The organism is Ruegeria alba, assembly GCF_022321465.1.
GTDB lineage: Bacteria > Pseudomonadota > Alphaproteobacteria > Rhodobacterales > Rhodobacteraceae > Ruegeria_B > Ruegeria_B alba.
Genome location: NZ_JAKOEM010000013.1, coordinates 55,377 through 109,895 on the forward strand (window position 1 = coordinate 55,377; position 54,519 = coordinate 109,895).

Sequence of the window (54,519 nt, forward strand, 5' to 3'; positions counted from 1 at the left end):
AACAGGCCAGCCGGTGCAGCCAGTGCGGCGTGCCCTATTGCCAATCGCATTGCCCGTTGCACAACAACATCCCCGACTGGTTGCGTCTGACGGCGATGGGGCGTCTGGAAGAGGCGTACCAGACCAGCCAGGCCACCAATACCTTTCCCGAGATCTGTGGCCGCATCTGCCCACAAGACCGCCTGTGCGAAGGCAATTGCGTGATCGAGCAGTCGGGCCACGGCACCGTGACCATCGGCGCGGTCGAGAAATACATCACCGACACCGCCTGGGACATGGGCTGGGTCAAGCCCGCCTCGCCGGTGGCCGAGCGCAGCGAAAGCGTGGGCATCATCGGGGCGGGCCCCGGTGGGCTGGCCGCCGCTGACATGCTGCGTCAGGCCGGTGTGCAGGTGACGGTTTATGACCGGTACGACCGGGCCGGGGGCCTGCTGATGTACGGCATCCCGGGCTTCAAACTGGAAAAGGACATCGTCGAGCGCCGCAACCGGTTGCTGGCCGATGGCGGGGTTCGGTTCGAACTGAACTGCGATGTGGACGCCGCCAAGTTCGCCGAGATCCGCGCCGCCCATGATGCGGTGATCATCGCAACCGGCGTCTACAAGTCGCGTGACCTGTCGCTGCCGGGCAGCGGTCTGGGCGGCATCGAAAAGGCGATCGACTATCTGGCGGCCTCGAACCGCAAGAGCTTTGGCGATGCTGTAGCCGATTTCGACAATGGCCGGTTGAATGCCGATGGCAAGCGCGTGGTGGTGATCGGCGGTGGCGATACCGCGATGGACTGTGTCCGCACCGCGATCCGTCAGGGTGCTGTCAGCGTCAAATGCCTCTATCGCCGGGACCGGGCCAACATGCCGGGCAGCCAGAGAGAGACCCAGAACGCCGAAGAGGAAGGCGTGGTCTTTGAATGGCTGTCGGCGCCCAAGGGGTTCACGGGTGATGACAAGGTCACCGGTGTCATGGTGCAGAAGATGCGCCTGGGCCAGCCCGACGCCAGTGGCCGCCAATCGCCCGAGGTGATCGAGGGTGCCGATTTCGTCGAAGAGGCCGATCTGGTGATCAAGGCGCTGGGATTCGAGCCCGAGGACCTGCCCACCCTGTTCGGTCAGCCCGACCTGCCGGTCACCCGTTGGGGCACGGTCAAGGCCGCGTTCCGCACCGGTGCGACCGAAATGGAGGGCGTCTATGCGGTGGGCGACATCGTGCGCGGTGCCAGCCTTGTGGTCTGGGCGATCCGCGACGGGCGCGACTGTGCCGCGGCGATCCTGGAGGGCTTTGGCGCCAAGACCGCCATGGCGGCTGAGTAAGCCGCCGCGGCAGCAAACGAAGCGACCCATTCACGACACCTGGCGAGGCCCGCGATGACGGAACTTCACGGAGAATGCATGTGCGGCGCGGTGACCATCACCGCCACTCCCGCGCGCGACGCGCTGGGCGCCTGTCACTGTGACATGTGCCGCCGTTGGACCAGCAGCGCCTTTGTCAGCTTTCCGGTCGAACCGGGTTATGCGGCGCTGGGTCCGGTCAAGGTCTACGGCTCGTCCGACTGGGCCGAGCGCGCGTTCTGCGGGAGATGCGGATCGGCGCTGTGGTACCGGATCACGCTGGCCGGAGAGATGCACGGTCAGACGCAGATGGCGGCCGGCCTGTTCGACAATGCGGGCGGCAACGCCCTGAAACTGGAACTTTATATCGACAAGAAGCCCGAGGGCTATGCGTTCGCGGGCGAGCGCCGGCAGATGACCCAAGCCGAGGTCGAAGCCATGTATGCCCTTCCTGATCAAGGAGACAGCCAATGACCAAATATGACGCAGATTGGGTGCGGGCCGAAGAAGCCAAGCGCAAGTGGATGGCCGAAAACGGTCTCTATTCTGAAGAAGAGGAGCATTCCTCCTGCGGGGTGGGTCTGGTCGTTTCGGTGAACGGCAAGCGCAGCCGCAAGGTGGTCGAGGCCGGGATCGACGCGCTCAAGGCGGTCTGGCACCGTGGCGCGGTTGACGCCGATGGCAAGACCGGCGACGGCGCCGGCATTCATGTGCAGATCCCGGTTCCGTTCTTTTACGACCAGATCCGGCGCACTGGCCACGAGCCGCGCATGAACGAGCTGGTGGCCGTGGGCCAGGTTTTTCTGCCGCGTACCGATTTCGGCGCGCAGGAACGCTGCCGGACCATCGTCGAGACCGAGATCCTGCGGATGGGCTATTTCATCTATGGCTGGCGCCATGTGCCCGTCGATGTAACCTGCCTGGGCGAAAAGGCCAACGCAACCCGGCCCGAGATCGAGCAGATCCTGATCTCGAACTCCAAGTGCGTGGACGAGGAGACCTTTGAGCGCGAGCTTTACGTCATCCGCCGCCGCATCGAGAAGGCGGCGCAGGCTGCGGGTATTGCCGGGCTCTATCTGGCGTCGCTCAGCTGCCGGTCGATCATCTACAAGGGCATGATGCTGGCCGAGCAGGTGGCGGTGTTCTATCCCGACCTGATGGACGAGCGGTTCGAATCCGCCTTTGCCATCTATCACCAGCGCTACTCCACCAACACCTTCCCGCAGTGGTGGCTGGCTCAGCCGTTCCGCATGCTGGCCCATAACGGCGAGATCAACACGCTCAAGGGCAACCTGAACTGGATGAAGAGCCACGAAATCCGCATGGCCTCGTCCTATTTCGGGGAAAAGGCCGAGGATATCAAACCCATCGTTCCGGGTGGGTCGTCGGATTCGGCGGCGCTGGACGCGGTGTTCGAGGTGCTGGTGCGCGCCGGGCGCAACGCGCCCATGGCCAAGACCATGCTGGTGCCCGAGAGTTGGTCCAAGCAGGCGGTCGAACTGCCGCAGGCCTGGGTCGACATGTATTCCTATTGCAACTCGGTGATCGAACCCTGGGACGGCCCTGCCGCGCTGGCGATGACCGATGGCCGCTGGGTCTGTGGTGGTCTCGACCGCAACGGGCTGCGCCCGATGCGCTATGTTGTGACCGGTGATGGCCTGCTGATCGCAGGGTCCGAGGCGGGCATGGTGCCCACCGACGAGGCAACCGTGGTCGAAAAGGGCGCGCTGGGTCCGGGCCAGATGATCGCCGTCGACATGGCCAAGGGCAAGCTCTACCACGACCGCGAACTCAAGGACAAACTGGCGGGCTCGCGCCCGTTTGGTGATTGGGTCGGCAAGATCAACAATCTCGAAGACCAGCTTGGCGATGTCGAGGAGAAGCCGCTGTTCAGCGGTGAGGAGCTGCGCAAGCGGCAGATCGCGGCCGGTTACACCATCGAGGAACTGGAGCAGATCCTTGCGCCCATGGCCGAGGATGGCAAGGAGGCGCTCGCCTCGATGGGCGATGACACGCCCGCCGCGGTGCTGTCGAAACAGTATCGTCCGCTCAGCCATTTCTTCCGGCAGAACTTCAGCCAGGTGACCAACCCGCCCATCGACAGCCTGCGCGAATACCGGGTGATGAGCCTGAAGACGCGGTTCGGCAACCTCAAGAACGTGCTGGACGAGGATAGCAGCCAGACCGAGATCATCGTGGCCGAGAGCCCCTTTGTCGGCAACGCCCAGTGGGAGACGCTGAAAAAGAACTTCAATGCGCCGCTGGTCGAGATCGACTGTAGCTTTGCCCAAGGCTCGGGCGGGCTGGGCGATGCGCTGGCGCGCATCCGCTCCGAGGCCGAAGAGGCCGTCAGTTCCGGCGCCGGGCACCTGTTGCTGACCGACCAGTATTCCGGACCGGGCAAGGTGGCGATGCCGATGATCCTGGCCACCAGCGCGGTGCACAGCCACCTGACGCGCAAGGGTCTCAGGACCTTCTGCTCGCTCAACGTGCGTTCGGCGGAATGTATCGACCCGCATTATTTCGCGGTGCTGATCGGTTGCGGTGCGACCGTGGTCAACGCCTATCTGGCCGAGGATTCGATTGCCGACCGCATCAATCGCGGTTTGCTGGATGGCAGTTTGACCGAAAACATGGCGCGCTATCGCGAGGCGATTGACCAGGGTCTGCTCAAGATCATGGCCAAGATGGGGATCTCGGTCGTGTCGTCCTATCGCGGTGGTCTGAACTTCGAGGCCGTGGGCCTAAGCCGTGCCATGGTGGCCGAGTATTTCCCCGGCATGACCAGTCGTATTTCGGGCATCGGCATCAAGGGCATCCAGACCAAGGCCGAAGAGATCCATGCCAAGGGTTGGGACAGCGGTCTGGACGTGCTGCCCATCGGCGGGTTCTACAAGGCGCGCAAGTCGGGCGAGACCCATGCTTGGGAAGCGACCTCGATGCACATGATGCAGATGGCCTGCAACCGCGCCTCTTACGAGCTGTGGAAGCAGTATTCGGCCAAGATGCAGAGCAATCCGCCGATCCACCTGCGCGACCTGCTGGACATCAAGCCGCTGGGCAAGCCGGTGCCGATCGAAGAGGTCGAAAGCATCACCTCGATCCGCAAGCGGTTCGTGACGCCGGGCATGTCGCTGGGCGCGCTCAGCCCCGAGGCGCACAAGACGCTGAACGTGGCGATGAACCGGATCGGTGCCAAATCGGACAGCGGCGAGGGTGGCGAGGATCCGGCGCATTTCGTGCCCGAGTCCAACGGTGACAATCCGTCCGCCAAGATCAAGCAGGTGGCATCGGGCCGCTTTGGCGTGACCGCCGAATACCTCAACCATTGCGAAGAGCTGGAGATCAAGGTCGCGCAGGGGGCCAAGCCCGGCGAGGGTGGTCAGTTGCCCGGCATGAAGGTCACTGACCTGATCGCGCGGCTGCGCCATTCGACCAAGGGCGTGACGCTGATTTCGCCGCCACCGCACCACGATATCTATTCCATCGAGGATCTGGCGCAACTGATCTATGACCTGAAACAGATCAACCCGCGCGCCAAGGTGACGGTCAAGCTGGTGGCCTCGTCCGGGGTCGGCACCATCGCCGCCGGCGTGGCCAAGGCCAAGGCCGACATCATCCTGATCTCGGGCGGCAATGGCGGCACCGGTGCATCACCGGCCACCTCGATCAAGTTCGCGGGCCTGCCATGGGAGATGGGCCTGACCGAGGCGCATCAGGTCCTGTCGATGAACAATCTGCGCGACCGGATCACGTTGCGTACCGATGGCGGTCTGCGCACCGGGCGCGACATTGTCATGGCCGCGATGATGGGGGCCGAGGAATACGGTATCGGCACCGCTGCGCTGATCGCGATGGGCTGTATCATGGTGCGTCAGTGCCAGTCGAACACCTGTCCGGTGGGCGTCTGCACCCAGGACGAATCCCTGCGCGCCAAGTTCACCGGCAATGCCGACAAGGTGGTGAACCTGATCACCTTCTATGCCCAGGAAGTGCGCGAAATCCTCGCCTCGATCGGGGCGCGGAGCCTTGACGAGGTGATCGGGCGTGCCGACCTGCTGGCGCAGGTCTCGCGTGGTTCGGCACATCTGGACGATCTGGACCTGAACCCGCTGTTGATCACCGTCGATGGCGCGTCCGAGATCGTCTATGACCGCAGCAAACCGCGCAATGCGGTGCCCGACACGCTTGATGCCGAGATCGTGCGCGATGCCGCGCGCTTCCTGGAGGATGGCGAGAAGATGCAGCTGAGCTATTCGGTGCAGAACACGCACCGGACAGTCGGCACCCGCGTGTCGAGCCATATCGTCAAGCGGTTCGGCATGCGCAACGATCTGCAACCCGACCACCTGCATGTCAAACTGCGCGGCTCGGCGGGCCAGTCGCTGGGTGCCTTCGCGGCGCCGGGCCTCAAGATCGAGGTCTCGGGCGATGCAAACGACTATGTCGGCAAGGGTCTGTCGGGCGGCACTATCGTGGTGCGCCAGCCGCAGATCAGCCCGCTCAAGGCAGACGAGAACACGATCATCGGCAACACCGTGCTGTACGGCGCGACCGATGGGTATCTCTTTGCGGCGGGTCGTGCGGGCGAGCGGTTTGCCGTGCGCAACTCGGGCGCCAAGGTGGTGATCGAGGGATGTGGCACCAATGGCTGTGAATACATGACCGGCGGTGTCGCGGTGATCCTGGGCGGCATCGGTGCCAACTTTGGCGCCGGGATGACCGGGGGCATGGCCTATCTCTATGACCCCGACAGCAAGGCCCAGCTGCTGATGAACATGGAAACGCTGGTGACATGCCCGGTGACAGTGACCCACTGGGAGGCGCAACTGAAAGCGCTGATCGAGCGTCACGCAGAAGAAACCCGCAGCGCGAAGGCGGCTCATATTCTGCAACATTGGGATAGCGAGAAGGGCAATTTCCTTCAGGTTTGCCCCAAGGAGATGCTGAACAAGCTGCCTCATCCGCTCAGCCACGAGTCATTGGCAATGCCGGCCGAATAAACAGCATGGCACGGGCGTCCGACGGACGGCCTGCTGCACCAAAGACCTTCGACCGGGCTGTGGGCGCAGCCCGGTCGTTTTCGTCGGCGCCGGATGCCGGCGTTAACACTTTGGGCGCCAGGACACATTTCCGCCTTATTTTCACCTTATTCTGATTTGCGAGGCAGACCCGCGCTTTGGCGTGTGGTGAACAGACCCGGAAAACGGGCAGGGTGAAAATGGCGAATATCACGTTGATCGCGCAGAACGTGAACGGTGATCCGTTCATTGACGACGGTACAATCAACATCGTGAACAACTCGACAAGCGTTTTGACTTTTGTCGACGTCGACACGCAGTTGAATGATCCGCTATCGGGGGAATACGTGTCTTTCGACGGCGGAACGACACTTTTGACCTATCAATATCTTGGGGTCGGAGACGTTCGCGGCGATCCCGGTCAGCGGGCCTCGTTCATCCGGATCGATCTGGGCGACGGCAATTTCATGACCGTGGCCATGGACATGAATGCCGATTTCGATGATCTGCCGGATCTTCAGAACGGCAATACGCAACTGACCATCGGCACGCTGGATACAACCTCGCCCAACTGGTTTCCTGGGTTTGCGTGTTTTGCGGCCGGGACGCTGATCGAGATCGAAAGTGGCCCGATTCCGGTTGAGACCCTGCGCCCCGGCGATCTGGTGAGAACGGTGGACAGCGGCTTTCAGCCGCTGCTGCAATTGGCAAAGGCAACCGTTCGCGGTGACGGGGCCCTGGCACCTGTTCTGTTCAAGGCCGGTGTGCTGGGCAATTACCGTGATCTCTATGTCAGTCAGCAACACAGGATGCTGATCACCGGCTGGCGGGCAGAACTGGCCTGCGGCGACAGCGAGGTGTTCGTCCCGGCGCGTCTGCTGGTCAATGACAGCACGATTCGCATCGTCCCACGCCACAAGGTCACATATTATCACCTGCTGCTGGCCCGCCATGAAATCGTGTTCTCCGAGGGCACACCGACAGAGAGCTATTTCCCGGGTGCTTTCGAAGACTTGATGGGCTCAGCCGATGAAACCGCCGAAGCGTCCCTGTTCCCTGATCTTTCGGTCCCCGAAGGGCATGGGTGGCAGACCGCCAGACGGGTGGCCAAGTCCTCGGAGGCACATTTCTTGTCGGCGGCATGAGCATGATGGCTTTGTGCGTTCAGATCGACACGGAACTGCGCTAAAAGGCGTTCATGGCCAAGCGGACTGCGAATTCCAGAAACAAAAAGGCCCGTAAGGCCAAGAGCGAGAGAAAGCCCATGAAATGGGCGCTGCGCTGGGTTGGCCGCGTGTTTCTGGCCGGGTTTGCGCTGCTGATGGCGTTGGTGCTGCTCTTTTCGGTGATCAATCCGCCGATCACCCACACGATCTGGTCCGAGTATCGCCGCCTGGGCAAGGTGGAGCGCGACTGGGTGCCGCTGGAGCAGATTGCGCCGGTGATGGCGCGGTCGGTTGTGGCGGCAGAGGACGCCAACTTTTGTCTGCATTGGGGGTTCGACGTCAATGCGATCCGTGCGGCGATTGGCGAAGGGTCGGGTCGTGGCGCTTCGACCCTGTCGCAACAGGTGGTGAAGAACGTGTTTCTGTGGCAGGGTCGCAGCTGGATCCGCAAGGCGCTGGAAACCGCGATCACGCCGCTGGTGGAATTGACCTGGTCCAAGCGCCGCATCGTCGAGGTTTATCTGAACGTGGCCGAGATGGACGAGGGCGTGTTCGGCGTGGCGGCGGCGGCCGAGGGCTATTTCGGCGTAACTCCTGACAAACTGTCGGCGCAGCAGGCGGCGCGGATTGCCGCCGTTCTGCCCAACCCGCGCGAGCGTTCCGCGTCAGATCCATCACCCAGGCTGCGCAAGCGCGCGGCGGCGATCATGGATGGCGCGGCAACCATCGCGGCCGACGGACGAGCGGACTGTTTCGAATAGGGCGCGTTTGCGTCACGCGGTGTCGAGGCGGAATTTCAGAAACCGGTGCCCGGCATGATCGACTTCACCCATCGGGCGCGCACCGAGGCGACGCAGTGCGCCCAGATGGCGGCGCGAGGGCGGTAGCAGAAAGGTAACGAAGGGAATACGCGGATCGGTATGGGCAAAATCCAGTGCCTTGCGTGCAATGGGCAGGCCCAGCCCGAAATGCTCGGGACAGAGGACCAGGCCGAAATCCCATTCCCCTCCTTCGCGCTGAAAGCCGCCCCAGCCCACATATCGGCCCTGATGCAAAAACGCCCAATGGCCCAGTCCGTCCCGGTCCCAACAGGCCTCCTTTGCCTGGATGAACCCGGCGGTCTGCGCATCGCTCCAGCTGGCAGGCATCAGCGGCATGTGAACAGCCAGACGCGGATCGCGCATATGGGCGGTGATCAGATCGGGGTCGACCTGTGACAGCCGTGAAAAGGTGAATGTCTCAGGGATCGTTGCGGTCATCGGTCGGGCTCGTTCAGCGGTTCGGTATCTGCCCCCGCGTAGTGGTCGGCGTCAATCCGCGCAGCGTCACGATTGCGTGTCGCCCTGCCGCTCTTCAGGGCCTGTTTCGTCCGGGGGAACTTGCACTTGCACCGCTGCCGGGGCTATTGCTGACGGGCAAGACCTCATTTGATCCGGATCCCCATGGCGCGCCTGTTTCACGTCCCCCTGTCCCCGTTCTGCCGCAAGGTCCGTCTGTTGCTGGCCGAAAAGAAGATCGAGGTTGAACTGGTCGAGGAACGCTATTGGGAAGGCGACCCGGATTTTCTGCGCCGCAACCCGGCAGGCAAGGTGCCGGTGATCAAGCTCGACGGCAAGATGTTGGCGGAAAGCGGGGCCATTTGCGAGTATATCGAAGAAACCCGCCCCGAACCGCCGCTGATGCCCAAGGATGTTGACGGACGGTACGAGGTGCGCCGCTTGGTCAGCTGGTTCGACGACAAGTTTCATAACGAGGTGACCGCGAACCTGCTCTATGAAAGGGTCAACAAGAAGGTGACCGGGCAGGGCTATCCAGACAGCCGCAATGTCAAGGCCGGGGCCAAGGCGATCAAGTATCATCTCGACTACATGGGCTGGCTGCTGGATCATCGCCGCTGGCTGGCAGGTGATCAGATGACGCTGGCCGATTTTGCCGCCGCCGCGCATCTGTCCTCGCTCGATTACATCTCGGATGTGGACTGGAACCGCAGCCAGGTGGTCAAGGACTGGTACGCCAAGATAAAATCGCGGCCCTCGTTCCGGTCGATCCTGGCGGACCAGATCCCCGGTTTCCGTCCACCGCCGCATTATGCGGATCTCGATTTCTGACCCGGTTTGGGGGCGCTGCCCCCGTCGCGCCAAGGCGCGCCTCCCCCGGAGTATTTTGGACCAGAAAGAAGCATGAGCGGGGAGTTGAAAGACAGATTGGTCGCGCGCGCCCTGGAAGAAGGGTTCGTGGCCTGCCGCATCTGCCGCCCCTGGGATGTGCCGGAGGTGCCCGAGCGGCTGGCCGCTTTTGTCGGGGCGGGGTACCACGGGCAGATGGGCTGGATGGCCGAGCGGATGGAATGGCGCGGCGATCCGGCGGCACTCTGGCCCGAGGCGCGTTCGGTCATCATGCTCGCCGAAAGCTATACCCCTGAAACTGATCCGATGGAGGTGATAGGCCAGCCTGACCGTGCCGCGATCTCGGTCTATGCGCGGGGCAAGGACTACCATGATCTGGTCAAGAAGCGGTTGAAGCGGCTCGCACGCTGGCTGATCGAGGCGGGCGGCGGCGAGGTCAAGGTGTTCGTCGACACCGCTCCGGTGCCGGAAAAGGCGCTGGGGCAGGCGGCGGGGCTGGGCTGGCAGGGCAAGCATACCAACCTGGTCAGTCGGGACTGGGGCAATTGGGCCTTTTTAGGCTCTGTTTTCAGCACGCTTGATCTGCCGGTGGATGAGGCCGGGCGCGACAATTGCGGCTCTTGCACCGCTTGCCTGACAGCTTGCCCCACCGATGCGTTTCCGGCGCCCTACCGGCTTGATGCACGGCGCTGCATTTCCTATCTGACCATCGAGCACAAGGGACCGGTGGACGAGGAGTTGCGCAGCAAGTTGGGCAATCGCATCTATGGCTGTGACGACTGTCTGGCGGCCTGCCCATGGAACAAGTTCGCCGTGGCCGCGAGCGACCTGCGCTATGCCGGGCGCCCCGAACTGGAGGCGCCCGCCCTGGCCGATCTGGCGCGGCTGGACGATACCGGGTTCCGGGCGATGTTCTCGGGATCGCCCATCAAGCGGATCGGACGCGACCGGTTCGTGCGCAACGTGCTCTATGCCATCGGCAATTCCGGTCTGCCGGCTTTGCGCCCGGTTGCGCAGCGTTTGACCAGTGATCCCGACCCGGCGGTGGCGGACGCGGCGCGCTGGGCGGCGGCGCGGCTGGCCTGAGCGCCGCAAACAGGCGGGACATGTCGCTGCAAAGCGGTATTGAGGCACAAGCGAACAGGATGGAGGGGACCCGATGACGCTGTCCTTGGGTGTGGATACGGGCGGAACCTATACCGACGCGGCGCTGATCCGCGACGAACGCGACGTGATCGCGACCGCCAAGGCGCTGACCACGCGGTCGGACCTGGCGATCGGGGTCGGCAACGCCATTCGCGCGGTGCTGGATCAGGCGGGCGTGGCGCCCGGCGATATCGGGCTTGCCTCGCTGTCGACGACACTGGCCACCAACGCGCTGGTAGAGGGGCAGGGCGGGCGCGTGGCGCTGGTCTATGTCGGGTTCGGCGAGAGTGATCTGGACAAGCACGGGCTGCGGGAGGCGCTCAAGGGTGACCCGGCGCTGGTGATCGCGGGCGGACACAGTCATACCGGTTCCGAGGCGGCGCCGCTCGATCTGGGCGCATTGCAGTCGTTTCTTGTCTCTAACAAGGGGATTTCGGGTTTTGCGGTGGCGGGCCTTTTTGCCACTCGCAACCCCGAACACGAACTGACGGTTGCCCGCGCGATCACCGAGGCGACCGGGGCGCCGGTGACCTGTTCGCACCAGCTGTCGGCCAAGCTGAACGGGCCGAAACGGGCGGTCACGGCGGTGCTCAACGCCCGCCTGATCGGCATGATCGACCGTCTGATCGGCCGGGCGCAGGATACGCTGGTCGAGATCGGCATCGACGCGCCGATGATGGTGGTGCGCGGCGATGGCGCGCTGATGAGCGCCGAGCAGGCGCGCGAGCGGCCGATCGAGACCATCCTCAGCGGTCCGGCGGCCTCGATCGTGGGCGCGCGCTGGCTGACCGGGGTTGAGAATGCGCTGGTCTCGGACATTGGCGGCACCACTACCGATGTGGCCTTGATCCGCGGTGGAAGGCCCAAGATCGACCCGGCTGGTGCCCAGGTCGGCGGGTTCCGCACCATGGTCGAGGCGGTGGCGATGCGGACCTATGGGCTGGGTGGGGACAGCCAGGTGCATGTGATCACCGAGGGTTTGCAAGGCGGTGTCCATCTTGGTCCGCGCCGGGTCCTGCCCTTGTCGCTGATCGCGGCAGAGGCGGGCGAGGTTGTGCATGCGGCGCTGGACGCGCAGCTGCGCTCGGCCAGTACCGGGGAATATGACGCCCGGTTTGTTCGGCGGGTTCTGGGGGTGCCGGCAGAGGGCATCGGCCCGCGCGAGACGGTGCTGCTCGACCGGCTGGGCACTCGGGTTTTGCCCCTGTCCGATCTGCTCAGGACGCGGATGGAGCAGGGCGCGCTGACCCGGCTGGTGGACCGGGGCATCGTGCAGGTCTCTGGCCTGACCCCGTCGGATGCCAGCCATGTGTTGGGGCGTCTTCACGCGTGGGATGCGGAAGCGGCCCAAAAGGGGATGGAGCTTTTTGCGCGTAAGCGAACCGGCAATGGCGAGCGTCTGGCAAAGGATGCCGAAACACTGGCAACGATGATCATCGACCAGTTGACGGAGCAGACCGCACAGACCTTGTTAGAGACTGCATTTGCCGAAGAGGACGCTGATTTCGGCCTGCCGCCAGAGCAGCTTGCCCGCCATGTTCTGACCCGCCGGGGGCTGTCGGGGCATCGCGGCCTCTTGGCGCTGGATGTGGCGCTGAACCTGCCTGTTGTGGGGCTGGGGGCGTCGGCGGCCAGCTACTATCCGGCGGTGGGCGCGCGGCTGCGCTGCGACACGATCCTGCCTGAACATGGCGGCGTGGCTAATGCCATCGGGGCGGTGGTGGGCCGGGTGACCCTGCGCCGGGCGGGCAGCGTGACAGCCCCCGCCGAGGGGCGTTACCGCGTGCATCTGGTCGACGGGCCGCAGGATTTCGGCGATCCCGAGCAGGCCATGACCTTGTTAGAGACTGTTTTGCGGGGAGAAGCAGAGCAGGCCGCGCGTGCGGCGGGGGCCGAGGATATCCGTATTCTGGTGAACCGCGACATCCGCCAGGTACCGGTCGAAGGGCGCGAGGTGTTTATCGAGGCCGAGGTGACTGTCGAGGCCAGCGGCCGCCCCCGTATCGCGGCAGAGTGAACCGGGCGCGCAACAGGCGCGCCCGGACAAAATCAGGCTCTATTCCGCGGCATCCGCGCGTTTCGGCAACACCCAGTCGGCGCGGGGGAAGTGGCAGGTATAGCCGTTGGGATGCTTTTCCAGATAGTCCTGGTGGTTCTCTTCGGCCACCCAGAAGTCACCCACCGGCTCGACCTCGGTCACCACCTTGCCGGGCCACAGGCCCGAGGCATCGACATCGGCGATGGTGTCGAGTGCGACCGCCTTTTGCGCCTCGTTCACGTAATAGATGGCCGAGCGATAGCTGGTGCCCAGATCGTTGCCTTGCCGGTTCACCGTGGTCGGGTCATGGATCTGGAAAAAGAATTCCAGCAATTGTCGGTACGAGATGCGCGCCGGATCGAACCAGATCTCGATTCCCTCGGCGTGGGTGCCGTGATTGCGATAGGTGGCGTTGGGCACGTCACCGCCGGTATAGCCGACGCGGGTGCGGTCCACCCCGGGCATCTTGCGGATCAGATCCTGCATGCCCCAGAAACATCCTCCTGCCAGAACGGCGCGTTCAAGGCTCATGCGATATCCTCCACCTGATCGAGATAGTCAGCGTACCCCTCTGCCGCCATGTCATCACGATGGACAAAACGGAGCGAGGCCGAGTTGATGCAATAGCGCAGTCCGCCGCGATCGCGCGGACCGTCGGGAAAGACATGGCCCAGATGGCTGTCCCCATGTTTCGAGCGGACCTCGGTGCGGATCATGCCATGGGTGCGATCCTCGAATTCCAGCACATGGGCGGTTTCGATCGGCTTGGTGAAGCTGGGCCAGCCGCAGCCCGATTCGTATTTGTCCGACGACGCAAAAAGCGGTTCGCCCGATACGATGTCGACATAGATGCCCGGTTCCTTGTTGTGCAGCAGCTTGCCAGTACCGGGACGTTCCGTGCCGCTTTGCTGGGTGACATGGTATTCTTCGGGGCTTAGCGCGGCGATGGCCTCGGGAGATTTCGTGTAACGGGTCATGGAGCCTCCGTTCAGGGGTATTCATGCGCAGTATTTGAGATCGGATTGCCGAAAGCAAAGGGTTGTTTCGCAGCCCTCGCGAAGACGTGCATTGATCCGTATCACCTTGCCGTACGTAACCTGAGGGAAAGGAGAGCCAAGATGTACCGCATCGTTTTTCTGATCTTTCTACTGCTTGTCGGCCGCTCGGTGCAGGCAGGACCTGTATCCGGCGTGTTCCCTTCGATCGACGGCGGTTCGTTGTCGATGGAGGATTGGCGCGGACGACCGGTGCTGGTCGTCAACACCGCATCGCAATGCGGGTTCACTGGCCAATATGCCGGTTTGCAGAAGCTTTGGGAAACCTATCAGGACGCCGGGTTGGTTGTTCTCGCCATCCCGTCGGATGACTTTAATCAGGAATTGACAACCGCGGCCGAGGTCAAGGAGTTCTGCGCTCTAAACTATGATCTGACGCTGCCGATGACCGATATCCTGCATGTGAAGGGGACACAGGCGCATCCGTTCTACAAAGCGGTCAAGGCCGAAACCGGGTTCGAACCGGCCTGGAACTTCAACAAGGTGCTGGTGGCGCCGGACGGATCTGTTGCGGCGACCTTCGGGTCGGCTGTCAAACCGCACTCCGCGCGGATGCAGCGCGAGATCGAGGCATTGCTGAACTAGGGTTTGCGCGCGCTTGCCTGACGCGACAGCTGGACTGCAAGGATACCAGCGGTAGTGATCGCCACGCCGATGGCGTCGAGCGCACCCAGTCGCTCGCCCAATAGGGCGGCGGCGATGGCCACACCAAAGACCGGGTTGAGAAAGTGGAAGGTGGCCGCCCGGATCGCACCGATCCGGTTGAGCAGCAAGACCCAGACAAAGGTGGCGGTAAGGCCGGGCACCAGCGTGGTATAGGCAAAGGCCAGGGCCAGCGGCAGCGTCGGCGTGACATGCACGGTCTCAAAGACCGGGGTGGCGAGAAACAGGACAGCGGAGCCAACCAGCATCTGCAAGCCCACCACCATCATGAAATTCCCGCCCGAGGTCGCCCCGCGCAGGGCGAGCGTGGCGGTGGCCAGCGCCAGCGCGCCCAGACCGCAGAGCAGCACCCCGAACAGATCGACACCCGCGCCGATGCGCGCGCCCATGATCAAAGCCACACCGAGAAAACCAGCCATCAGTCCGACAATCCCCAGCGCCGGAAGCCGCTCGCCGAACAGCAGCCAGCTGGCCAGCGCCACGAGGAGAGGCATGGTCGAAGCGATGATCGCGGCGACCGAGGCCTCGACCGTCTGCATCGCATAGAAGTTGAGGCCTAGGTAGAGCGCGTTCTGGCAGATGCCAAAGACGATGGTCGCCTTCCATTGGTTGCGGGTCAGGTTCCAGCTTTGCCCCATGGCGCGAGCGATGATGACGCCGAGAAGGCCCGAGATCAGGAAGCGGCAGGCGAGAGAGAATAGCGGCGAGGCATCCGCCACGATGATCCGGGCCGAGGTGAAGGCCGAGGACCACATGAAGGCAAAGGCCAGCCCCATGACGATGGCGCGGATATCCACGGTGTGTTCTCTCCCGTCGGTCAACGCGGCGACAGTTTCGGAAATCGCGGGCCGGTGCAAGGGGGCTCTGCCCCGTCGCCGCAGGCGGCGACTCCCCCGGGATATTTCCGGCAAAAGGAAAGAGGGTTGTGAGGTCAGTTGCAAGCAAGGGACAAAAATGCAAGGGCCGCCCTGAAAGGCGGCCCAGGAAAAACGCTATCCCGTTGGGATCAGCCGTTCACGCTGTCTTTCAGTGCCTTGGCGATGGTCATCTTGACCACCTTGTCGGCTGCCTTGGTGAAGGTCTCGCCGGTGGCGGGGTTGCGCACCTGGCGCTCGGGACGCTCGCGGCAGTAGATCTTACCGACACCCGGCAGGGTCACGGCACCACCGCCCGACACTTCGCGGGTAATCAGCGCGCAGACCGCATCCAAAGCGGCACTGGCAGTTTTCTTGTCACTGCCCATATCCTCGGCCAGTGCGGCAACGAGCTGAGTTTTGGTCATAGGCTTTGCCATTTCTTGGTCTCCTTTTTCGTGCCCGATCCATAGGGCCTCATTGCGGCAATCTAACTTTATCTTGTGAATGAACACAACGAATAGTAGCGCAAAAAAACCCAGAAATAGGGGTTTTTCGGCGTTTTTTCGCAGTCAGAGGAAGGCTGTTTCGTCAAATGACCGCAATTTGCGGCTGTGCAGCCGTTCCAGAGGCATGCCGCGCAAGGTTTCCATGGCTCGGATTCCGATGCGTAGATGACGGCTGACCTGGGTTGTATAGAAGGATGACGCCATGCCGGGAAGCTTCAATTCGCCATGCAAGGGTTTGTCGCTGACACAAAGAAGCGTGCCATAGGGCACCCGGAACCGATAGCCATTGGCAGCGATGGTGGCGCTTTCCATATCGAGCGCGACCGCGCGCGACTGGCTGAGGCGTTGTACCGGGCCGGATTGGTCGCGCAGTTCCCAGTTGCGGTTGTCGATGGTGGCGACGGTGCCGGTGCGCATGATCCTTTTCAGGTCATAACCGCTGAGTTCGGTCACTTCGGCCACGGCCTGTTCCAGCGCGATCTGGATCTCGGCCAGCGCCGGGATCGGAACCCAGACCGGCAGATCGTCATCCAGCACGTGATCCTCGCGCAGATAGGCATGGGCCAGCACGAAATCACCAAGCGCCTGGGTGTTCCTGAGGCCGGCGCAATGGCCCACCATCAGCCAGGCATGCGGACGCAGAACCGCGATATGGTCGGTCGCGGTCTTGGCGTTTGAAGGGCCCACGCCGATATTGACCAGGGTGATGCCCGAGCCGTCGGCGCGTTTCAGGTGATACGACGGCATCTGCGGCAGCTTGGCGGGCGTATCCAGCGTGGCGTCGGCCGTGGTGATCGCGACATTGCCGGTGCTGACAAAGCTGGTGTAGCCGCTGTCGGGATCGGCCAGCTGGGCGCGGGCATAGGCCTCGAACTCGGAGACATAGAACTGGTAGTTGGTGAACAGGACGTGGTTCTGGAAATGCGCCGGGTCGGTGGCGGTGTAATGCGCCAGCCGGGCCAGCGAGTAATCCACCCGCTGCGCGGTGAACAGAGACAGCGGGCCCGAGCCGTCCTCGGACACATGGGTGCCATTGACGATATCGTCATTTGTGGTGGCCAGATCCGGCACGTCGAACACGTCGCGCAGGGTAAATCCGGCGGCGCCTTCGTGTGGGACAACCAGATCGGGGGCATTTGCCACCGCGAAATGCAGCGGGATCGGCGTGGTCGACGCGCCGATCTGCACCGGTTGGCCATGGTTGCGGATCAACAGGCCGATCTGCTGGGTCAGGTAGGACCGGAACAGGTCTGGTCGGGTGATGGTGGTCGCATGGGTGCCGGGATGCGAAACATGGCCAAAGCTGAGCCGGCTGTCCACCTGCGCATAAGACGAGGTTGAAAAGCGGATCTCGGGGTAATAGGCGCGAAATCGGGTGCCCGGGTCCAAACCCTGCATTGCGCCGGTGAACCTGTCACAGAGGAAACCGGTCGACTGGCTGTAGAGCGCTTCGAGCCGCGCGACAGCCTGGGCCGCGTCGGTGAAAAAGGCTGGTTCGGGGGTTTCGGGGGTGATCAGCTGCGTCATGCAAGCGGCTCCAGAAGGTCGATCCGCTGAAAGCTGCGCACATCGATAAGGCCAAGATCGGAAATACGCAGTTCGGGGATCACCACCAGCGCCAGCAGCGAATGCTGCATATAGGCGTTGTTGAGAGTGCAGCCGCAGGCGGCCATCGTCTCGACCATCTTCTGCGCCTTGGCGGCGACCTCGGCGGCGGGGCTGTCGGACATCAGGCCCGCGATGGGCAGTTCCACCAGCGCCAGTTCCTGGCCCTCGCGCCAGATGGTGATGCCGCCGCCGACCTCGGCCAGCCGGTTCGCGGCCAGCGCCATCTGCTCGCGATCGGTGCCGACCACTATCATGTGGTGGCTGTCATGCGCCACGGTCGAGGCCATGGCCATGCGGCCCTGATAGCCAAAGCCCGAGACAAAGGCATTGGTGACACCGCCGGTGGCGCGGTGGCGTTCGACCAGCGCGATCTGGCAGACATCGCCCTCGCCTTCGACCAGCCCGCCGATGATCGGCAGTTCCGCTTTCAGCGCCTTGGTGGGCGCCTGGTTTTCCACCACGCCGATCACATTGGCGCGGACCCGGTTGGCGCCGGTGGGGGCCTTGATCTCGAAATCCGTCGCGCTGAGCGCATGGCCCAGGTGCACGGTGTTGCGGGCGGTGTCGGGCCAGTTGTAATGTGGGCAATCGACGGTGATCTTGCCGTTTTCGGCCACCACCTGCCCGCGCGCGATCACCATCTCGATGGGCAGCGTGCGCAGGTCCGAGGTCAGGATCACGTCGGCCCGGCGACCGGGTGCGGTCGAGCCCAGCTCGCGCTCCAGCCCGAAATGGGTGGCGGTGTTGATCGTCGCCATTTGCAGCGCGATCAGCGGGTCGCAGCCACAGGCGATGGCATGACGCACGACCCGGTTCATATGCCCCTCGTGCACCAGCGTGCCCGAGTGGCAATCGTCGGTACACAGGATGAAGTTGCGCGGATCGAGCCCCTTTTCGGTCACCGCGGTGATCTGGGATTCGACGTCATACCAGGCGCTGCCCAGCCGCATCATGCTGCGCATGCCCTGCCGGACGCGCGCGATGGCATCGGCCTCGCAGGTGCCCTCGTGATCGTCGGCCGGGCCACCCGCCACATAGGCGGCAAAGGCGGGACCCAGATCGGGCGAGGCATAGTGCCCGCCCACCGTCTTGCCCGCGCGCTGGGTGGCGGCGATCTCGGCCAGCATCTTGGGGTCGGCATTGGTGACACCGGGAAAGTTCATCATCTCGCCCAGACCAATGATGCCGGGCCATGTCATCGCCTCGGCCACATCCTCGGGCGCGATCTCATACCCGGTGGTTTCCAGCCCCGGTGCCGAGGGCGCGCAGGAGGGCATCTGGGTATAGATGTTGACGGGCTGCATCAGCGCCTCGTCATGCATCATCCGCACACCTGCGAGGCCAAGGACATTGGCGATCTCGTGCGGGTCGGTGAACATGGTGGTGGTGCCATGCGGGATGACGGCGGCGGCAAATTCCGCCGGGGTCAGCATGCCGCTTTCGATATGCATATGCCCGTCACAAAGACCGGGGATCATGTAGCGGCCATTCGCCTCGATGATCCGGGTGTCGGGTCCGGTGCAATGGCTGGCATCGGGGCCGACAAAGGCGATGCGCCCTTCGGCAATGGCGATGGAGTGGCCGGGCAGTGCCTCGCGCGTGTGCACGTTGATCCAGATACCATCTCGGATGATCATGTCTGCCGGTTCGCGGCCTGCGGCGACGGCGACCAGACGGGGGGCCACATCGGCCCAATCGGGGAAAGTCTTGTGTTCCATGGCGCAGCTTTTCCGAAACCGCGACCGGGTGCAAGCCCCGCCGAAAGGGTTTCATCAAAGCTTCGTCATTGCCCGCTTGACAGCGGCAGGCGGTCGGCGTGACCCTGCCGGAATGGATTATGATACGATAGATGCAGATGGGTTCGGGCGGTCGCTCAGGGGGATCGGGCTGAACCTGTTGGTGCGGGATGTTCCGGCGGAATGTGCTTTTCTAGAGGCTGTTTTCGCGATGAGGTCGCATCAGGTGACAGCGGATTTCGCCATTGTCACCTATGGTGCGCAGGTGTTCCAGCTGCACAGCGACGGCACCTATCATGCGAACCCGCTCTTGGGGCTTTTGCCAGAGAACCCGCCGCGCGGCGGGGGCCTCGAAATCAGGCTCTATGACAGCGATCCCGATAGGGCGGTGGCGCGGGCAGCGGATTTTGGCGCGACGGTCTTGCAGGCCCCGACCGACAAGCCGCATGGCCTGCGCGAGGCCTATATCCTGTGCGACAATGGCTATGCATGGGTGCCGAGCCGGCCCAAGGACAGCGCGTGACCGCAGCGCGCCAAGGGCGCGCTGCCCGGCCCAACGGGAGGAGGGGCCGCGCCAGCGGCATCGACGACGGGCGGGAGCGCCCCTTTCCCGGATCACCCAGCCTCGCGGGCGATTTCGGCGCGGATCCAGTTGGCAAAGGCCACCGCACCGGGGGTCTCCTCGGCCTGTGGTGACAAAAGCAGGTAATAGGCCTCGGGCATCAGCACGCTGTGGTCGAAAGGGGCGATCAGGCGGCCTTCGGCCATCAGGCGCGATACGATCACCTTGTGCCCCATACACAACCCGCCCCCGGCCATGGCCACGGAAAGCCCGACCATATAGGTGGTAGCATAGGTGATCGGCGGGTTGGGCCAGGGCAGGCCCACGTCCTCGGCCCAGCTCGCCCAGTTCGACAGCAGGTTCGAACAGTCGTAGAGCGGCTGTTCATGCAGGTTGTCAAGCGTGACCGGATAGCCCGGAGCACAGACCGGGAAATAGCGATCCGTTGTCAGCAGCTCGGTCCGCACCGTATCCGCCGGTCGCAAGGAATAGCGGATCTCGACCGCCGCGCCCTCGGCCATCTCGCGCGGCTCCCAAAGCTCGGTGAAGATGTTCAGATGCACATCCGGGTGCAGCGCGCCGAACCGGGGCAGGCGCGGGCCCAGCCAGTTGACCGCGAAGGTGATGTTGCATTGCACCTGCACCGTGTTCTGGTGATCGCCGGTCACCGCGCGCGTGCCCCGGATCAGGGTGCGGAACGCCTCGCGCACCACCGGCAGATAGGTGATCCCGGCCTCGGTCAGTTCCAGCGCCCGGGGCCGCCGGTGAAACAGCGGCTGCCCAAGGTGCGATTCCAGCGCCTTGATCTGCTGGCTGACCGCGCTTTGCGTCATGTTCAGATCACGCGCGGCGCCGGTAAAGGACAGGTGGCGGGCGGCGGCCTCGAAGGTACGCAACCAGCCCAGCGGGGGGAGGGGGTTCTGCATCCCATAACCTTGCCATAAGTGATCCTAATGCGAAACGGGGGAATTTTTCGTTGGTCAAACCTGATGTCAAAAGGCAGGTTTTGGACAGTCACACCGCCAGCCCGAGATCAGGAGCAAACCCATGTCCGTCACCAGCCTGCGCCCCAATATCGACCACTGGCAGGAGCGTGTCGATCTGGCCGCATCCTTTCGCTGGATCGAGCGGCTGAACATGCATGAAGGGGTTGCCAATCATTTCAGCCTGGCGGTGAACCCCGAGGGGACGCAGTTCCTGATGAACCCCAACCAGATGCATTTCGCGCGTATCCGCGCCTCGGACCTACTGCTGCTGGACGCCAACGACCCCAAGACGATGGAGATGCCCGGCGCCCCTGATCCCACCGCCTGGGGCCTGCATGGTTCGATCCATCGCCGCTGTCCGCATGCGCGTTGCGTGATGCATGTGCATTCGATCTTTGCCACCGTTTTGGCCAGCCTTGCCGACAGTAGCCTGCCGCCGATCGACCAGAACACCGCGACCTTTTACAACCGCTATGTCATCGACGATGAATTCGGCGGGCTGGCGTTCGAAAGCGAGGGCGAGCGCTGTGCCTCGATGCTGAGCGACCCGAAGAAGCGGGTGATGATCATGGGCAACCATGGCGTGCTGGTGATCGGCAGCGACGTGGGCGATACGCTGAACCGCCTCTATTACTTCGAGCGCGCCGCCGAGACCTATATCCGCGCCTTGCAGACGGGCCGCCCGCTCAGGGTGCTGAGCGACGAGATTGCCGAGAAGACGGCGCGGGAGCTTGACGACTATCCGGGCCAGGCCGAGGCGCATCTGCGCGAGGTCAAGGCGGTGCTGGATGCCGAAGGGTCGACCTACGCCAGCTGACACTTTGAAAACCGCAACCTGCCTGCACCGGCCCGTGGGCGCCGGAGGATGGCGCTTGCCCAGAGACGAGGAAAGACGATGACCGATTTCAGTCAGGATGCCGAAGCGGCACGCTGGAATTATCGCCCCGAAAATCCCGTGGGGCTGAATCCGCTGTTTAGCTGGCCGCCACGTCCGGCGGCGGTGCTGCGCTGGTATCGCGGGGCATGGCTGCAACTGACCTCGCTGACACTCTGTTTGGCGCTGGCCGTCGCCGCCTATGCCTGGTTCCTGCCGCCGCTTGAGGCGATGCAGAGCTTTGCGCCCGGCTGGATGTTCCGGGTGTGGCTCTTGAACATGGTGCCGCAGATCCTGGTCGCGAGCGGTCTGCACTGGTGGCTATACATGCGCAAGGGCCAGGGCATGTACAAGAAGTTCGACCGCCGCGACCTGACCCGCGATAACGGTACCTTTACCTTTCGCAACCAGGTCTGGGACAATATCTGGTGGACGCTGGGCAGCGCGATGACCGTCTGCACGGTCTATCAGTGGCTGATCTACTGGGTCATGGCCAATAGCTGGGTTCCCACCGTCACCTGGGCACAGGCGCCGGTCTGGTTCGTGGCCTGGATGTTTTTCATCCCGATGTGGTCGGGGCTGCATTTCTATTGGGTGCACCGGCTGGAGCATCACCCGAAGCTCTACAAGCATGTACACGCCGTGCATCACCGCAACGTCAATATCGGCCCGTGGTCGGGCATTTCGAACCACTGGTACGAGAACATCCTCTACTTCACGACCTATTTCATTCACCTCGTGGTGCCCTCGCACCCGCTGCACCTGCTGTTTCATATCTATTTCCAGCAGGTCAGCCCGATCCTGTCGCATTCGGGGTTCGAGAAGATCAAGGCGGGCGAGACCGAGGCCGCCAAGACCGGGGATTTCTTTCACCAGCTGCACCACCGGTATTTCGAGTGCAATTACGGCACCTCCGAGATCCCGTTCGACAAGTGGTTCGGCACCTTTCATGACGGCAGCGCCGAGGCCACCACACGCACCCGCGCCTATAAGAAGCAGATGTATACCTGAACCGGTCGACAGGCTTCACAAGGGCCGCCCGCTTGGGCGGCCTTTCACGTTTTTGCCGATGGGTGCGCCGGGTCTTTACCTTTGCCCCGCGCCTCTGTTACAGGCGCCCGGTCCGGATCATCCGGGCGCCGGTCGCAGCCTACCCGGCTTATGAAAACAAGGGACCCAAACGTGAAGACACTTGTCATCTGCTCCGGCGGATTGGATTCGGTATCGCTGGCCCACAAGGTGGCCGCCGAGCACGATCTGATCGGTCTTATCTCTTTCGACTACGGTCAGCGCCACCGCAAGGAGCTGGACTTTGCCGCCCGCGCGGCTGCGCGGCTGGGCGTGCCGCATGATCTGATCGACATGCGCCAGATCGGCGCGCATCTGTCGGGCAGTGCCCTGACCGATGATGTGGACGTGCCCGACGGGCATTATGCCGAGGACACCATGAAGATCACCGTGGTGCCCAACCGCAATGCCATCATGCTGGCCATCGCCTTCGGCATCGCCGCGGCCAAACAGGCCGACGCGGTGGCAACGGCGGTGCATGGCGGCGATCACTTCATCTATCCCGATTGCCGTCCCGGGTTTACCCAGGCGTTCGAGGCGATGCAGGCGCAGGCGCTGGACGGTTATGCCAATGTCCGGCTCTACACCCCCTTTGTGCACGAACCGAAATCGGCCATCGTGAGCGAGGGCGCGCGCCACAACACGCCCTTTGCCGATACCTGGTCCTGCTACAAGGGGGGCGAGGTGCATTGCGGCCGCTGCGGCACCTGTGTCGAGCGGCGTGAGGCCTTCCATCTGGCCGACGTCGAGGACCCGACCGTCTATGCCGACCCCGAGTTCTGGCGCGCGGCGGTGGAGGGGCGCTGATGTACCGGATCACCAAGGAGTTCCATTTCTCGGCCTCGCACCAGCTGTGTCATCTGCCCGACGACCACCCCTGTGCCCGGCTGCACGGGCATAACTATATCGTCGAGGTCGAACTGGCCGCCGCCGATCTGGATGCCAACGGGTTTGTCCGCGATTACCGCGAGTTGAAGCCGCTCAAGACCTGGATCGACGACGCGCTGGACCATCGACACCTGAACGAGGTGTTCGGCCATGACATGGTCACGTCCGAACGGCTGGCGAAAGAGGTCTATGACTTCTGCAAGGCGCGCTGGGCAGAGACCAGCGCCGTGCGGGTCAGCGAAACGCCCAAGACCTGGGCCGAGTATCGGCCATGACCACTCTGCGCATCGCCGAGATCTTCGGCCCCACCATCCAGGGAGAGGGCGCGGTGATCGGCGCACCGACCGTATTCGTGCGGGCGGGCGGCTGTGACTACCGCTGTTCGTGGTGCGATAGCCTGCATGCGGTGGACAGCGCCTATCGTGATACATGGGCGCCTATGACCACGGAACAGGTCTGGGCCGAGGTTGAACGCCTGTCCGGTGGGGTGCCCCTGACGGTCTCGCTCTCGGGCGGCAACCCGGCAATTCAGGATTTCGGCCCGCTGATCGAGATGGGCAAGGCGCAGGGCTATCGCTTTGCGCTGGAAACCCAAGGATCGGTCGCGCGCGGCTGGTTCTGCGAACTGTCGCCCCTGATCCTCAGCCCCAAGCCGCCCTCGTCCGGCGAAACGGTCGATTGGGACCGGTTCGCCGACTGTATCGCGCGGGCGCGCGATGCCGTGACGGTGATCAAGATCGTGGTGTTCGACGAGACCGATTACCTCTGGGCGCGCGAGGTGGCGGCGCGTTATCCGAACCTGCCGATCTATCTGCAACCGGGCAACCACACGCCGCCGCCGCCTGATGCCGAGGATGCCGCCATCGATATGGACGGTATCATGACACGCTATGAATGGCTGATCGGTCGGGCCCTGGCCGACCGATGGTTCACCCCCACAATCCTGCCGCAGCTGCATGTGCTGGTCTGGGGCAACAAACGCGGCGTCTGAGACGCCGGGAGGAGCAAGACAATGGCCAATCAGGACATCTATGCAAACCTGACCCAACTGGGTGGCAAGACGGAACTGCCGAACTCGCCCGACGAGGCGGTGCTGGAAAAGGTGCCCAACCCGCAGGCGGGCACCGAATACGCGGTGCGCTTCACTGCGCCCGAGTTTACCTCGCTCTGCCCGCTGACGGCGCAGCCCGATTTCGCCCATATCGTGATCGACTATGTACCGGGCGACTGGCTGGTGGAAAGCAAGTCGCTGAAGCTTTATCTGGGCTCGTTCCGCAATCACGGTGCGTTCCACGAGGATTGCAGCGTCTCCATCGGCAAACGGCTGGTCGAGCTGCTAGCGCCCAAATGGCTGCGGGTCGGGGCCTATTGGTATCCGCGCGGCGGCATTCCGATCGACGTGTTCTATCAGACCGGGCCGGAATTGCCGGGTGTCTGGATCCCCGATCAGGGCGTGCCGACCTATCGCGGACGGGGCTAGGTTCAGGTCCCTAGGACTTCTCGAACAGCGCGATAAACGCCATGTCGTCCTTATGCGGACCGGCGGCCAGATCGCCATAGATCCGGACCCGGGGAAGTTTGAGGTTCTCGATCTGCCCCCGCTCCATCTCGCGCAGCGCGGTGGCAAAGCCTTTCTCGTCGAAATGCGCGGCGTTGATCGACAGCGCGAATTGCGCGCCGGGCCGGGCGACACGCAAAAGCGCGGGAAAAACCTCGGGGCCGAGATGGCCATGGGTGAAGGTGCCCGAGGACACGATACCGGAGTAACTCTCGCGCGGGGCGGGGATGCCCTGGTTCAGGTCGGTCTCGATGGCGTCGCGATAGATGTCCTTGCGCATGGCGCGGTCCAGCATCTCGGCGCTGATATCGGCGGCGTCGATCGGGCCGACGCCAAGCCCGGCCAGAATGGCACCGCAGAGGCCGGTTCCCGCGCCCACATCCAGCACCGGGCCTTGACCACCCGCCGCCACAAAGGCGCGCGCGGTGTGCATCGGCAGCTGGTAGTCTTCACGCGCGGCGAAGCCGTCGTCATAATCGCCTGCCCATTCGGCATAGAGCTGCCGGTTGTCCTCGGGCGATTGCAGGCGATAGGCCGCGTCCAGATCGGGTGTCTTGATGCTCATCCCCAATTGAAGGCCCAAGAGCGGATTCGAATCAAGTGCGTCGATCAAGCGCTTGCACATCGCGCATGGGCGCCGCATCTAGGATCCCATGACTGGAACACTGCTTTCTTTTGGACATGGCTATACCGCCCGGGTGCTGTCGCGGGCGCTGGCGCCGCAAGGCTGGCGCATCATCGGGACCAGCCGCAACCCCGACCAGCTGGAGGCGATCCGCGCCTCGGGCGCCGAGCCGCTGCTGTGGCCGGGCGAAGAGCCTTTGCTTGACGGTGTCACGCATCTGCTGATCTCGACCGCGCCCGATGCCACGGGCGATCCGGTGCTGGCGGCGCTGGGAGAGCAGATCGCGGCGCGCGCGGCGCAGTTCCGCTGGGTCGGTTACCTGTCGACCACCGCCGTCTATGGCGACCATGGAGGCGCCTGGGTTGACGAGACGACGCCGCTCAGCCCCCTGGCCGCACGTGGGCGCTGGCGGGTAATGGCGGAACAGCAATGGCAGGCGATTCCGGGTCTGCCGGTTCACATCTTTCGGTTGGCCGGTATCTACGGCCCGGGGCGCGGGCCATTCTCGAAACTGGGCAAGGGCGGCATTCGCCGGATCATCAAGCCGGGACAGGTCTTCTCGCGCATCCATGTCGAGGATATTGCCCAGGTCCTGGCGGCCTCGATGGCGCGACCCAACCCCGGATCGGTCTATAATGTCTGCGATGACGAACCGGTGCCGCCACAGGACGTGATCGCCTATGCGGCCGAGTTGCAGGGCCTGCCCTTGCCCCCAGCGGTGGATTTCGACAAGGCCGATCTGACCCCGATGGCGCGCAGTTTCTACAGCGAGAACAAGCGGGTGCGGAACGACCGGATCAAGGACGAACTGGGCGTGCAGTTGAAATACCCCAACTACCGGGTGGGGCTGGAGGCCTTGCAGGCCGAAAGCGGGGATTGACCGGGAAAGGGCTTGTTAGGGCCGTGTCCGTTGTCACGACCGCTCTGGCCCGTCAGCCTCTTCAGGTCCATGCAGCACGATATTGAACCCTTCGTCTGCCGTGGGTTCTGCGAAATACTTGGAAAACAGCTGAAACTGGGCTTCGGTCGCGGCAAAGGGGTGATCCCCCTTTGCATTGCGGGCATGCAGCCGTTGCAAACAGATTTCATCCGGGGTCGCCATGACGTGCAATTGGTGCGACGCATTCGATGCGGCAAGGATGCTGCGCATCCAAGTGCGGTTTTCGGTCGTGTTGGCCGGGAAATCGAGGACGACCGAAACCCCGGCTTTCAACAGCGAAACGACATGTGGCCCCATGATCGCCCGCAGCTTGGCCGCGCAGCGCATGTAGTCCTTTGGCGACGACATCTCTTCGGAAAACAAGGCGCTCAGCCAATCGTCTTCGGCAATCAGCACCGTTCCTTCGACGCGCCCCAAACGGGCAGCAAGGGTCGATTTCCCGGATCCGATCTTGCCGCAGAGCATGTGCAGGGTTGGGGCAGAAGGTGGCATTCGGGTATCCATTCTTTCTAGCCGACGGATTGATCCTCCGGGTCTGACGGCGGGCAGCCAACGTCGCAGCGGAACTCAGAGAGAGACCACATTTGATAACCAGGTGGTCAAGCCCGCTTCTCTCCGATCTTCGCCACGCCCAGCACTTCGAGCACCCTGGCCTCGATCTGGGGGGCGTTCATGCCTGCGATGGCGTACATGTCCTCGGGGCTGGACTGGTCGATGAACGTGTCGGGCAGGACCATCGAGCGGAACTTGAGCCCGTGGTCGAAGACGCCCTCGTCCGAGAGCAGTTGCGCGACATGGCTGCCGAAGCCGCCGACGGCGCCTTCTTCGATGGTGATCAGCGCTTCGTGATTGGCGGCCAGTTGCAGGATCAGGTCGCGGTCGAGCGGTTTGGCAAAGCGGGCGTCGGCGATGGTGGGGGCGATCCCCTTGGCCGCCAGCGCCTCGGCGGCCTTTTGCACCTCGGCCAGCCGGGTGCCGAAGGAGAGAAGGGCGACGCGGGCGCCTTTCCGGATCATCCGGCCCTTGCCGATTTCCAGCACCTTGCCCTGTTCGGGCATCTCGACGCCCACGCCCTCGCCGCGCGGATAGCGGAAGGCGATCGGACCGTCGTCATGGGCGGCGGCGGTGGCGACCATATGCACCAGTTCGGCCTCGTCGGCGGCGGCCATGACCACCATGCCGGGCAGGTTGGCCAGATAGGCGATGTCGAAACTGCCCGCATGGGTGGCGCCGTCGGCGCCGACCAGACCGGCGCGGTCGATGGCGAAGCGGACCGGCAGGCGCTGGATCGCGACGTCATGCACGACCTGATCGTAGCCGCGTTGCAGGAAGGTCGAGTACATCGCGCAGAAGGGTTTCAGCCCGCCCGCAGCCAGCGCGGCGGAGAAGGTCACGCCATGCTGTTCGGCGATGCCCACGTCGAAACAGCGCGAGGGGTAGCGTTCGGCAAAGAGGTTCAGCCCGGTGCCGTCGGGCATTGCGGCGGTGACGGCGACGATCTTGTCGTCGCGGGCGGCCTGATCGACCAGCGCGTTGCCAAAGACCGAAGTATAGGAGGGCGCGTTCGAGGGCGCCTTTTTCTGCTCGCCCGTCACCACGTCGAATTTTGCGGTGGCATGACCGCGGTCGCGGGCGCGTTCGGCGGGGGCATAACCCTTGCCCTTTTTCGTCAGCACATGCAGCAGGATCGGGCCGGTGGCGCGCGCCTTGATGGTGCGCAGGACCGGCAGGAGCTGGTGCATGTCATGCCCGTCGATAGGGCCGATATAGGAAAACCCCAGTTCCTCGAACAGGGTGCCGCCGACAGCCATGCCCTTGAGCATTTCCTTGGCGCGCTTGGCGCCCTCGCGGAAGGGTTCGGGCAAGAGCGATACCGCGCCCTTGGCGGCGGCTTTCAACTCCTGAAACGGGGCCTCGGCATAGAGGCGCGAGAGATAGTTCGACAGCGCGCCGACCGGCGGGGCGATCGACATCTCGTTGTCGTTGAGGATGACGATCAGGCGCTTTTTCAGGTGGCCCGCATTGTTCATCGCCTCGAACGCCATGCCGGCGGACATGGAACCGTCGCCGATCACGGCGATGGCGTCGCCCAACCCCTCGGGCGTCACCCCGCCCAGATCGCGCGCCACGGCAAACCCGAGGGCTGCACTGATCGAGGTGGAGCTATGGGCGGCGCCGAACGGGTCATAGGGCGACTCGGAGCGTTTGGTGAAGCCCGAAAGCCCGTCCTTCATCCGCAGGGTGCGGATGCGGTCGCGGCGTTCGGTCAGGATCTTGTGCGGATAACACTGGTGGCCGACATCCCAGATCACCTTGTCGCGCGGCGTGTCGAACACCGCGTGCAGTGCCACGGTCAGTTCCACCACGCCAAGGCCTGCGCCCAGGTGGCCGCCGGTGACCGAGACGGCCGAGACGGTCTCGGCCCGAAGCTCGCCGGCGAGCTGGGTGAGCTGCGCGTCGGAGAACCGTTTCAGGTCCGCTGGACGGGTCACTTGGTCGAGAAGCGGGGTATGCGGGCGGTCAGACATGGCGTCCTTCGTGGTTCAGTTCTCGCGCGCAATAACGAAGCGGGCGGCTTCCTTCAAGGTTTCGGCGCGGGCGCCATAGGGTGAAAGCGCATCGCAGGCCTGGTCGACAAGGTCGCGGGCGCGGGTCCTGGCGGCGTCGAGACCCAGGAGCGAGACAAAGGTGGCCTTGCCCGCGCTGGCGTCCTTTTGCAGCCGTTTGCCCGCCTTTTCGGCATCGCCTTCTACGTCCAAGATGTCGTCGGCGATCTGGAAAGCAAGCCCCAGCGCGCGGGCATATTGGCGCAAGGGGGCTGGGTCGGCCCCGGCCAGCACGGCTCCGGCGGCGGCGGACCATTCGATCAGCGCTCCGGTCTTGCCCGCTTGCAGTTGGGTGATCTGGTCAAGTGTCAGCGGTTCGGGCGCGGTTTCGGCGGCGATGTCCAGCGCCTGGCCCAGTACCATGCCGCGCGCGCCCGCCGCCTGCGCCAGCGTGAGCGCCAGAGTGGCGCGGGTCTCGGCGCTGCCTGTCTCGGGGCGGGTGCACAGCTCAAACGCCAGCGAATGCAGCGCGTCGCCTGCCAGAACGGCGGTGCCCTCGTCCCATTTCACATGAGCGGTAGGGCGGCCCCGGCGCAGGTCATCGTCGTCCATGCAGGGCAGGTCGTCATGCACCAGGCTGTAAGCATGCAGCGCCTCGATGGCGGTGGCGGGCCAGATCGCGCGCGCCTCGTCCACATCATGCAGCCGGGCGCTTTCCAGCACCAGAAAGCCGCGCAGGCGCTTGCCGCCCTCGGTGGTCCAGGCCATGGCGCGGGTGATGTCGAGCGGCTCCAGCGCGCCCAGCACAGTGTCGAAACTGCGCTGGATCAGCGCGGCGTCCTGCGCCAGCCTTTCGCCGAACATGGTCAGAGACCTTCGACCGGCTTGGTGCCCGTTGGTTGGCCATTGCTGTCGAGCGTGATGGCGGCAACCTTTTCTTCGGCGCGCTTCAGCTCGTCCTCGCAGCGTTTCTTCAGCGCCGCGCCGCGTTCATAGAGCGCGATGGACTGATCCAGCGCCACATCGCCGCGTTCAAGCTGACCGACCACGGTTTCCAGCTCTTTCATCGCCTGTTCAAAGCTCATCTGGTCGACGGGGGTCTCGGTCATGTCGCGGCCTTTATCAATTCCTGTACATGCGCGCGCGTTGCAGCGGCGAGCGCGTTCAGATCATAACCGCCTTCGAGAGTCGAGACGATACGGCCCTGACACAGCTCTTGCGCCAGGGTGCACAGCTCGGCGGTGAGCCAGGCGAAATCTGCGGTGGACCAGTTCAGGTTGGCCAGCGGATCATCCTGATGGGCGTCGAACCCGGCTGAGATGATGATGAGTTCAGGCATGAAGGCGCGCAGGCGCGGGAAGGCCTGGGCCGTGTAGGCCGCGCGCATCTCGGCGCCGCCGGTGCCCGGGGCCAGCGGGATGTTGAGGATCTGGCCGTGCGCGCCATCCTCGTCCGGGCGGCCCGAACCGGGCCAGAGCGGCATCTGCTGGCTGGTGATCAGCAGCGCGCGCGCCTCGTCCCACAAAAGATCCTGGGTGCCGTTGCCGTGATGCACGTCGAAATCCACAACCGCGACGCGGTTCAGCCCGTGAAAATCGAGCGCGTGTTTCGCGGCCAGCGCGGCATTGCCGAACAGGCAGAAGCCCATCGCGGTTTCGCGTTCGGCGTGGTGGCCCGGCGGGCGGATGGCGCAAAAGGCGTTTTGCACCTCGCCGCCCAGCACCATGTCGACGGCGCGCACCACGGCGCCCGCGGCACGGAACGCGGCATCGACCGATCCGGGTGACAGGAACGTGTCGCCGTCGATCTTGGCAAATCCCTCCTCGGGGCGGGCATCGCGGATATCGGCGATGTAGCCCGCAGGATGGATGCGCAGCAGGTCGTCTTCGGCGGCCAGCGGCGCGGTGACGCGGCGCAGGTCGAACGGCTCCAGCGCGTGAAGCACATGTTCCAGCCGCGCCACCCGTTCGGGGTGGCCGGTCGGCGTGACATGGGTCAGGCAGTCGGCATGGGTGATCAGGGCGGTGGTCATTGGCATTCCTTTGGGCGGGCCGGGATCAGTCCGGTGCCAGCATGTAGCCCGCGCCGCGCACCGTTTGCAGATAGCGCGGCTGTTTCGGGTTGGGCTCGATCTTGCGGCGCAGACGGGTGATCTGCACATCGACCGCGCGTTCCTGGGCCTGGCCCCGGTCGCGGCCCAGATCCTCGACCAGCTTGGTGCGGGTGATCGCCTCGCCCGGACGGGCGGCAAAGATCTTCATCAACTGGTTTTCGGTGGCGGTCAGGCGGACCAGCTGGTCGCCCTGCCACATTTCACCGCGTTCTATGTCATATCGGATCGGCCCCAGTTGCAGGAACTTGGGTGCCGCGTCCTGCGCGCTGGTATCGGGCACCCGGCGCAGGATCGCGTTGATCCGGAGCAGAAGCTCGCGCGGTTCGAAGGGTTTGGCGAGATAGTCGTCGGCGCCAGCCTCCAGCCCGGCGATCCGGTGCTCTGTCTCGCCACGGGCGGTCAGCAGCAGGATTGGCGTGCTCAAGCTCTTGCGCAGGGCGCGGGTCAGGCTGACACCATCTTCGCCCGGCATCATCACATCCATGACGATCAGGTCGAAATCCAGCCCCGACAGGATGCGCCGGGCATGTTCGGCGTCGCGCGCTGCGGTGACAAGGAACCCGTGGCGCATCAGGAACTTCTTCAGCAGGTCACGAATGCGCTCGTCGTCATCGACGATCAGCAGATGGGCGTCAAAAGCACTCATGAGCCGCTGTCCCGCAGCTTGGCATAGGCCCGGTGCATCTCGCGATCCATCATCGCCTCCAATACCTGGCGAAAGCCGGCAACCGCCTCGGGCCCGGCCTCCTTGTATGCGGCGCGCATCCGGGCACGCTGCGCATCCGACAGTTTCGCCTCCAGCGCCGCGCCTGCCTCGGTCAGGAACAGGTGTCGCTCGCGCTTGTCCTGGGTGCCGACCCGGCTTTCGACCAGGCCGTCGGCGATGAGGGTGCGCAGAACGCGGTTCAGCGACTGTTTGGTGACCCCCAGAATGGCCAGCAGGTTGTTCACCGTGGTGCCCGGCGCGCGGTTGATGAAGTGGATCGCGCGGTGATGGGCGCGGCCATAGGCCATCTCGGCCAGGATGCGGTCGGGGTCGGCGGTAAAGCCGCGATAGGCGAAAAACATCGCCTCGATCCCCTGCCGCAGCTGCTCGTCGGTCAGAAACAGCAGGCTTTCACCGCCAAAGACCGGTGATGGTCGCGCGTCGGACATGTGGTGCACCTTTGTCGTTCCTCGTCACTTTATGTCAGTCTTGTTGACATTCCAATACTGAACAGGTAGTGAGTCGCAGTTTTTGCGCAATATAGTGTCCGGTGTGGAACTTGCTGGCGCAATAATTGGAAATACGACCTGGTTTGGAGGGAACACAATGGCGGGTTATGATGATCGCGATGGCGTGATCTGGATGGATGGAGAACTGGTCGATTGGCGCGATGCCAAGGTCCATATCCTGACCCATGCCATGCACTATGCCTCGTCCGTGTTCGAGGGCGAGCGCGCCTATAACGGCAAGATCTTCAAGAGCCGGGAACATTCCGAGCGGCTCGTCGCCAGTGCGCAGGCGCTGGACATGCCGATGCCCTATTCGGTCGATCAGATCGAGGCCGCCAAGGAAGAGACGCTGAAGGCCAGCGGTCTGACCGATGCCTATGTGCGCGCGCTGGTCTGGCGCGGGTCGGGCGAGGATATGGGCGTGGCCTCGGCCCGCAACCCGGTGCGGATGGCGATCGCGGTCTGGCCCTGGGGCGCCTATTACGGCGACGCCAAGATGCAGGGCGCCAAACTGGACATCGCCGAGTGGAAGCGGCCCAGCCCCGAAACGATCCCGGTCCATGCCAAGGCGGCGGGTCTTTACATGATCTGCACCATCTCCAAGCACAAGGCCGAGGCCAAGGGCTGTTCGGATGCGCTGTTCATGGACTGGCGCGGCTATGTGGCCGAGGCGACCGGCGCCAACGTGTTCTTTGTCAAGGATGGCGAGGTGCATACGCCGCTGGCCGACTGCTTCCTGAACGGGATCACCCGGCAGACGGTGATCGGGATGCTCAAGGACAAGGGCATCACCGTGCACGAGCGCCGCATCAAGCCGGAAGAGATGGAAGGATTCGAACAGTGCTGGCTGACCGGCACCGCCGCCGAGGTCACCCCGGTGGGCCAGATCGGGCCTTATACGTTCGAAGTGGGCCAGATGACCCGCGATATCGCGGCGGAGTACGAGGCGCTGGTTCGGGCCTAGGTTCTGACTCCTTTTTAGAGAGAGGACGCCGGTCACCCGGCGCCCTTTTTCGTTCAGACGATTTCGGTCGTGACGACGATGTTGCCACGCGTGGCGTTGGAATAGGGGCAGATGGCGTGGCCCGCATCGGCGATGCGCTGTGCCTCGGCTGCATCGACGCCCGGCATCGAGACCTTGAGCGCCACGGTCAGGCCGAACCCGCCCTCGGCGCGGGGGCCGATGCCGACCTCGGCGTCGACCGAGACATCGGCAGGCACCTTGGACAGCGTCTTGTCCTGGGTCGTGGCGAATTGCATTGCCCCGATATAGCAGGCGGCATAACCGGCGGCGAAAAGCTGTTCGGGGTTATGGCCCTTGCCGTTGCCGCCCATCGCGGGCGGGGTCGCGAGCACCAGATCGAGGCCGGATTCGGCGACCTGCGCCTGGCCATTGCGGCCACCGGTGGCGCGGGCATGGGCGGTATAGACGGGGGAAACGGTCATGTTGGGCTCCATAATATCGAGTACGATTATATCGTGTGCGATTTAAATAAGGGCGCAAGTCGGGAAATGCAAGACATTGCGAAATAATCGCGCGCGATCTATATCATTGGCATGCTGGACCGTGCCCTTACTCTCGACGAGTTGCTCTGCTTTTCGCTCTATTCCGCCAATCACGCGATGGGGCGGCTCTATCGCCCGCTGCTGGCGCGGTTCGATCTAACCTATCCGCAATACCTGGTGCTGGTGGCGCTGTGGCAGCAGGACGGCCGCAAGGTGAGCGATCTGGGTACGGTATTGCAGCTTGAATCGAACACGCTGACGCCGCTCTTGAAGCGGATGGAGGCGGCGGGGCTGATCAGGCGCGCGCGCAACCCGCAGGATGAGCGCAGCGTGATCGTGACCCTGACCGACAAGGGCCAGTCGCTGGAGGGCGAGGCGGCAGAGATCTCGAACTGCATCCTGGCGGCGGCGGATGCGGATCTGGCCGAACTGGCCGAGCTGCGCGACCGGCTGCACCGGTTGACCGAACGGTTGCGCGAGGCCGGATAGCGGCCCCGCGCGTCAGGTGGTTACGACCACCGATCCCCTCATATGCGGGTGGTAGGCACAGAAATAGGGATAGGTGCCTGGGGTGTCGAAGCGGATCGTGGCCTGCCCGCCCTTTTCCAATTCTTCGGTATCCCAGTTTACCTCGTCATCGGTGGCGGTATGCGGGGCAAAATCGTGGTTGATCCAGCGCACGCTTTCCCCGGCCCGAATGGTGACCTCGGCCGGCTCAAAGACAAAGGCGCGGATATCGACCACCACCGGGCTAGAGCCCGATGCGGGGAGCGCGGAACCCACGATCGCCCCCCCCGCACCGAAGCAGACCTGCCTGCGGGTCAGCCGCATTGCAGGCCGTTCACCATCTGCTCGGCATGGCCTTCGTGCACCTTGAAGGTGACGAGCGCTTCGGACAGCAGATCCTTGAGCGGTTCGACGGTCGCGGTCGGGATGAAGACGCCTTCGACCGTCTGGTTGACCACCTGATGGTAACCGAGTTCGTTCTGGGCATAGGCGCAGTCAAAGGCCTTGCCGCTCAGCGACATCAGTTCGGCGCGCTTGTCGGCAGCACCCTTGACCAGCGTGCGGCTCAGGTCGTTGTCCTGGGGCGTGACGTTCAGCTTGGTGATCAGATCGCCGGCAGCCACGTTCACCGCAGTGTGGTCACGGATCATGGTTTCGGCAAAGGCGCGGACCTCGGCATTCTCGGACACGGCCAGCGCCAGATGCGCATAGCGGATGTCGATCTGGCCGGCGGTATAGGCGGTATGTGCGATTTCCAGGTCGTTCATCTTGTCAGCTGCCTGGACGGTTTGGGCGGCAAATCCGAGGGCAAGGGCGGCGGCGAGGGTAATGGTCTTCATATCTTGTCTCCTTAAAAGGTTTCGGTAATCCCTCAGATAATTGGTTTCCCGGTATGTTGAATGCGCGTGAAGACAAAGAACATTGCAGATCGTTCAGCTATCTGGACGGAATGAAAAAAATAAGTATGTTGGCGGCATGTTGGACCTGCTCAGCGATATCCTCACCCGTCTGTCCCTGAAGGGGACGCTGTATTTCCGCACCTCGTTCACGCCGCCCTTCGGCGTGCACGTGCCCTCGTATCAGAACGTGGCCCGGTTTCACTTCGCCTATCGCGGCGAATGCATGGTGCATGTGCCGGCGGCAAACGAGACGCTGCGACTGACCCAAGGTGATCTGGTGCTGATCCCGCACGGTGCCGAACACATGCTGTTGTGCCAGCATTCGCGCCCCGATTCCGCGCTGCCGCTGGATACGGTGCTGAGCCGGTCGGGCTATCGCGGTGAGGGGGTGCTGGTCTATGGCGGCGACGAGGACGATCAGGACACGCAGCTGATCTGCGGGCATCTGACCTACGGCATGCATGGCCGGTCCTGCCCGGGTCATACCCTGTTGGAGCGGCTACCGCCCTATATCCTTATCCGGGATTATGGCGAGGAGCGCGGCGCGTGGCTGGAGGCAACTTTGCGCGTGATCGCGGCCGAGGCCGGGCGCGACAGGATGGGCAGCGACCTGATCGCGCTCAAGATGACCGAGGCGCTGTTTGCCCAGGCGATTCGGGCGCATCTGGAAACCGTGAGCCCGGACGATTCCGCGCTGGCGGGGTTTGCTGATCCCAACCTGTCGCGCGCGCTCAGCGCCTTTCACCGGGATCCGGCCAAGGACTGGACTGTCGAAATGCTGGCTCGGATTGCGGGGCAGTCACGCACCGGTTTCGCGCAGCATTTCGCTGCCAAGATGGAGATGACCCCGATGCAATACCTGACCTCGTGGCGGATGCAGATCGCCTGTCAGGGTCTGGTTGACAGCCGGTTGAGCGTGGCCGATGCCGCTGAATTGGCCGGCTACGCCTCGGAAGCGGCGTTCAGCCGGGTGTTCCGCAAGCAGCTCGGGGTGTCCCCAGCGGCCTATCGGCAACAGTTCGATAGCGCGAAGAGACAGGCATTGGCTGCATCCTGAACGATCTGACTTGATTCTCGAACTTTGGATCATTCAGCGTTCGATCTTCTGGCTCCATATCAGGGGTATGCCGCCGTAGGGCGGTTCAACCAACCTGATAAGGACCCCAATCATGTCTATTCGTTTTGTTACCCGCACCGTGCATGCCTATCTCGACTATCCCGTGGCGCTGGCCCTGATGGGCCTGCCCGTGATCCTGGGCCTGGGCGCCGACAACCCGATGGCGCTGTGGCTGTCGGTGATCACCGGTTTCGCGGCCTTTGTCCTGACCCTGCTGACCGATCACCATCTGGGGGTCTGGCGCGTCCTGCCCTACAAGTTCCATCTGGCCGTTGACCTGACCGTGGGCATCGTGTTCCTGCTGGCGCCCAGCCTGTTCGGGTTCACGGGGCTGGATGCGCTGTTCTACTGGGTCAACGGCGCGGCGGTTGTCACCGTGATCTCTTTGAGCACGCCCGAGGCGAAACCGGCGATGTAAGCCGGTGACGGCAGCGATCCGTCACAATAACATCGTGAGAAGTTCAAGAATCCGAGCCGCGGGTTTTACAAACCCGCGGCTCTCATGCGCCTACCAATCGCGCGGACCGGAGACTCCGGCCGCCAGACAGGAGAGCATTCGCATGACACGACTTCTTCGCCCCTCGCGCCGGGCCTTTCTGGCAGGCGGCACCGCTTTTACCGCAACGCTGGCCATACCCGCGATCAGTCGCGCCGCCTCGCGCCCGGTCTTTACCCATGGGGTGCAATCCGGTGACGTCGATACCGCATCGGGCATGATCTGGACCCGCACCGACCGTCCGGCAAAAGTGATGATGGAAGTGTCGAGCACCGAGAGCTTTGCCGAGGCGCGCCGCCTGTCGCCGATGTTCGCCACACCCGAGAGCGATCTTGCCGTCAAGCGGCTGGTCGAGGGCCTGCCCGCCGATCAGGAGGTGTTCTATCGCTTTGTCGCCGCCGACTTGGACGATATCCGCGCCGTGTCCGAGCCCATCGTCGGCCGCTTCCGTACAGCACCGACCGCGCGGCGGGATATCCGGTTTGCGTGGTCGGGCGATACCGCCGGTCAGGGTTGGGGTATCGACGACGAGGGTATGCGCACCTATGCCACCATGGCTCAACATCGGCCCGATTTCTTCATCCATTCCGGCGATACGATCTATGCCGATGGCCCGATGAAGGACGAGGTCGAAAAGGACGGCGCGGTGATCTGGAAGAACACCACCTTGATCGAGGAAAAGCGCAAGGTGGCCGAAACGCTGGCCGAGTTCCGGGGTCAGTGGAAATACAATTTGATGGACGAACATGTGCAGGCGATGAACGCGCTTTGCCCGACATTCTTCCAATGGGACGACCACGAGGTGGTCAACAACTGGTCGGATGCCAAGGACCTGAGCGCCGACGACCGCTATACCGAGAAGTCGGTGCATGTGCTGCAAAGCCGCGCCGCGCGGGCGTTTCACGAGATGACGCCGCTCAGGATCACGCCCGCCGAGCCGGGCAGGGTCTATCGCAAGATTTCCTACGGGCCGATGCTGGATGTGTTCTTCCTCGACCTGCGCAGCTATCGCGGGCCCAACGGCGCGTCGATGGAGGAGGAAATCACCGATCAGAGCCGTATCCTGGGCGCCGAGCAGCTGGCCTGGATCAAGCGGGAACTGGCGGCCTCGACCGCGACCTGGAAGGTGATCGCATCCGACATGCCCATTGGGCTGATCGTCTGGGACAACTGGAAGGAAAAGGCAGGCGCCGAGGCGGTGGCGAACGGTGACCACGGCCCTGCGCGAGGGCGCGAGTTGGAGATTGCCGATCTCCTGCGCTTTATCAAGAGCGCGGGCGTGCGCAACACGGTCTGGTTCACGGCGGATGTGCATTACACCGCCGCGCATCACTACAGCCCGGACCGGGCGCAGGTCCAGGATTTCGAGCCGTTCTGGGAGTTTGTCTCGGGCCCGCTGCATGCCGGGACCTTCGGCCCCAACGAGCTGGACCGGACCTTTGGCCCCGAGGTGAAGTTCGTCAAGGCGCCGACACCGGAGCAGGGCGCGAACCTGCCGCCCAGCATGGGGCTCCAGTTCTTCGGCCTCGTGGACATCGACGCCGCCAGCCAGCAGATGAAGGTCCGCCTGATGGATCGCGGCAATACCGAGCTGTGGTCGGTCACGCTCGACCCGGTTCTGTCGGCGCTCTGACGTTTGCCACGGGCCAGAAAATTGAAAATTTTCTGGTGACAGAATTTCTGTGAAATTCTGCGGCTGGCCCCGATGGGGCCAGTCAGCGTCGGGCGCGGCCTTCGCGCAGGATGGTGTAGATGCCGCCCGCGACGATGATGGCGCTACCCACCCAGGTGGCGGCGTCTGGCGTTTCGCCAAACACAACAATCCCGAGGATCATGGCAAAGACCAGCCGCGCATAGCGGAACGGGGCGATGACCGAGATCTCGCCGCGCCGCATTGCGCGGGTCAGGCATTCGTATGCCAGTACACCGAACAGGATCGCGGCACCCAGGTGCCGCGCTGTGCCCCAATCTGGCAGGGTAGCGCCGCCGGTCCAGACCAAAGCCAGCACGCCCGAGACCACCAGCGCGCCAAAGCCGTAGACGCCCAGTTGCGCGTTGCTCAGCCGGGGCCGCGCGGCGCGGGTGGCCAGGTCGCGCCCGGCAAAGCCGATCATGCCGAGGACGGCAAAGATCGAGGCGGGGACAAAACCCTGCATCCCGGGGCGCAGGATCAGCAGCACGCCCGCCAGCCCGATCAGGATCGCGACCCAGCGCCGCCAGCCCACCGTTTCGCCCAGAAACAGCGCCGCCCCCATCGCCACCACCAGCGGTGTCGCCTGAAGGATGGCGGATGTGCTGGTGAGTGGGGTCAGCGCCAGCGCCAGCGTATAGCAGATGCGCCCCATCACCTCGAAGCCCGAGCGGATCGCGAGCGTCCGGTCGGGCCGGACAAAGGCGGCCTCGCCCCGCCAGCGGGCCAGCAGGGCAAAGATGCCCATGCCGCCCAGCCCGAAGAGAATCAGCACCTGCCCGACGGGCAGGACCGCCGTGGCGGATTTGACGAACATATCCTCGAGCGCAAAGGCGCCCATGGCGGCCACCATATAGAGGCTGCTGCTGAGGTTTTCGGCCTGCCGGCTCATGGGCGTCAGAAATCCACGCCGCGCTGCGCCTTGATCCCGGCCTCGAACGGGTGTTTCTCGACCGTCATCTCGGTCACCAGATCGGCATAGTCGCGCAGCGCCTGCGGCGCATCGCGCCCCGTCAGGAACACGCTGGTGCGGTCCGAGCGGGCCTTGAGCCCGTCCAGCACCGCCTCGACCGACAGGTATTCATAACGCAGCGCGATGTTGATCTCGTCCAGCACCACGAGGTCGTAGTCGCCGCTTTCCATCAGTTCGCGCGCCTTGCCAAAGGCGGCGGTGGCGGCGGCAATGTCGCGTTCGCGATCCTGGGTGTCCCAGGTGAAGCCCTCGCCCATAGTGTGCCAGGTCACCAGGTTGTGTTCCTCGAAGAAACGCCGCTCGCCGGTCTTCCACTTGCCCTTGATGAACTGGACTACGGCGACCTTTTGCCCCCAACCCAGCGCCCGGATCACCACGCCAAAGGCGGCCGAGGATTTGCCCTTGCCCTTGCCGGTGTTGATCAGAACCAGCCCGCGCCCGGGGTCGACCGCCTCGGAGACTTTCTTGCGGTGCTCGGCCTGCACGGCCTTCATCTTTTCCTTGTGGTCCTGCGCTTCGGTCATCTGTGTTCCTTTCCCGGTTGCGCGCTACCCTAGGGCGTGGCGCGGAAAGGTAAAGGTCACGCCTTGGGATTGAGCGGGCGGGTCTTCACATTGTCGAGGCCCAGCTGCCGCTCGCGCCAGATCACCACCACGTTGCCCGCGATCACCAGCAGGGCGCCGGCCAGCATCACCAGGGTCGGCAATTCGTCGAACCAGACATAGCCGATGACGATGGCGAACAGCATCGAGGCATAGTCATAGGGCGCCAGCATCGAGGCCTGGCCAAAGCGGTAGGAGGAGGTGACGAGGATCTGCGCCACCCCACCGATCAACCCGGTCAGGATCAGGATCGCGGCCTGTTGCGGGGTTGGCATGGTCCAGCCGAAAAACGCCGTCAGCGCCGACAGGAGCGTCGCGGTGAGCGAGAAGTAAAACACGATGGCGGCGGCGTGATCGACCTGCACCAGTTGCCGGATATGGATCTGCACAAAGGCGCGCGCCACGGTCGCGCCCAGCACGCAGAGCGCGCCGATGGTGGCCGCCTGGTCCAGCGAGGCACCGGTGCCCAGACGCGGCCAGAGCATGACGATCACGCCCAAAAGGCCCAAAGCGACCGCGCCGATGCGCACCAGCCGGATAGTCTCTCCCAGCATCAGCGCCGCCAGGATCAGAGTAAAGATCGGGGTGGCATAGCCGATGGCCGTCACCTCGGGCAGGGGAAGCAGGCCAAGGCCGGTAAAGGTCAGCCCCATGGCGCTGGTCCCCAGGAGGCCGCGCCAGAAATGGCCCATGGGTTTCTTGACGATCAGACCCTGCCGCAACTGGCCGCGCGCGATCAGGTAGACAAGGATGACGGGGATGGCAAAGAGCGAGCGGAAGAACACCATCTCGCCCGGCGGGAAATCGGCCGACAGCGCCTTGATCATCGCCGACATCACGGTGAACAAGACCAGCGCGCTGAGTTTCAGCGTGATGGCCAGGACCGGTCGATGCGATGTTAAGGGGTTTGCCATGGCCCGACCCTGCGCCTTTGGTTGGGAAAGATCAATCGCTTGATTTCTGCTATCGGTAACAGTCATTGTGCAGGTGCAGAAAGCAAGTGGGAGCACAGGGTATGGATCAGCTATCCGCCGCATTCGGGCCGCAAGCGTTTGATGTTCAGGGCGTGGGCGCGTGGCCGTCCCGGTTCGCGGTGACCGATCTGGCTACCCGCTGCTTTGGCGCGGTGGGCGCGGCGCTGGGCGAGGTGATCGAGGCCACGGGTCTTGGGCCGCGTCCGGCGGTGACGGTGGACCGGCGGTTGGCCTCGCTGTGGTATTCCTGGTCGATCCATCCACAGGGCTGGCAGATGCCCGGCGCCTGGGACCCGATTGCGGGGGATTATGCGGCGGCGGATGGCTGGATCAGGCTGCACACAAACGCGCCACATCACCGGGATGCGGCGCTCTCAGTACTTGGCTGCGCGGCGGAACGGTCGGAGGTGGCCGAGGCGCTGCGCGGCTGGCAGATCGACGCGTTGGAAACGGCGGTCGTGGGCGCGGGCGGGGCAGCGGCGGCGATGCGCAGCCGCGACGCCTGGCTGGCGCATCCGCAGGGGGCGGCGGTGGCGGCGGAGCCGCTGGTGCATTGGGCCACGCGGACCGGTGCCTTGCGCGATTTCGGCGGCACGCGGGCGCGGCCGCTTGCGGGGCTGAGGGTGCTCGACCTGACACGGGTGCTGGCGGGGCCGATGGCGACGCGAACGCTGGCGGGATACGGGGCCGAGGTGCTGCGCATCGACCCGCCAAGCTGGTCGGAGCCGGGGGTGATTCCGGATGTGACACTGGGCAAGACCTGTGCCCATCTGGACCTGAAGCAGGCCGCCGACCGGGCCCGGTTCGAGGCGCTGCTGGCAGGGGCGGATGTGCTGGTGCATGGTTATCGTCCCGGCGCGTTGGATGCGATGGTCTCGCCCGAGCGGCGTTTGGAACTGGCGCCGAACCTGATCGAGGTGAGCCTGTGCGCCTATGGCTGGACCGGGCCTTGGGCCGGGCGGCGCGGGTTCGACTCACTGGTGCAGATGAGCTGTGGCATTGCCGAGGCGGGCATGGGCTGGGCCGGGGTCGATAAGCCGCATCCGCTGCCGGTGCAGGCGCTGGACCATGCGACGGGGTATCTTATGGCAGCTTCGGTCCTGTCGGCGCTGGCACGGGCGGCGCGGGGAGAGGGCGTCTCTTCGGCCCGGTTGTCCTTGGCGCGGACGGCGGAGCTGCTGTGTTCCATGGAAAAGGCAGAGGATGGCCCGGCGATTACCGGCTCCACTCCCGATGACCTGTCGGATTGGGAAGAGCGGACCCCTTGGGGACCGGCGCGGCGGCTGAAACCGGCGCTGAGTGTCGAGGGGGCGCCGATGCGCTGGGACAGCGGGGCTTGTGAGCTGGGATCGTCGCCCGCGGCGTGGCGCTGATCAGGTCAGCCACCAGAGGAGGCCCGAGAGCGTGAAGAAGGCCAGCGTCGTTGCCGTGAGCAGGGCGATCGAGGCCATGCCCTCGTGCCCCAGTTCCTGAGCCAGAACGGCGTAGATGCCGAACATCGGCATTGCCGCCGACAGAATCAGGGCGGTGCGCATGTTGGGATCAAGCGGCAGGCCGATAGCGGCGACCAGCATCACCGCCAGCAGGGCCAGCGCCGGGTGCAGCAGAAGTTTCAGCGCCGAGATCTGGACCGCATGCCAGCGGCTGCCGCGCCAGCTGAGGCCCGCAAGCGAGCCGCCTATAACCACCAGCGCCAGCGCCGAGGCGGAGGCGGCCAGCATCTGCATCAGCCTTGTCACGGTTTGCGGCACCGGCACGCCGGCGAGGCTGACCGCGAGGCCCAGCAGCAGGCCGATCACCATCGGGCGCTTCAGCACGCCCCAAAGGATGCCCGCGACCCGCTGGCCGATGCCGCCCTGACCGCGCCCGCGTGCCATATCCATCAGGATCAGGCAGGCGGGGATGATCAGCACGTTCTCGACCAGCATGTTCAGCGCCAGGATCACGCCCGCCAGATCGGGAAAGGTGAGCAGCATCACCGGATAGCCGACAAAGCCGGAATTGGGACAGGAACTGCCCATCACTGCCACCGCACGGCGGTTGGCCTCGGTGCCCGACAGGGTGAACCACAGATAGCTGAGCGCGACCGTGCCAAGCCCGGCGGCGGCAAAGGCGAGCATATAGCCGGGGTGAAACACCTCGGCCACGTCGCGGCTGGCCACCGCGTTGAAGAGGAGCGCGGGCAGCGCGATATCCATCACGTAGCGGCCCAGCACCCGCATGTCACCGGTGCTGAACCAGTCCTGCCGGACCACCAGAAACCCGATGGCGAGTGCGGCGTAGATCGGAAAGGTGATGGTCAGGATCTGGCTCATCCGTGTGTCCATTCGGCAGGCAGCGGCGTGCCGATCTCAGCCGCGAAATCGTCGAGGAAGCGCAGCATCAGCGCGATGCGGGCCTGGGCCAGGGTGCGGCCCTTGTCGGTCAGCATGCCCTGCGGCAAGGTCAGCAGCTTTACCCGCCAGTGGTCCAGCGAATAGAGCGCATCGTCAGTCGTTCGGTGTTCGCAGAAGGGATCGGCGGGATCATAAAGCGCCCGGCCCAGCGAGCCGGAGACCGAGAAGTTGCGCGCGATACCGATGGCACCCAGCGCATCCAGCCGGTCGGCATCGCGCAGGATGCGCGCCTCTTCGCTCTCGGGCGGGATTCCAGCGGAGAAGCTGTGCGCGGCGATGGCGTGGCCAGTGGCTGCGATCTGTGCCTCGTCAAAGCCCAGGCCGCGCAGGATCGGCGCGGCCTCCTCGGCCGAGCGGCGCGAGGCGGTGTGCCGGTCGGGCGCGTTCTTGGGCAGGTTCACCAGATCGTGCAGGTAGCTGGCCGCCAGCAGCACGTCCCGGTCTGCGCCGGGTCCGGCGATGGCCTGCACATTGACCCAGACCCGGTCCAGATGGGCGAGATCATGCGCCGGATCGGTCGCCATGCGCTGGGCGACGATCCCGCGCAGCACCTGATGCAGTTCAGCCGATATGGCCACGATTGGTCCCGATCTGGCCCCGGTGCAGCAGCAGGTGATCGAGGATCACGCAGGCCATCATCGCCTCGCCCACCGGCACGGCGCGGATGCCGACGCAGGGGTCATGGCGGCCCTTGGTGATGATTTCGGTCTCTTCGCCGGACTTGGTGATGGTCTTGCGGGTGGTCAGGATCGACGATGTGGGTTTCACCGCAAAACGCACCACGATGTCCTGCCCGGTCGAGATGCCGCCCAGAATGCCGCCCGCGTGGTTCGAGCTGTATTGCGGGCCGTTCTGACCCATGAAGATCTCGTCGGCATTGGCCTCGCCGGTCAGTTCGGCGGCGGCCATGCCCTCGCCGATCTCGACGCCCTTGACGGCGTTGATCGACATCATCGCGGCGGCCAGATCGGTGTCGAGCTTGCCATAGACCGGCGCGCCGAGGCCCGCGGGCACGCCGCGCGCCACGACCTCGATCACCGCACCGACCGAACTGCCGGACTTGCGCAGCCCGTCGAGATAATCGGCCCAGTCAGCGGCGGCCTGCGCATCGGGCACCCAGAACGGGTTCTGTTCGATCTGCGCCCAGTCGAAGCGTGCGCGGTCGATGCGGTTGGGGCCCATCTGTACCATGTAACCGGTGATCTGGACATTGGGGGCCAGGGCGCGGATGGCCTCGCGCGCGAGGCCACCGGCGGCCACCCGGGCAGCGGTTTCACGGGCCGAGCTGCGACCACCGCCGCGATAGTCGCGGATGCCGTATTTCTGGAAATAGGTGATGTCGGCATGGCCGGGGCGGAACTTGTCCTTGATATCCCCGTAATCCTTGGACCGCTGGTCGGTATTATCGATCATCAGCTGCACCGGGGTGCCAGTGGTCTGGCCCTCGAACACGCCCGAGAGGATCTTGACCTCGTCGGCTTCGCGGCGCTGGGTGGTGTATTTGTTCTGGCCGGGTTTGCGGCGGTCTAGCCAGTGCTGGATCATCGCCTCGTCGATCGGCACGCCGGGCGGGCAGCCATCGACGGTGGCGCCAAGCGCGGGACCGTGGCTTTCACCCCAGGTGGTGACGCGGAAGAGATGGCCAAAACTGTTCATCGACATAGGCGGGCTCCTTTGCGGGATGTGCTTAGCGGCGCGCGCTCCGGGCCTCAAGGGGTTTGCGAGGTCGAGAGGGGGAGGGGGCGCCGCCCCCACCTACAAAATTCGACGAATTTTGTAGGCTCCCCCGGAGTATTTGAGGCGAAATGAAGGATCAGGCCGCTTGCGCCAGTTTCGAGCGGGTCGCGGTGATCTGGAGCGCGGCGCGGGCGGCCTCGCGTCCCTTGTGCACGAAATGGGCGCGGTAAATGGCGTTGTGGTGATCGGTTTCCTGGTATTGATGCGGGGTCAGCGAGACCGACAGGACCGGAACGCCGGTGTCGAGCCCCGCGCGCATCAGCCCGTCGACCACCGCCTGGGCCACGAAATCGTGCCGGTAGATGCCGCCATCGACGACAAAGGCGGCACAGGCCACGGCGGCGTAGCGGCCGGTCTGTGCAAGATCGCGGGCGAGGAGCGGCATCTCGAACGCGCCGGGCACGTCGTAGATGTCGACCTGTTCCGCCGGGATGAGGTCGAGGAAACCGTCGAGCGCGCGGTCGACGATATCGGCATGCCAGTTGGCCTTGATGAAGGCATAGCGGGTGTGTGTCATCATGATCTCCATTGGTTAGACACGTCACCCAAGGCGATCACGAACGGTCGGGCGCACGCGGTTGCGTGGCCTGGCCGTGCGTTCTCTTTCATCCGGACTGTGACCGTCGGCTCTGGCCTCTCACCAGATCTGCTGACACTCTTCTTCTGGCTCCACGATATGTCCGAAAACCGGTTCCCACTTTTCGGATCGTGGACGCGGGAAGAGCCGCTCGCGGGCTCGCGGGTCTGGCCCGCATACCGCCGGTGGGGAATTCCGCCCCGCCCTGAGAACGAGGGGGAACTTGCCAAGACGCGGTGGGCGCTGCAAGACGGAATCGACAAGAGAGGAGAACCGCAATGCATCCCAACCCGGCGTTTCGTGGCGAAAGCACCGCGCGCAATCTGGAGTTTGCCCGGGCGCGCGGGTTTGGCGTGTTGGCGGTGGCCGCCGAGGGCGCGCCGCTGATCAGTCATGTGCCGTTTTTGCTGAACCCCGACGGGGACGTGGCCGAGCTGCATCTGGTGCGGTCGAACCCGATCGTGCGGCTCTTGTCCGAACCGGTGGCGGTGCGGTTGGCGGTCAGCGGGCCGGACAGCTATGTTTCGCCCGACTGGTATGGTGTCGCGGATCAGGTGCCGACCTGGAACTATGTTGCCGTGCATCTGACCGGAGAGCTGGAGTTGTGTCCGCAGGAAGAGTTGCCGGGCTTGCTGGACCGTCTTTCGGCCTATTTCGAGGCTCGGCTTTTGCCCAAGCCTGCCTGGACCAGCGCCAAGATGACACCCGGTGCGCTTGAGCGGATGTTGCGGATGATCGTGCCCTGCCGGATGCGCGTGTCAGATGTGCAGGGTACGTGGAAGCTTGGTCAGAACAAGCCCGAGCTGGCACGGTATGGCGCGGCCGAAGGCATCGCGACCGCAGGTATCGGTGCGGAGCTGGACGCATTGGCGGCTCTGATGCGGGGGGCTTGATCCCGGTGCTGCGCGGCATACGACTAGAGATTGACGCGGATTGGTCCGCGCTGACAGGCAAAAAGGGAGACCATCGTGATGAAGCTCTATTACAGCCCGACCTCGCCCTATGTGCGCAAGGTCATGGTGCTGCTGCATGAAACCGGCAAGCTGGGCGATGTCGAGTTGGTGACCGCCAGCGGCACGCCGCTGGTCCCGGCCGAGGCGCTCTTGGCCAAGAACCCGCTGACCAAGGTGCCGGCGCTGGAACGGCCCGAGGGGCCGACCCTGTTCGACAGCCGGGTGATCACCGCCTATCTGGATGCGCGCTACAAGGGCGGGCTGTATCCCGAAGGCGACGGGCGCTGGAACACGATGACGCTGGAGGCACTGGGCGACGGTATCACCGACGCGGCGCTGTTGATGACCTATGAGGGGCGGCTGCGGCCCGAGGACAGGCGCTGGGACGCGTGGGTCGAAGGACAGTGGAACAAGATCGCCCGCGCCTGCGCCGCGCTGGAGAGCCGCTGGATGGCGCATCTGGCCGGGCCGGTGGACATGGGCCAGATCGCGGTGGCCTGTGCGCTGGCCTATGTCGATTTCCGGCATGACGTGCGCGGTTGGCGCAACGGCAACCCGGCGTTGGCCGCGTGGTTCGCCGATTTCGAATCGCGCGCCTCGATGGTCGAGACGCGCCCGCCTGCGGCCTGAGGGGGGTAAAATATCCGGGTCGAGCTTGAAATTGTGTGGCTCTGCCGCGACATGAAAGGCAAACTGCGGCGTCCTGCGCGCCTATGACCGCTGGACGAACCGATTTCTCCCGGATAGATACCCGCGTTGAGTCACCGCATTTTATTGCGGTGCACATGCATGTTTGCCCGGACCCGGGCGCTGGAATCGGAGAAAACCTCGTGTCCCACGCAGAAGATCACGAAGGCACCCGCAGAGATTTCCTCTACTACGCCACGGCTGGCGCAGGTGTCGTAACCACCGGGGCCGCTGTCTGGCCGCTGGTCAACCAGATGAACCCGTCGGCGGATGTTCAGGCGCTGTCGTCGATTCGCGTTGACATCAGCGGTGTCGAGGTCGGCACCCAGATCAGCGTCAAGTTCCTGGGCAAGCCGGTGTTCATCCGCCGCCGCACCGAGGAAGAAATCAGCGAGGCGCGTGCCGTCGAACTGGGCGATCTGATCGACCAGAGCGCCGAGAACCCCAACAAGCCGGGTGCCGATGCCAAGGACGAAAACCGTTCGCTGGACGAAAACGGCGAATGGCTGGTGATGATGGGTGTCTGCACCCACCTGGGCTGTGTGCCGCTGGGCGACGGTGCCGGCGATTTCCACGGCTGGTTCTGCCCCTGCCACGGCTCGCACTACGATACCTCCGGCCGGATCCGCAAAGGCCCCGCGCCCGAGAACCTGCACATTCCGGTTGCAGAGTTCGTCGACGAAAACACCATCAAGCTGGGATAAGGAAGCGCGCTCATGGCCGGTATTCCGCACGACCATTACGAACCGAAGACGGGCGCCGAGAAGTGGCTGAACAGCCGCTTGCCCATCGTCGGCCTGATCTATGACACCATCATGATCCCTACCCCCAAGAACCTGAACTGGTGGTGGATCTGGGGCATCGTCCTGGCCTTCTGCCTGGCGCTGCAAATCGTCACCGGCATCGTGCTGGTGATGCATTACACCCCGCATGTCGACATGGCATTTGCCAGCGTCGAGCACATCATGCGCAACGTGAACGGCGGCTATATGCTGCGGTATCTGCATGCAAACGGCGCCTCGCTGTTCTTTGTCGCCGTCTATATCCACATCTTCCGCGGCCTGTTCTACGGCTCGTACAAGGCCCCGCGCGAGATCACCTGGATCGTCGGCATGCTGATCTATCTCTGCATGATGGGCACCGCCTTCATGGGCTATGTGCTGCCGTGGGGACAGATGTCGTTCTGGGGCGCAACCGTGATCACCGGCCTGTTCGGCGCCATCCCCTTTGTGGGCGAGGCGATCCAGACCTGGCTCTTGGGCGGGCCTGCGGTGGACAATGCCACGCTGAACCGCTTCTTCTCGCTGCACTATTTGCTGCCCTTCGTCATCGCGGCGCTGGTCATCGTGCATATCTGGGCCTTCCACACCACCGGCAACAACAACCCCACGGGTGTTGAAGTTCGCCGCGGGTCGAAAGCCGAGGCCGAGAAGGACACGCTGCCGTTCTGGCCCTATTTCGTGATCAAGGACCTGGTGGGCCTGGCCATCGTGCTGGTGATCTTCTGGGCGATTGTCGGCTTCATGCCGAACTATCTGGGCCACCCCGACAACTATATCGAGGCCAACGCGCTGGTGACGCCCGCGCATATCGTGCCTGAATGGTACTTCCTGCCGTTCTACGCCATCCTGCGCGCCTTCACTTCGGAAGTTTGGGTGGTGCAGATCGCCAGCTTCGTGACCGGCGGCATCATCGACGCCAAGTTCTTTGGCGTGCTGGCAATGTTCGGCGCGATCCTGGCCATGGCGCTGGCGCCCTGGCTCGACACCTCGTCGGTCCGTTCGGGCAAGTATCGTCCGATGTTCAAATGGTGGTTCTACCTGCTGATCATCGACTTCTTCGCCCTGATGTGGCTGGGCGCGATGCCGGCGGAAGAGCCCTATGCATCCTTCTCGCTGATCGCTTCGGCCTACTGGTTCGGCTACTTCTTCGTGATCCTGCCCATCCTGGGTGTGATCGAGAAGCCGCTGCCGCAGCCGGCCACGATCGAGGAAGACTTCAACGCGCACTACGGCACGGCGTCCGACGCCACTCCGGCCGAGTAAGAAGAGGGACCGGAACTCATGTTCAAGAAACTTGCAATCGGTGCCGCTTTTGCCCTGGCGCTCGCTCCTGTCGCATCCCATGCGGCAGGGGGCGGTGAGCAGCATATCGAGGATTTCCAGTTCTCGTTCGAAGGCCCCTTTGGCACCTATGACCAGAACCAGCTGCAACGCGGCCTTCAGGTCTATACCGAGGTCTGCGCCGCCTGCCACGGCCTGAAATACGTGCCGCTGCGCACGCTGGGCGACGAGGGTGGTATCGGCTGGACGGGCGATCAGGTCCGCGCCTATGCGTCCGAAACCTTCACGGTCTATGACCCGGAACTGGAAGACGATCGCCCGGCGATCCCGACCGATCATTTCCCGGCCAACACCGCCGCTGGCGCCCCGGACCTCAGCATGATGGCCAAGGCGCGCGCGGGCTTCCACGGCCCTTACGGTCTGGGCATCAACCAGCTGTTCAAGGGGATCGGCGGCGCGGAATACATCGCCTCGCTGCTGACCGGTTACACCGGCCACGAGAAGGAAGAAGCGGGTTCGATCCTGTATGAGAACACCGCCTTTCCGGGTGGCTGGATCTCGATGGCGCCGCCGCTGAGTGACGAGCAGGTGGAATTTGCCGATGGTCATGCCAACGACCTGCACCACATGGCGGCTGATGTGTCGGCCTTCCTGATGTGGGCGGCCGAACCCAAGATGATGGCCCGCAAGCAGGCCGGTCTGGTGGGCGTGATCTTTCTGACCATCCTGGCCAGCATGCTGTACCTGACCAACAAGCGCCTGTGGGCGCCGCATAAGGGCAAGAAGCACTAAGACGCTTTTGCAATTTGGTTTCGAGAACCCCCGCACCCCGGTGCGGGGGTTTTCTTTTGGCTTTTTGGGAGGTGATTGCCATCACGGCGAGTGTTCAAACGTATCAGCAGGCGCTTATTCCAGCAAAATAAGCCCTTGTTCGATGGCGATTTTACAGGAGCATGGCCAGTTTCGGGACAGACGGCGGATGGTCCGCCTGTCGCAATCTCAGGAGATGTTCCATGAAATCCTTTGCCCTGATCGCCGCGCTCGCCCTGGCCGCCAGTCCGGTGTTGGCTCTTGACCTGACCACCGACACACAACTGGGCACCTCGTCGGACGAGATCCGTACCAGCCTGAAAGATCTGGGCTATGACGTCCGCAAGATCGAGGATGAGGACGGCAAGATCGAGGCCTATGTGGTCAAGGACGGCAAGATGGCCGAGGTCTATGTCGATCCCACGACCGGCAAGATCAGCAAGATCGAGATGGAGTAAGGCTGGATGGCCGGGACACCGGGCGGGCGCGAAGGCGCCCGCGAGATCCGCGTCTGGGACCCGCTGGTGCGGCTGACGCATTGGGGGGTGGCGCTGGGGGTGCTGATCAACAGCGCGTTGACCGATCCCGATGGCGCGTTGCACGAGCAGGTCGGCTATGCCGTACTGGCGCTGGTTGTACTGCGGCTCTTGTGGTGTATCGTTGGGCCGAAACCTGCGCGCTTCACCGCCTTTCCGCCCAACCCGGCTGCCGCTCTGGGGCACCTATGGGCGATGCTGCGGGGAGAGCGCAGGGTTCACCTGTCGCATAATCCCCTGGGGACGCTGATGGTCTATAACCTGTGGCTGACATTGCTGGCGCTGAGCGCCACCGGCATCATGATGGGCACTGTCACGTTCTTTGGCGTCGACTGGGTCGAGGAATTGCACGAGGCGGCCTTTGGCTGGCTGATGCTCTCGGTCGTCCTGCATGTGGGCGGTGTGCTGTTCGATCAATGGCGCACCGGGGTACCGCTGGCGCGCGCCATGGTGACAGGACGCAAGCGCATACCCGTGATCCGCTCGGATAGATGACCACTTGGCTGCGCCCCCTGATGCGGCCCGGCGACGCGGATGAGCGCCGGGCTGCAATCCTCGCCTGGATGATCGTATTGCAGGCTCTCTGTGCCCTGTTCTTCATTGGCGACGTTCTTGCCGACCTGAGGGCGGGGGACAACGACGGCCCCACGCATCTGTGGCTGGAAGGCGGTGTGGCGCTGGTTCTGTGCACCGGGCTGGGTGTGCTGATATACGAGCTGCGCCAATTGCTCTTGCGGATGGAGCGGGTCACCACGGGCCTGCGTGCGGCACGCGGTGAGATGGCCGTGGTGATCGAGGGTTTCTTTGCCGATTGGGGGCTGACACCCGCCGAGCGCGATGTGGCACTCATGATCCTCAAGGGGCTGGATAATGACAGCATCGCTACGGTTCGGGGCCGAGCGGCGGGCACGGTCCGCGCGCAATCGGCTGCGATCTATGCCAAAGCGGGAGTCGATGGGCGAACCCAGTTCCTGAGCCTTTTCATGGAAGAGCTGCTGGTTGATCCGGAATAAGAGAGGGGCGCTGCCCCTCTTGCCCTTCGGGCAATTCACCCCGGAGTATTGCCGACCAGAAAGAAGCCCGAGGGCGTCGTCAGGCGGTCAGCACGTTGCCAGAAGTGCCGGTTATCGTGGTTGTGACGATCTGGCCTTCGGGCTGGGGCGTGTCGAAATGCACTTCGGTGAATTGCTCGGTGCGGCCCATCTGCGGGCTTTCCATCAGGATGCGGTGGCTGCGCCCGACCTGTTGGGCCAAGTGCCGCGCCACGCGCCTGTCGCCTGCGGCGCGCAAGCGGGCGGCGCGGTCCTTGATGGTCTTGCCGTTAACCTGGCTGGGGATTTTGGCGGCGGGCGTGCCCTCGCGCCGGGAATAGGGGAAGACATGCAACCAGGTCAGGTGGCAGTCATCGACCAGTTTCAGCGAGTTCTCGAAATGCGCCTCGGTCTCGGTCGGGAAGCCGGCGATGATATCGGCGCCGAAGGTCATCTCGGGGCGCAGGCGGCGGGCCTCTTCGGCAAAGCGGATGGCGTCGTCGCGCAGGTGGCGGCGTTTCATCCGTTTCAGGATCAGGTCGTCGCCATGTTGCAGGCTGAGATGCAGATGTGGCATCAGGCGCGGTTCGGTGGCGATGGCCTGCATCAGGTTCTCGTCCACCTCGATCGAGTCGATGGAACTGATCCTGAGGCGTGGCAGGTCGGGCACCAGCCGCAGGATACGCATCACCAGATCGCCCAGTTTGGGTTCTGCGGGCAGGTCGGCGCCCCAGGAGGTGAGGTCGACCCCGGTCAGCACCACCTCGTTATAGCCGCGATCCACCAGACGCTTGATCTGGTCCACCACCACGCCCGCCGGAACGCTGCGCGAGTTGCCGCGGCCATAGGGGATGATGCAGAAGGTGCAGCGGTGATCGCAGCCGTTCTGCACCTGCACATAGGCGCGGCTGCGTGTGCCGAATCCGTCGATCAGGTGACCGGCGGTTTCGGTCACGCTCATGATGTCGTCGACCTGTACTGTCTCGGTCTCGCCGATGAAATCGGCGGCCATGCTCTTCCAGGTCTCGGGCCGCATCTTTTCGGTATTGCCGATCACCGCGTCGACCTCGGCCATGGCGGTGAAGGTCTCGGGTTCGGTCTGGGCGGCGCAGCCGGTGACGATCAGACGTGCGGTGGGGTTCTCGCGGCGCAGGCGGCGGATCTCCTGACGCGCCTTGCGCACGGCCTCGGCCGTGACGGCGCAGGTGTTGACGATCACGGCGTTGTCGAGCCCTGCCTGCGCCGACAGTTCCTTCATCGCTTCCGTCTCATAGGCGTTGAGACGGCAGCCGAGCGTGGTGAACTTGGGCGCGCTCATCCCAGGCTGGCCAGGAATTCGGGCGTCAGCGTGGCGCTGAACACATGCATGGTGGGGCCGGTCATCCAGACGCCATCGTCGCGCCAGTCGATCCAGAGCGTGCCGCCGTCGAGGTCGATCTGTACCTTGCGGCCCGTGAGGCCCCGGCGCGCGGCGGCCACGGCGGTGGCGCAGGAGGAGGAACCGGAGGCCAGGGTGATGCCGACGCCGCGTTCCCAGACCCGCATGCGGATATGGTCGGGGCCGATTACCTGTGCGACCTGCACATTGGTGCGCTGTGGGTAGAGCGGGTGATGCTCGTAGCGCGCGCCGAACTCGGCCAAGGGGATCGCTTCGGCATCGGCGACGAAGAACGTACAGTGCGGATTGCCCATGCCGGTAGCGGTCGGGCCGCCCTCGATGGGCAGTTCCAGCGTATCCATCTCTTCGGCCAGCGGGATCTCGTGCCACAAAAGTTGCGGCGCCCCCATATTGACCGAGGTCAGCCCGTTGCCCGCGTCGCGCGCATAAAGGTCGCCGCGATCGGTGGTCAGATGCAGTTCGGTCTTGCCGGTCTCGTCCATCAGATGCCGTGCGATACAGCGGGTGGCATTGCCGCAGGCGGCCGAGGTTGAACCGTCGGCGTTCAGAAATACGAGATGCGCGTCGCCCTTGCCCTGTTCGATCAGCGCCAACTGGTCGAATCCCACGCCGAAATGGCGATGCGCGATACCCCGAGCCAATGCAGCTGTCACGTCGACCGGATGCGCCCGCGCATCGACAACGACGAAATCGTTGCCCAGCCCGTGCATCTTCATGAAGGTCATACCGGTGGTCTGCTGTGCCATGGCGGGCATATAACGCTGCCAGGGAACTTATTCCAGCCTGCTGCGCGGATTAGGCAAAAAAGGGGGTTGACCCCCCTCTGCCACCTGCCTAATTAGGCCGCCTATCGGGTCGCCGGACACGCCGGAAACGAAAGCGACACGAGGCGCAAATAAGCTCTTGAACCTGATCGGGGATTTGGCTTAGAGAGCGCCACGGGT

The 54,519-nt window shown here is 64.1% G+C and carries 59 protein-coding genes and 1 riboswitch (1 of these 60 cut by a window edge); of the genes, 31 read left to right on the forward strand and 28 right to left on the reverse strand.

Annotated elements, in window-relative coordinates:
* The 5 genes from MB818_RS14405 to mtgA all read left to right on the forward strand — a co-directional run.
* On the forward strand, positions 1-1,307 hold the 3' portion of the coding sequence (locus tag MB818_RS14405) for an NAD(P)-dependent oxidoreductase (protein WP_238905531.1). It extends 127 nt beyond the left edge of the window; the window shows 1,307 of its 1,434 coding nt (coding positions 128-1,434); its start codon lies beyond the left edge, outside the window; it ends in the stop codon at positions 1,305-1,307.
* A gap of 54 nt (positions 1,308-1,361) precedes the next feature.
* Positions 1,362-1,799, forward strand: a complete 438-nt coding sequence (locus tag MB818_RS14410) for a GFA family protein (protein ID WP_234237693.1) — start codon at positions 1,362-1,364, stop codon at positions 1,797-1,799.
* Entirely contained in the window at positions 1,796-6,328 is a 4,533-nt protein-coding gene (gene gltB, locus MB818_RS14415) for a glutamate synthase large subunit (protein WP_238905533.1), read from the forward strand. Before MB818_RS14410 ends, gltB begins: the two co-directional genes overlap by 4 nt.
* A 218-nt stretch (positions 6,329-6,546) precedes the next feature.
* Positions 6,547-7,491 (forward strand): Hint domain-containing protein, encoded by a 945-nt coding sequence (locus MB818_RS14420; protein ID WP_238905535.1) that lies wholly within the window; start codon positions 6,547-6,549, stop codon positions 7,489-7,491.
* Between the two features lie 119 nt (positions 7,492-7,610).
* Entirely contained in the window at positions 7,611-8,273 is a 663-nt protein-coding gene (gene mtgA, locus MB818_RS14425) for a monofunctional biosynthetic peptidoglycan transglycosylase (RefSeq protein ID WP_439653291.1), read from the forward strand.
* Positions 8,274-8,285: 12 nt separating this feature from the next.
* On the opposite strand, the gene MB818_RS14430 is transcribed toward mtgA, so the two are convergent.
* Complete coding sequence (locus tag MB818_RS14430) at positions 8,286-8,771, reverse strand: GNAT family N-acetyltransferase (protein WP_238905536.1); 486 nt, start codon at positions 8,769-8,771, stop codon at positions 8,286-8,288.
* 183 nt (positions 8,772-8,954) lie between these two features.
* Between MB818_RS14430 and fzlA the strand changes: the two genes are divergently transcribed.
* The 3 genes from fzlA to MB818_RS14445 all read left to right on the forward strand — a co-directional run bounded on the left by fzlA (position 8,955) and on the right by MB818_RS14445 (position 12,801).
* Positions 8,955-9,620 (forward strand): FtsZ-binding protein FzlA, encoded by a 666-nt coding sequence (fzlA, locus tag MB818_RS14435; RefSeq protein WP_234139952.1) that lies wholly within the window; start codon positions 8,955-8,957, stop codon positions 9,618-9,620.
* A gap of 72 nt (positions 9,621-9,692) precedes the next feature.
* Positions 9,693-10,724: a tRNA epoxyqueuosine(34) reductase QueG gene (queG, locus tag MB818_RS14440; RefSeq protein ID WP_238905537.1), complete on the forward strand. Its 1,032-nt coding sequence runs from the start codon at positions 9,693-9,695 to the stop codon at positions 10,722-10,724.
* A 73-nt stretch (positions 10,725-10,797) separates the two neighbouring features.
* Positions 10,798-12,801, forward strand: a complete 2,004-nt coding sequence (locus tag MB818_RS14445) for a hydantoinase/oxoprolinase N-terminal domain-containing protein (RefSeq protein ID WP_234139950.1) — start codon at positions 10,798-10,800, stop codon at positions 12,799-12,801.
* A gap of 39 nt (positions 12,802-12,840) precedes the next feature.
* On the opposite strand, the gene msrA is transcribed toward MB818_RS14445, so the two are convergent.
* Positions 12,841-13,353, reverse strand: coding sequence for a peptide-methionine (S)-S-oxide reductase MsrA (gene msrA, locus MB818_RS14450; protein ID WP_234163566.1), 513 nt, complete (start codon positions 13,351-13,353; stop codon positions 12,841-12,843).
* Positions 13,350-13,799 carry a peptide-methionine (R)-S-oxide reductase MsrB gene (msrB, locus tag MB818_RS14455; protein WP_234139948.1) on the reverse strand — a complete coding sequence of 150 codons (450 nt, stop codon included), beginning with the start codon at positions 13,797-13,799 and terminating at the stop codon, positions 13,350-13,352. The genes msrA and msrB overlap by 4 nt, the downstream gene beginning before the upstream one ends.
* Positions 13,800-13,940: 141 nt before the next feature.
* On the opposite strand from msrB, the gene MB818_RS14460 reads away from it, so the two are divergent.
* A complete protein-coding gene (locus MB818_RS14460) occupies positions 13,941-14,462 on the forward strand; it encodes a glutathione peroxidase (protein WP_234165366.1) in 522 nt (173 codons plus the stop codon).
* Here the strand turns inward: MB818_RS14460 and MB818_RS14465 are convergent.
* The 4 genes from MB818_RS14465 to ade form a co-directional block, all read right to left on the reverse strand.
* Positions 14,459-15,337, reverse strand: coding sequence for a DMT family transporter (locus tag MB818_RS14465; RefSeq protein WP_238905567.1), 879 nt, complete (start codon positions 15,335-15,337; stop codon positions 14,459-14,461). The genes MB818_RS14460 and MB818_RS14465 overlap by 4 nt on opposite strands.
* A 209-nt stretch (positions 15,338-15,546) precedes the next feature.
* Positions 15,547-15,834: an HU family DNA-binding protein gene (locus MB818_RS14470; RefSeq protein ID WP_044028844.1), complete on the reverse strand. Its 288-nt coding sequence runs from the start codon at positions 15,832-15,834 to the stop codon at positions 15,547-15,549.
* A gap of 132 nt (positions 15,835-15,966) precedes the next feature.
* On the reverse strand, positions 15,967-17,430 hold the full coding sequence (locus MB818_RS14475) for an AMP nucleosidase (protein ID WP_238905539.1): 1,464 nt from the start codon (positions 17,428-17,430) through the stop codon (positions 15,967-15,969).
* The gene (gene ade, locus MB818_RS14480) at positions 17,427-19,229 is read right to left on the reverse strand and encodes an adenine deaminase (RefSeq protein ID WP_238905542.1); all 1,803 of its coding nucleotides are present in this window, start codon (positions 19,227-19,229) and stop codon (positions 17,427-17,429) included. The genes MB818_RS14475 and ade overlap by 4 nt, the downstream gene beginning before the upstream one ends.
* Positions 19,230-19,341: 112 nt before the next feature.
* On the opposite strand from ade, the gene MB818_RS14485 reads away from it, so the two are divergent.
* Entirely contained in the window at positions 19,342-19,770 is a 429-nt protein-coding gene (locus tag MB818_RS14485; protein WP_234163562.1) for a VOC family protein, read from the forward strand.
* Positions 19,771-19,862: 92 nt separating this feature from the next.
* Here the strand turns inward: MB818_RS14485 and MB818_RS14490 are convergent, their stop codons facing one another.
* A complete protein-coding gene (locus MB818_RS14490) occupies positions 19,863-20,735 on the reverse strand; it encodes a LysR family transcriptional regulator (protein ID WP_238905544.1) in 873 nt (290 codons plus the stop codon).
* Between the two features lie 121 nt (positions 20,736-20,856).
* Here MB818_RS14490 and MB818_RS14495 point away from each other — a divergent pair, with 121 nt between their 5' ends.
* The 6 genes from MB818_RS14495 to queF all read left to right on the forward strand — a co-directional run bounded on the left by MB818_RS14495 (position 20,857) and on the right by queF (position 25,105).
* On the forward strand, positions 20,857-21,612 hold the full coding sequence (locus tag MB818_RS14495) for a class II aldolase and adducin N-terminal domain-containing protein (RefSeq protein WP_234139941.1): 756 nt from the start codon (positions 20,857-20,859) through the stop codon (positions 21,610-21,612).
* Between the two features lie 78 nt (positions 21,613-21,690).
* On the forward strand, positions 21,691-22,680 hold the full coding sequence (locus MB818_RS14500) for a sterol desaturase family protein (RefSeq protein WP_238905545.1): 990 nt from the start codon (positions 21,691-21,693) through the stop codon (positions 22,678-22,680).
* 171 nt (positions 22,681-22,851) lie between these two features.
* Positions 22,852-23,544 (forward strand): 7-cyano-7-deazaguanine synthase QueC, encoded by a 693-nt coding sequence (queC, locus tag MB818_RS14505; RefSeq protein ID WP_238905547.1) that lies wholly within the window; start codon positions 22,852-22,854, stop codon positions 23,542-23,544.
* Positions 23,544-23,900: a 6-carboxytetrahydropterin synthase QueD gene (queD, locus tag MB818_RS14510; protein ID WP_234144599.1), complete on the forward strand. Its 357-nt coding sequence runs from the start codon at positions 23,544-23,546 to the stop codon at positions 23,898-23,900. Before queC ends, queD begins: the two co-directional genes overlap by 1 nt.
* Positions 23,897-24,616 carry a 7-carboxy-7-deazaguanine synthase QueE gene (gene queE / locus MB818_RS14515; protein WP_234177847.1) on the forward strand — a complete coding sequence of 240 codons (720 nt, stop codon included), beginning with the start codon at positions 23,897-23,899 and terminating at the stop codon, positions 24,614-24,616. Before queD ends, queE begins: the two co-directional genes overlap by 4 nt.
* Before the next feature lie 21 nt (positions 24,617-24,637).
* A complete protein-coding gene (gene queF / locus MB818_RS14520) occupies positions 24,638-25,105 on the forward strand; it encodes a preQ(1) synthase (RefSeq protein WP_234144597.1) in 468 nt (155 codons plus the stop codon).
* Positions 25,106-25,115: 10 nt separating this feature from the next.
* Here queF and MB818_RS14525 read toward each other — a convergent pair whose 3' ends face one another.
* Complete coding sequence (locus MB818_RS14525; protein WP_234139934.1) at positions 25,116-25,748, reverse strand: class I SAM-dependent DNA methyltransferase; 633 nt, start codon at positions 25,746-25,748, stop codon at positions 25,116-25,118.
* Positions 25,749-25,836: 88 nt separating this feature from the next.
* On the opposite strand from MB818_RS14525, the gene MB818_RS14530 reads away from it, so the two are divergent.
* The gene (locus MB818_RS14530) at positions 25,837-26,688 is read left to right on the forward strand and encodes an SDR family oxidoreductase (protein WP_234177846.1); all 852 of its coding nucleotides are present in this window, start codon (positions 25,837-25,839) and stop codon (positions 26,686-26,688) included.
* Positions 26,689-26,721: 33 nt separating this feature from the next.
* On the opposite strand, the gene MB818_RS14535 is transcribed toward MB818_RS14530, so the two are convergent.
* The 7 genes from MB818_RS14535 to MB818_RS14565 all read right to left on the reverse strand — a co-directional run bounded on the left by MB818_RS14535 (position 26,722) and on the right by MB818_RS14565 (position 32,562).
* Positions 26,722-27,240, reverse strand: coding sequence for a P-loop nucleotide/nucleoside kinase family protein (locus MB818_RS14535; protein ID WP_234165394.1), 519 nt, complete (start codon positions 27,238-27,240; stop codon positions 26,722-26,724).
* 107 nt (positions 27,241-27,347) lie between these two features.
* Positions 27,348-29,276, reverse strand: a complete 1,929-nt coding sequence (gene dxs / locus MB818_RS14540; protein ID WP_238905549.1) for a 1-deoxy-D-xylulose-5-phosphate synthase — start codon at positions 29,274-29,276, stop codon at positions 27,348-27,350.
* Positions 29,277-29,291: 15 nt separating this feature from the next.
* Entirely contained in the window at positions 29,292-30,158 is an 867-nt protein-coding gene (locus MB818_RS14545; protein ID WP_234177843.1) for a polyprenyl synthetase family protein, read from the reverse strand.
* Positions 30,159-30,160: 2 nt separating this feature from the next.
* A complete protein-coding gene (locus MB818_RS14550) occupies positions 30,161-30,403 on the reverse strand; it encodes an exodeoxyribonuclease VII small subunit (RefSeq protein WP_044027791.1) in 243 nt (80 codons plus the stop codon).
* Complete coding sequence (locus MB818_RS14555) at positions 30,400-31,326, reverse strand: histone deacetylase family protein (RefSeq protein ID WP_234177842.1); 927 nt, start codon at positions 31,324-31,326, stop codon at positions 30,400-30,402. The genes MB818_RS14550 and MB818_RS14555 overlap by 4 nt, the downstream gene beginning before the upstream one ends.
* A gap of 25 nt (positions 31,327-31,351) precedes the next feature.
* Positions 31,352-32,053 carry a response regulator gene (locus MB818_RS14560; protein WP_234139928.1) on the reverse strand — a complete coding sequence of 234 codons (702 nt, stop codon included), beginning with the start codon at positions 32,051-32,053 and terminating at the stop codon, positions 31,352-31,354.
* Entirely contained in the window at positions 32,050-32,562 is a 513-nt protein-coding gene (locus MB818_RS14565) for a MarR family winged helix-turn-helix transcriptional regulator (RefSeq protein WP_234139927.1), read from the reverse strand. The genes MB818_RS14560 and MB818_RS14565 overlap by 4 nt, the downstream gene beginning before the upstream one ends.
* A gap of 157 nt (positions 32,563-32,719) precedes the next feature.
* Here MB818_RS14565 and MB818_RS14570 point away from each other — a divergent pair, with 157 nt between their 5' ends.
* A complete protein-coding gene (locus tag MB818_RS14570) occupies positions 32,720-33,586 on the forward strand; it encodes a branched-chain amino acid aminotransferase (protein ID WP_234139926.1) in 867 nt (288 codons plus the stop codon).
* 53 nt (positions 33,587-33,639) lie between these two features.
* On the opposite strand, the gene MB818_RS14575 is transcribed toward MB818_RS14570, so the two are convergent.
* Positions 33,640-34,068, reverse strand: a complete 429-nt coding sequence (locus MB818_RS14575) for an organic hydroperoxide resistance protein (protein WP_234139925.1) — start codon at positions 34,066-34,068, stop codon at positions 33,640-33,642.
* 111 nt (positions 34,069-34,179) lie between these two features.
* On the opposite strand from MB818_RS14575, the gene MB818_RS14580 reads away from it, so the two are divergent.
* Entirely contained in the window at positions 34,180-34,617 is a 438-nt protein-coding gene (locus MB818_RS14580) for a MarR family winged helix-turn-helix transcriptional regulator (protein ID WP_234139924.1), read from the forward strand.
* Between the two features lie 12 nt (positions 34,618-34,629).
* On the opposite strand, the gene MB818_RS14585 is transcribed toward MB818_RS14580, so the two are convergent.
* Both MB818_RS14585 and MB818_RS14590 read right to left on the reverse strand, forming a co-directional pair.
* Positions 34,630-34,911, reverse strand: a complete 282-nt coding sequence (locus tag MB818_RS14585; RefSeq protein ID WP_234144587.1) for a cupredoxin domain-containing protein — start codon at positions 34,909-34,911, stop codon at positions 34,630-34,632.
* A gap of 38 nt (positions 34,912-34,949) precedes the next feature.
* Complete coding sequence (locus MB818_RS14590; RefSeq protein ID WP_234144586.1) at positions 34,950-35,474, reverse strand: DUF4142 domain-containing protein; 525 nt, start codon at positions 35,472-35,474, stop codon at positions 34,950-34,952.
* A gap of 136 nt (positions 35,475-35,610) precedes the next feature.
* On the opposite strand from MB818_RS14590, the gene MB818_RS14595 reads away from it, so the two are divergent.
* The 3 genes from MB818_RS14595 to MB818_RS14605 all read left to right on the forward strand — a co-directional run bounded on the left by MB818_RS14595 (position 35,611) and on the right by MB818_RS14605 (position 38,780).
* On the forward strand, positions 35,611-36,591 hold the full coding sequence (locus tag MB818_RS14595; RefSeq protein ID WP_234139921.1) for an AraC family transcriptional regulator: 981 nt from the start codon (positions 35,611-35,613) through the stop codon (positions 36,589-36,591).
* A 112-nt stretch (positions 36,592-36,703) separates the two neighbouring features.
* Positions 36,704-37,069 (forward strand): hypothetical protein, encoded by a 366-nt coding sequence (locus MB818_RS14600; RefSeq protein ID WP_234139920.1) that lies wholly within the window; start codon positions 36,704-36,706, stop codon positions 37,067-37,069.
* A gap of 142 nt (positions 37,070-37,211) precedes the next feature.
* Positions 37,212-38,780: an alkaline phosphatase D family protein gene (locus MB818_RS14605; protein ID WP_238905551.1), complete on the forward strand. Its 1,569-nt coding sequence runs from the start codon at positions 37,212-37,214 to the stop codon at positions 38,778-38,780.
* Between the two features lie 82 nt (positions 38,781-38,862).
* On the opposite strand, the gene MB818_RS14610 is transcribed toward MB818_RS14605, so the two are convergent.
* From MB818_RS14610 to MB818_RS14620, 3 genes are read right to left on the reverse strand one after another with little or no spacing between them, the layout of a single operon-like run.
* A complete protein-coding gene (locus tag MB818_RS14610; protein WP_238905553.1) occupies positions 38,863-39,729 on the reverse strand; it encodes a DMT family transporter in 867 nt (288 codons plus the stop codon).
* A 5-nt stretch (positions 39,730-39,734) separates the two neighbouring features.
* A complete protein-coding gene (gene cobO, locus MB818_RS14615; protein ID WP_238905555.1) occupies positions 39,735-40,334 on the reverse strand; it encodes a cob(I)yrinic acid a,c-diamide adenosyltransferase in 600 nt (199 codons plus the stop codon).
* A 56-nt stretch (positions 40,335-40,390) separates the two neighbouring features.
* Complete coding sequence (locus tag MB818_RS14620; protein ID WP_234139916.1) at positions 40,391-41,326, reverse strand: DMT family transporter; 936 nt, start codon at positions 41,324-41,326, stop codon at positions 40,391-40,393.
* Positions 41,327-41,427: 101 nt separating this feature from the next.
* Between MB818_RS14620 and MB818_RS14625 the strand changes: the two genes are divergently transcribed.
* Positions 41,428-42,759, forward strand: a complete 1,332-nt coding sequence (locus tag MB818_RS14625; RefSeq protein ID WP_238905556.1) for a CoA transferase — start codon at positions 41,428-41,430, stop codon at positions 42,757-42,759.
* Here the strand turns inward: MB818_RS14625 and MB818_RS14630 are convergent, their stop codons facing one another.
* The 4 genes from MB818_RS14630 to MB818_RS14645 form a co-directional block, all read right to left on the reverse strand.
* Entirely contained in the window at positions 42,760-43,701 is a 942-nt protein-coding gene (locus tag MB818_RS14630) for an AEC family transporter (RefSeq protein ID WP_238905557.1), read from the reverse strand. It abuts the gene before it with no gap.
* The gene (locus MB818_RS14635; RefSeq protein ID WP_238905558.1) at positions 43,698-44,360 is read right to left on the reverse strand and encodes an HD domain-containing protein; all 663 of its coding nucleotides are present in this window, start codon (positions 44,358-44,360) and stop codon (positions 43,698-43,700) included. The genes MB818_RS14630 and MB818_RS14635 overlap by 4 nt, the downstream gene beginning before the upstream one ends.
* Positions 44,344-45,444, reverse strand: coding sequence for a chorismate synthase (aroC, locus tag MB818_RS14640; protein WP_238905559.1), 1,101 nt, complete (start codon positions 45,442-45,444; stop codon positions 44,344-44,346). Before aroC ends, MB818_RS14635 begins: the two co-directional genes overlap by 17 nt.
* Positions 45,445-45,595: 151 nt before the next feature.
* The gene (locus MB818_RS14645; protein ID WP_234139911.1) at positions 45,596-46,036 is read right to left on the reverse strand and encodes a 6,7-dimethyl-8-ribityllumazine synthase; all 441 of its coding nucleotides are present in this window, start codon (positions 46,034-46,036) and stop codon (positions 45,596-45,598) included.
* Positions 46,037-46,112: 76 nt separating this feature from the next.
* A riboswitch (FMN riboswitch) is annotated at positions 46,113-46,313 on the reverse strand.
* A gap of 61 nt (positions 46,314-46,374) precedes the next feature.
* Between MB818_RS14645 and MB818_RS14650 the strand changes: the two genes are divergently transcribed.
* From MB818_RS14650 to MB818_RS14685, 8 genes are all read left to right on the forward strand, one after another.
* Positions 46,375-46,989 (forward strand): FMN-binding negative transcriptional regulator, encoded by a 615-nt coding sequence (locus tag MB818_RS14650; protein ID WP_234139910.1) that lies wholly within the window; start codon positions 46,375-46,377, stop codon positions 46,987-46,989.
* A 78-nt stretch (positions 46,990-47,067) separates the two neighbouring features.
* Positions 47,068-47,679, forward strand: a complete 612-nt coding sequence (locus tag MB818_RS14655; RefSeq protein ID WP_234217116.1) for a glutathione S-transferase — start codon at positions 47,068-47,070, stop codon at positions 47,677-47,679.
* A 200-nt stretch (positions 47,680-47,879) separates the two neighbouring features.
* Positions 47,880-48,440, forward strand: a complete 561-nt coding sequence (petA, locus tag MB818_RS14660; protein WP_234139908.1) for a ubiquinol-cytochrome c reductase iron-sulfur subunit — start codon at positions 47,880-47,882, stop codon at positions 48,438-48,440.
* Between the two features lie 12 nt (positions 48,441-48,452).
* On the forward strand, positions 48,453-49,781 hold the full coding sequence (gene petB, locus MB818_RS14665; RefSeq protein WP_011046034.1) for a cytochrome b: 1,329 nt from the start codon (positions 48,453-48,455) through the stop codon (positions 49,779-49,781).
* An 18-nt stretch (positions 49,782-49,799) separates the two neighbouring features.
* The gene (locus MB818_RS14670; RefSeq protein ID WP_234139907.1) at positions 49,800-50,591 is read left to right on the forward strand and encodes a cytochrome c1; all 792 of its coding nucleotides are present in this window, start codon (positions 49,800-49,802) and stop codon (positions 50,589-50,591) included.
* A gap of 221 nt (positions 50,592-50,812) precedes the next feature.
* Positions 50,813-51,067 (forward strand): PepSY domain-containing protein, encoded by a 255-nt coding sequence (locus MB818_RS14675; protein ID WP_234165431.1) that lies wholly within the window; start codon positions 50,813-50,815, stop codon positions 51,065-51,067.
* A gap of 6 nt (positions 51,068-51,073) precedes the next feature.
* Positions 51,074-51,640 (forward strand): cytochrome b/b6 domain-containing protein, encoded by a 567-nt coding sequence (locus tag MB818_RS14680; RefSeq protein ID WP_238905560.1) that lies wholly within the window; start codon positions 51,074-51,076, stop codon positions 51,638-51,640.
* Positions 51,637-52,158 (forward strand): helix-turn-helix transcriptional regulator, encoded by a 522-nt coding sequence (locus MB818_RS14685; RefSeq protein ID WP_238905561.1) that lies wholly within the window; start codon positions 51,637-51,639, stop codon positions 52,156-52,158. The genes MB818_RS14680 and MB818_RS14685 overlap by 4 nt, the downstream gene beginning before the upstream one ends.
* Positions 52,159-52,237: 79 nt before the next feature.
* On the opposite strand, the gene mtaB is transcribed toward MB818_RS14685, so the two are convergent.
* Both mtaB and dapF read right to left on the reverse strand, forming a co-directional pair.
* On the reverse strand, positions 52,238-53,494 hold the full coding sequence (gene mtaB / locus MB818_RS14690; protein ID WP_238905562.1) for a tRNA (N(6)-L-threonylcarbamoyladenosine(37)-C(2))-methylthiotransferase MtaB: 1,257 nt from the start codon (positions 53,492-53,494) through the stop codon (positions 52,238-52,240).
* Positions 53,491-54,330, reverse strand: coding sequence for a diaminopimelate epimerase (gene dapF / locus MB818_RS14695; RefSeq protein ID WP_234177831.1), 840 nt, complete (start codon positions 54,328-54,330; stop codon positions 53,491-53,493). The genes mtaB and dapF overlap by 4 nt, the downstream gene beginning before the upstream one ends.
* Positions 54,331-54,519: the final 189 nt, after the last annotated feature.

Bases quoted from the DNA above. Each gene is read 5' to 3' on its own strand.
- MB818_RS14410 (WP_234237693.1), top strand. From the start codon at position 1,362: ATGACGGAACTTCACGGAGAATGCATGTGCGGCGCGGTGACCATCACC.
- gltB (WP_238905533.1), top strand. From the start codon at position 1,796: ATGACCAAATATGACGCAGATTGGGTGCGGGCCGAAGAAGCCAAGCGC.
- MB818_RS14420 (WP_238905535.1), top strand. From the start codon at position 6,547: ATGGCGAATATCACGTTGATCGCGCAGAACGTGAACGGTGATCCGTTC.
- mtgA (WP_439653291.1), top strand. From the start codon at position 7,611: ATGAAATGGGCGCTGCGCTGGGTTGGCCGCGTGTTTCTGGCCGGGTTT.
- MB818_RS14430 (WP_238905536.1), bottom strand. From the start codon at position 8,771: ATGACCGCAACGATCCCTGAGACATTCACCTTTTCACGGCTGTCACAG.
- fzlA (WP_234139952.1), top strand. From the start codon at position 8,955: ATGGCGCGCCTGTTTCACGTCCCCCTGTCCCCGTTCTGCCGCAAGGTC.
- queG (WP_238905537.1), top strand. From the start codon at position 9,693: ATGAGCGGGGAGTTGAAAGACAGATTGGTCGCGCGCGCCCTGGAAGAA.
- MB818_RS14445 (WP_234139950.1), top strand. From the start codon at position 10,798: ATGACGCTGTCCTTGGGTGTGGATACGGGCGGAACCTATACCGACGCG.
- msrA (WP_234163566.1), bottom strand. From the start codon at position 13,353: ATGAGCCTTGAACGCGCCGTTCTGGCAGGAGGATGTTTCTGGGGCATG.
- msrB (WP_234139948.1), bottom strand. From the start codon at position 13,799: ATGACCCGTTACACGAAATCTCCCGAGGCCATCGCCGCGCTAAGCCCC.
- MB818_RS14460 (WP_234165366.1), top strand. From the start codon at position 13,941: ATGTACCGCATCGTTTTTCTGATCTTTCTACTGCTTGTCGGCCGCTCG.
- MB818_RS14470 (WP_044028844.1), bottom strand. From the start codon at position 15,834: ATGGCAAAGCCTATGACCAAAACTCAGCTCGTTGCCGCACTGGCCGAG.
- MB818_RS14475 (WP_238905539.1), bottom strand. From the start codon at position 17,430: ATGACGCAGCTGATCACCCCCGAAACCCCCGAACCAGCCTTTTTCACC.
- ade (WP_238905542.1), bottom strand. From the start codon at position 19,229: ATGGAACACAAGACTTTCCCCGATTGGGCCGATGTGGCCCCCCGTCTG.
- MB818_RS14485 (WP_234163562.1), top strand. From the start codon at position 19,342: ATGGATTATGATACGATAGATGCAGATGGGTTCGGGCGGTCGCTCAGG.
- MB818_RS14490 (WP_238905544.1), bottom strand. From the start codon at position 20,735: ATGCAGAACCCCCTCCCCCCGCTGGGCTGGTTGCGTACCTTCGAGGCC.
- MB818_RS14495 (WP_234139941.1), top strand. From the start codon at position 20,857: ATGTCCGTCACCAGCCTGCGCCCCAATATCGACCACTGGCAGGAGCGT.
- MB818_RS14500 (WP_238905545.1), top strand. From the start codon at position 21,691: ATGACCGATTTCAGTCAGGATGCCGAAGCGGCACGCTGGAATTATCGC.
- queD (WP_234144599.1), top strand. From the start codon at position 23,544: ATGTACCGGATCACCAAGGAGTTCCATTTCTCGGCCTCGCACCAGCTG.
- queE (WP_234177847.1), top strand. From the start codon at position 23,897: ATGACCACTCTGCGCATCGCCGAGATCTTCGGCCCCACCATCCAGGGA.
- queF (WP_234144597.1), top strand. From the start codon at position 24,638: ATGGCCAATCAGGACATCTATGCAAACCTGACCCAACTGGGTGGCAAG.
- MB818_RS14525 (WP_234139934.1), bottom strand. From the start codon at position 25,748: ATGAGCATCAAGACACCCGATCTGGACGCGGCCTATCGCCTGCAATCG.
- MB818_RS14530 (WP_234177846.1), top strand. From the start codon at position 25,837: ATGACTGGAACACTGCTTTCTTTTGGACATGGCTATACCGCCCGGGTG.
- MB818_RS14535 (WP_234165394.1), bottom strand. From the start codon at position 27,240: ATGCCACCTTCTGCCCCAACCCTGCACATGCTCTGCGGCAAGATCGGA.
- dxs (WP_238905549.1), bottom strand. From the start codon at position 29,276: ATGTCTGACCGCCCGCATACCCCGCTTCTCGACCAAGTGACCCGTCCA.
- MB818_RS14545 (WP_234177843.1), bottom strand. From the start codon at position 30,158: ATGTTCGGCGAAAGGCTGGCGCAGGACGCCGCGCTGATCCAGCGCAGT.
- MB818_RS14550 (WP_044027791.1), bottom strand. From the start codon at position 30,403: ATGACCGAGACCCCCGTCGACCAGATGAGCTTTGAACAGGCGATGAAA.
- MB818_RS14555 (WP_234177842.1), bottom strand. From the start codon at position 31,326: ATGACCACCGCCCTGATCACCCATGCCGACTGCCTGACCCATGTCACG.
- MB818_RS14560 (WP_234139928.1), bottom strand. From the start codon at position 32,053: ATGAGTGCTTTTGACGCCCATCTGCTGATCGTCGATGACGACGAGCGC.
- MB818_RS14565 (WP_234139927.1), bottom strand. From the start codon at position 32,562: ATGTCCGACGCGCGACCATCACCGGTCTTTGGCGGTGAAAGCCTGCTG.
- MB818_RS14570 (WP_234139926.1), top strand. From the start codon at position 32,720: ATGGCGGGTTATGATGATCGCGATGGCGTGATCTGGATGGATGGAGAA.
- MB818_RS14575 (WP_234139925.1), bottom strand. From the start codon at position 34,068: ATGACCGTTTCCCCCGTCTATACCGCCCATGCCCGCGCCACCGGTGGC.
- MB818_RS14580 (WP_234139924.1), top strand. From the start codon at position 34,180: ATGCTGGACCGTGCCCTTACTCTCGACGAGTTGCTCTGCTTTTCGCTC.
- MB818_RS14590 (WP_234144586.1), bottom strand. From the start codon at position 35,474: ATGAAGACCATTACCCTCGCCGCCGCCCTTGCCCTCGGATTTGCCGCC.
- MB818_RS14595 (WP_234139921.1), top strand. From the start codon at position 35,611: ATGTTGGACCTGCTCAGCGATATCCTCACCCGTCTGTCCCTGAAGGGG.
- MB818_RS14600 (WP_234139920.1), top strand. From the start codon at position 36,704: ATGTCTATTCGTTTTGTTACCCGCACCGTGCATGCCTATCTCGACTAT.
- MB818_RS14605 (WP_238905551.1), top strand. From the start codon at position 37,212: ATGACACGACTTCTTCGCCCCTCGCGCCGGGCCTTTCTGGCAGGCGGC.
- MB818_RS14610 (WP_238905553.1), bottom strand. From the start codon at position 39,729: ATGAGCCGGCAGGCCGAAAACCTCAGCAGCAGCCTCTATATGGTGGCC.
- cobO (WP_238905555.1), bottom strand. From the start codon at position 40,334: ATGACCGAAGCGCAGGACCACAAGGAAAAGATGAAGGCCGTGCAGGCC.
- MB818_RS14620 (WP_234139916.1), bottom strand. From the start codon at position 41,326: ATGGCAAACCCCTTAACATCGCATCGACCGGTCCTGGCCATCACGCTG.
- MB818_RS14625 (WP_238905556.1), top strand. From the start codon at position 41,428: ATGGATCAGCTATCCGCCGCATTCGGGCCGCAAGCGTTTGATGTTCAG.
- MB818_RS14630 (WP_238905557.1), bottom strand. From the start codon at position 43,701: ATGAGCCAGATCCTGACCATCACCTTTCCGATCTACGCCGCACTCGCC.
- aroC (WP_238905559.1), bottom strand. From the start codon at position 45,444: ATGTCGATGAACAGTTTTGGCCATCTCTTCCGCGTCACCACCTGGGGT.
- MB818_RS14645 (WP_234139911.1), bottom strand. From the start codon at position 46,036: ATGACACACACCCGCTATGCCTTCATCAAGGCCAACTGGCATGCCGAT.
- MB818_RS14650 (WP_234139910.1), top strand. From the start codon at position 46,375: ATGCATCCCAACCCGGCGTTTCGTGGCGAAAGCACCGCGCGCAATCTG.
- MB818_RS14655 (WP_234217116.1), top strand. From the start codon at position 47,068: ATGAAGCTCTATTACAGCCCGACCTCGCCCTATGTGCGCAAGGTCATG.
- petB (WP_011046034.1), top strand. From the start codon at position 48,453: ATGGCCGGTATTCCGCACGACCATTACGAACCGAAGACGGGCGCCGAG.
- MB818_RS14670 (WP_234139907.1), top strand. From the start codon at position 49,800: ATGTTCAAGAAACTTGCAATCGGTGCCGCTTTTGCCCTGGCGCTCGCT.
- MB818_RS14675 (WP_234165431.1), top strand. From the start codon at position 50,813: ATGAAATCCTTTGCCCTGATCGCCGCGCTCGCCCTGGCCGCCAGTCCG.
- MB818_RS14680 (WP_238905560.1), top strand. From the start codon at position 51,074: ATGGCCGGGACACCGGGCGGGCGCGAAGGCGCCCGCGAGATCCGCGTC.
- MB818_RS14685 (WP_238905561.1), top strand. From the start codon at position 51,637: ATGACCACTTGGCTGCGCCCCCTGATGCGGCCCGGCGACGCGGATGAG.
- mtaB (WP_238905562.1), bottom strand. From the start codon at position 53,494: ATGAGCGCGCCCAAGTTCACCACGCTCGGCTGCCGTCTCAACGCCTAT.
- dapF (WP_234177831.1), bottom strand. From the start codon at position 54,330: ATGCCCGCCATGGCACAGCAGACCACCGGTATGACCTTCATGAAGATG.